Origin of the sequence: Bhargavaea beijingensis, assembly GCF_900101985.1 — a bacterium.
Lineage (GTDB): Bacteria > Bacillota > Bacilli > Bacillales_A > Planococcaceae > Bhargavaea > Bhargavaea beijingensis.
On record NZ_FNAR01000012.1, the window covers coordinates 1 to 55481 of the forward strand.

General features: G+C 54.6%; 64 protein-coding genes (1 of these 64 running past the window's edge). 36 read left to right on the top strand and 28 right to left on the bottom strand.

Going from position 1 to position 55481, the window contains the following annotated elements; genetic code table 11:
- Positions 1-174 precede the first annotated feature (174 nt).
- Positions 175-378, bottom strand: a complete 204-nt coding sequence (locus BLT01_RS09710; protein ID WP_092097491.1) for a YheE family protein — start codon at positions 376-378, stop codon at positions 175-177.
- A gap of 73 nt (positions 379-451) precedes the next feature.
- On the opposite strand from BLT01_RS09710, the gene BLT01_RS09715 reads away from it, so the two are divergent.
- The 6 genes from BLT01_RS09715 (at position 452) to BLT01_RS09740 (ending at position 6135) form a co-directional block, all read left to right on the top strand.
- Positions 452-841, top strand: coding sequence for a ferritin-like domain-containing protein (locus BLT01_RS09715; protein ID WP_092097580.1), 390 nt, complete (start codon positions 452-454; stop codon positions 839-841).
- A 76-nt stretch (positions 842-917) separates the two neighbouring features.
- Positions 918-2060 carry a DUF445 domain-containing protein gene (locus BLT01_RS09720; protein ID WP_092097492.1) on the top strand — a complete coding sequence of 381 codons (1143 nt, stop codon included), beginning with the start codon at positions 918-920 and terminating at the stop codon, positions 2058-2060.
- Positions 2061-2074: 14 nt separating this feature from the next.
- Positions 2075-2422, top strand: a complete 348-nt coding sequence (locus tag BLT01_RS09725; protein WP_092097493.1) for a YlbF family regulator — start codon at positions 2075-2077, stop codon at positions 2420-2422.
- A 158-nt stretch (positions 2423-2580) separates the two neighbouring features.
- Positions 2581-3651 (top strand): Gfo/Idh/MocA family protein, encoded by a 1071-nt coding sequence (locus BLT01_RS09730; RefSeq protein ID WP_092097494.1) that lies wholly within the window; start codon positions 2581-2583, stop codon positions 3649-3651.
- Positions 3596-4525, top strand: a complete 930-nt coding sequence (locus BLT01_RS09735) for a sugar phosphate isomerase/epimerase family protein (RefSeq protein WP_245696910.1) — start codon at positions 3596-3598, stop codon at positions 4523-4525. The genes BLT01_RS09730 and BLT01_RS09735 overlap by 56 nt, the downstream gene beginning before the upstream one ends.
- Positions 4526-4623: 98 nt before the next feature.
- The gene (locus BLT01_RS09740) at positions 4624-6135 is read left to right on the top strand and encodes a coproporphyrinogen III oxidase (RefSeq protein ID WP_092097495.1); all 1512 of its coding nucleotides are present in this window, start codon (positions 4624-4626) and stop codon (positions 6133-6135) included.
- Between the two features lie 145 nt (positions 6136-6280).
- Here BLT01_RS09740 and BLT01_RS09745 read toward each other — a convergent pair whose 3' ends face one another.
- Positions 6281-6679: a VOC family protein gene (locus BLT01_RS09745; protein ID WP_245696911.1), complete on the bottom strand. Its 399-nt coding sequence runs from the start codon at positions 6677-6679 to the stop codon at positions 6281-6283.
- 189 nt (positions 6680-6868) lie between these two features.
- Here BLT01_RS09745 and BLT01_RS09750 point away from each other — a divergent pair, with 189 nt between their 5' ends.
- Positions 6869-7651, top strand: coding sequence for an enoyl-CoA hydratase (locus tag BLT01_RS09750; RefSeq protein WP_092097496.1), 783 nt, complete (start codon positions 6869-6871; stop codon positions 7649-7651).
- Positions 7652-7701: 50 nt separating this feature from the next.
- On the opposite strand, the gene BLT01_RS09755 is transcribed toward BLT01_RS09750, so the two are convergent.
- Positions 7702-7887: a YhzD family protein gene (locus tag BLT01_RS09755; RefSeq protein WP_092097497.1), complete on the bottom strand. Its 186-nt coding sequence runs from the start codon at positions 7885-7887 to the stop codon at positions 7702-7704.
- Positions 7888-8263: 376 nt separating this feature from the next.
- On the opposite strand from BLT01_RS09755, the gene BLT01_RS09760 reads away from it, so the two are divergent.
- The 8 genes from BLT01_RS09760 to yhaM all read left to right on the top strand — a co-directional run bounded on the left by BLT01_RS09760 (position 8264) and on the right by yhaM (position 16662).
- Positions 8264-8653: a hypothetical protein gene (locus tag BLT01_RS09760; RefSeq protein WP_125904257.1), complete on the top strand. Its 390-nt coding sequence runs from the start codon at positions 8264-8266 to the stop codon at positions 8651-8653.
- A gap of 9 nt (positions 8654-8662) precedes the next feature.
- Positions 8663-8860 (top strand): helix-turn-helix transcriptional regulator, encoded by a 198-nt coding sequence (locus BLT01_RS09765; protein WP_092097499.1) that lies wholly within the window; start codon positions 8663-8665, stop codon positions 8858-8860.
- Between the two features lie 2 nt (positions 8861-8862).
- Positions 8863-9174, top strand: a complete 312-nt coding sequence (locus tag BLT01_RS09770; protein WP_092097500.1) for a hypothetical protein — start codon at positions 8863-8865, stop codon at positions 9172-9174.
- A gap of 52 nt (positions 9175-9226) precedes the next feature.
- The gene (locus tag BLT01_RS09775) at positions 9227-10126 is read left to right on the top strand and encodes an ABC transporter ATP-binding protein (protein ID WP_092097501.1); all 900 of its coding nucleotides are present in this window, start codon (positions 9227-9229) and stop codon (positions 10124-10126) included.
- The gene (locus BLT01_RS09780) at positions 10119-11378 is read left to right on the top strand and encodes an ABC transporter permease (RefSeq protein ID WP_092097502.1); all 1260 of its coding nucleotides are present in this window, start codon (positions 10119-10121) and stop codon (positions 11376-11378) included. Before BLT01_RS09775 ends, BLT01_RS09780 begins: the two co-directional genes overlap by 8 nt.
- Positions 11379-11618: 240 nt before the next feature.
- The gene (locus BLT01_RS09785; protein WP_092097503.1) at positions 11619-12839 is read left to right on the top strand and encodes a metallophosphoesterase family protein; all 1221 of its coding nucleotides are present in this window, start codon (positions 11619-11621) and stop codon (positions 12837-12839) included.
- Positions 12836-15706 carry an ATP-binding protein gene (locus BLT01_RS09790; RefSeq protein WP_092097504.1) on the top strand — a complete coding sequence of 957 codons (2871 nt, stop codon included), beginning with the start codon at positions 12836-12838 and terminating at the stop codon, positions 15704-15706. The genes BLT01_RS09785 and BLT01_RS09790 overlap by 4 nt, the downstream gene beginning before the upstream one ends.
- Positions 15703-16662, top strand: a complete 960-nt coding sequence (gene yhaM / locus BLT01_RS09795; protein ID WP_092097505.1) for a 3'-5' exoribonuclease YhaM — start codon at positions 15703-15705, stop codon at positions 16660-16662. Before BLT01_RS09790 ends, yhaM begins: the two co-directional genes overlap by 4 nt.
- Positions 16663-16718: 56 nt before the next feature.
- On the opposite strand, the gene BLT01_RS09800 is transcribed toward yhaM, so the two are convergent.
- The 5 genes from BLT01_RS09800 to BLT01_RS09820 form a co-directional block, all read right to left on the bottom strand.
- Positions 16719-17270: a cupin domain-containing protein gene (locus BLT01_RS09800; RefSeq protein WP_312024145.1), complete on the bottom strand. Its 552-nt coding sequence runs from the start codon at positions 17268-17270 to the stop codon at positions 16719-16721.
- 363 nt (positions 17271-17633) lie between these two features.
- On the bottom strand, positions 17634-17897 hold the full coding sequence (locus BLT01_RS09805; protein WP_092097507.1) for a spore coat protein: 264 nt from the start codon (positions 17895-17897) through the stop codon (positions 17634-17636).
- A gap of 11 nt (positions 17898-17908) precedes the next feature.
- Positions 17909-18097 carry a hypothetical protein gene (locus tag BLT01_RS09810; RefSeq protein ID WP_092097508.1) on the bottom strand — a complete coding sequence of 63 codons (189 nt, stop codon included), beginning with the start codon at positions 18095-18097 and terminating at the stop codon, positions 17909-17911.
- Positions 18098-18212: 115 nt separating this feature from the next.
- Positions 18213-18680 (bottom strand): GNAT family N-acetyltransferase, encoded by a 468-nt coding sequence (locus tag BLT01_RS09815; protein ID WP_176765117.1) that lies wholly within the window; start codon positions 18678-18680, stop codon positions 18213-18215.
- A gap of 92 nt (positions 18681-18772) precedes the next feature.
- On the bottom strand, positions 18773-19675 hold the full coding sequence (locus BLT01_RS09820; RefSeq protein WP_092097510.1) for a peptidylprolyl isomerase: 903 nt from the start codon (positions 19673-19675) through the stop codon (positions 18773-18775).
- 137 nt (positions 19676-19812) lie between these two features.
- Between BLT01_RS09820 and BLT01_RS09825 the strand changes: the two genes are divergently transcribed.
- Entirely contained in the window at positions 19813-19905 is a 93-nt protein-coding gene (locus BLT01_RS09825; protein ID WP_008300760.1) for a YjcZ family sporulation protein, read from the top strand.
- Positions 19906-20102: 197 nt separating this feature from the next.
- On the opposite strand, the gene BLT01_RS09830 is transcribed toward BLT01_RS09825, so the two are convergent.
- From BLT01_RS09830 to BLT01_RS09855, 6 genes are all read right to left on the bottom strand, one after another.
- Positions 20103-20291: a hypothetical protein gene (locus tag BLT01_RS09830; protein ID WP_008300758.1), complete on the bottom strand. Its 189-nt coding sequence runs from the start codon at positions 20289-20291 to the stop codon at positions 20103-20105.
- Between the two features lie 66 nt (positions 20292-20357).
- Complete coding sequence (locus BLT01_RS09835) at positions 20358-20900, bottom strand: DUF3267 domain-containing protein (protein WP_092097511.1); 543 nt, start codon at positions 20898-20900, stop codon at positions 20358-20360.
- A gap of 97 nt (positions 20901-20997) precedes the next feature.
- Complete coding sequence (locus tag BLT01_RS09840) at positions 20998-21591, bottom strand: HTH-type transcriptional regulator Hpr (RefSeq protein WP_245696915.1); 594 nt, start codon at positions 21589-21591, stop codon at positions 20998-21000.
- Between the two features lie 320 nt (positions 21592-21911).
- The gene (locus tag BLT01_RS09845) at positions 21912-22274 is read right to left on the bottom strand and encodes a YtxH domain-containing protein (protein ID WP_092097513.1); all 363 of its coding nucleotides are present in this window, start codon (positions 22272-22274) and stop codon (positions 21912-21914) included.
- Between the two features lie 124 nt (positions 22275-22398).
- Positions 22399-22923: a tryptophan transporter gene (locus BLT01_RS09850; RefSeq protein ID WP_092097514.1), complete on the bottom strand. Its 525-nt coding sequence runs from the start codon at positions 22921-22923 to the stop codon at positions 22399-22401.
- Between the two features lie 110 nt (positions 22924-23033).
- On the bottom strand, positions 23034-23462 hold the full coding sequence (locus tag BLT01_RS09855) for an HIT family protein (RefSeq protein ID WP_092097515.1): 429 nt from the start codon (positions 23460-23462) through the stop codon (positions 23034-23036).
- Between the two features lie 128 nt (positions 23463-23590).
- On the opposite strand from BLT01_RS09855, the gene BLT01_RS09860 reads away from it, so the two are divergent.
- Positions 23591-24340, top strand: coding sequence for an ABC transporter ATP-binding protein (locus BLT01_RS09860; RefSeq protein ID WP_092097583.1), 750 nt, complete (start codon positions 23591-23593; stop codon positions 24338-24340).
- Positions 24324-25523: an ABC transporter permease gene (locus tag BLT01_RS09865; RefSeq protein ID WP_092097516.1), complete on the top strand. Its 1200-nt coding sequence runs from the start codon at positions 24324-24326 to the stop codon at positions 25521-25523. The genes BLT01_RS09860 and BLT01_RS09865 overlap by 17 nt, the downstream gene beginning before the upstream one ends.
- Positions 25524-25690: 167 nt before the next feature.
- Here BLT01_RS09865 and BLT01_RS09870 read toward each other — a convergent pair whose 3' ends face one another.
- From BLT01_RS09870 to BLT01_RS09890, 5 genes are all read right to left on the bottom strand, one after another.
- Entirely contained in the window at positions 25691-26743 is a 1053-nt protein-coding gene (locus BLT01_RS09870; RefSeq protein WP_092097517.1) for a C45 family autoproteolytic acyltransferase/hydolase, read from the bottom strand.
- A 187-nt stretch (positions 26744-26930) separates the two neighbouring features.
- A complete protein-coding gene (locus BLT01_RS09875; RefSeq protein ID WP_092097518.1) occupies positions 26931-27338 on the bottom strand; it encodes a VOC family protein in 408 nt (135 codons plus the stop codon).
- Between the two features lie 42 nt (positions 27339-27380).
- Positions 27381-27980, bottom strand: coding sequence for a GNAT family N-acetyltransferase (locus BLT01_RS09880; RefSeq protein ID WP_176765111.1), 600 nt, complete (start codon positions 27978-27980; stop codon positions 27381-27383).
- Between the two features lie 155 nt (positions 27981-28135).
- Positions 28136-29329 carry an amidohydrolase gene (locus BLT01_RS09885; RefSeq protein ID WP_092097520.1) on the bottom strand — a complete coding sequence of 398 codons (1194 nt, stop codon included), beginning with the start codon at positions 29327-29329 and terminating at the stop codon, positions 28136-28138.
- A gap of 246 nt (positions 29330-29575) precedes the next feature.
- Positions 29576-30097, bottom strand: coding sequence for an antibiotic biosynthesis monooxygenase family protein (locus tag BLT01_RS09890; protein ID WP_092097521.1), 522 nt, complete (start codon positions 30095-30097; stop codon positions 29576-29578).
- Between the two features lie 213 nt (positions 30098-30310).
- Between BLT01_RS09890 and hemE the strand changes: the two genes are divergently transcribed.
- Together hemE and hemH are read left to right on the top strand one after the other, a co-directional pair.
- Positions 30311-31351 carry a uroporphyrinogen decarboxylase gene (gene hemE / locus BLT01_RS09895; RefSeq protein ID WP_092097522.1) on the top strand — a complete coding sequence of 347 codons (1041 nt, stop codon included), beginning with the start codon at positions 30311-30313 and terminating at the stop codon, positions 31349-31351.
- A gap of 30 nt (positions 31352-31381) precedes the next feature.
- Positions 31382-32311, top strand: a complete 930-nt coding sequence (gene hemH, locus BLT01_RS09900) for a ferrochelatase (protein WP_092097523.1) — start codon at positions 31382-31384, stop codon at positions 32309-32311.
- Between the two features lie 302 nt (positions 32312-32613).
- Here the strand turns inward: hemH and BLT01_RS09910 are convergent, their stop codons facing one another.
- Complete coding sequence (locus BLT01_RS09910; RefSeq protein WP_092097525.1) at positions 32614-33285, bottom strand: Crp/Fnr family transcriptional regulator; 672 nt, start codon at positions 33283-33285, stop codon at positions 32614-32616.
- Positions 33286-33361: 76 nt separating this feature from the next.
- Between BLT01_RS09910 and BLT01_RS09915 the strand changes: the two genes are divergently transcribed.
- From BLT01_RS09915 to BLT01_RS09935, 5 genes are all read left to right on the top strand, one after another.
- Positions 33362-34120, top strand: coding sequence for an HAD-IIB family hydrolase (locus tag BLT01_RS09915; RefSeq protein ID WP_092097526.1), 759 nt, complete (start codon positions 33362-33364; stop codon positions 34118-34120).
- Between the two features lie 101 nt (positions 34121-34221).
- Positions 34222-34707 carry a nucleoside deaminase gene (locus tag BLT01_RS09920; RefSeq protein WP_092097527.1) on the top strand — a complete coding sequence of 162 codons (486 nt, stop codon included), beginning with the start codon at positions 34222-34224 and terminating at the stop codon, positions 34705-34707.
- A 48-nt stretch (positions 34708-34755) separates the two neighbouring features.
- Complete coding sequence (locus tag BLT01_RS09925; RefSeq protein ID WP_092097528.1) at positions 34756-35019, top strand: hypothetical protein; 264 nt, start codon at positions 34756-34758, stop codon at positions 35017-35019.
- Positions 35020-35183: 164 nt separating this feature from the next.
- A complete protein-coding gene (locus tag BLT01_RS09930) occupies positions 35184-35450 on the top strand; it encodes a hypothetical protein (protein WP_092097529.1) in 267 nt (88 codons plus the stop codon).
- A gap of 434 nt (positions 35451-35884) precedes the next feature.
- Positions 35885-37111 (top strand): MFS transporter, encoded by a 1227-nt coding sequence (locus BLT01_RS09935; RefSeq protein WP_092097530.1) that lies wholly within the window; start codon positions 35885-35887, stop codon positions 37109-37111.
- 120 nt (positions 37112-37231) lie between these two features.
- Here the strand turns inward: BLT01_RS09935 and BLT01_RS15510 are convergent, their stop codons facing one another.
- From BLT01_RS15510 to BLT01_RS09965, 6 genes are all read right to left on the bottom strand, one after another.
- Positions 37232-38401 (bottom strand): sensor histidine kinase, encoded by a 1170-nt coding sequence (locus tag BLT01_RS15510; RefSeq protein ID WP_092097531.1) that lies wholly within the window; start codon positions 38399-38401, stop codon positions 37232-37234.
- On the bottom strand, positions 38298-38981 hold the full coding sequence (locus tag BLT01_RS09945) for a response regulator transcription factor (RefSeq protein ID WP_092097532.1): 684 nt from the start codon (positions 38979-38981) through the stop codon (positions 38298-38300). The genes BLT01_RS15510 and BLT01_RS09945 overlap by 104 nt, the downstream gene beginning before the upstream one ends.
- A gap of 39 nt (positions 38982-39020) precedes the next feature.
- Positions 39021-39623 (bottom strand): TlpA family protein disulfide reductase, encoded by a 603-nt coding sequence (locus BLT01_RS09950; RefSeq protein ID WP_092097533.1) that lies wholly within the window; start codon positions 39621-39623, stop codon positions 39021-39023.
- Between the two features lie 16 nt (positions 39624-39639).
- Positions 39640-40398 carry a cytochrome c biogenesis CcdA family protein gene (locus BLT01_RS09955; RefSeq protein ID WP_092097534.1) on the bottom strand — a complete coding sequence of 253 codons (759 nt, stop codon included), beginning with the start codon at positions 40396-40398 and terminating at the stop codon, positions 39640-39642.
- Complete coding sequence (locus BLT01_RS09960; protein ID WP_143020589.1) at positions 40389-41012, bottom strand: hypothetical protein; 624 nt, start codon at positions 41010-41012, stop codon at positions 40389-40391. The genes BLT01_RS09955 and BLT01_RS09960 overlap by 10 nt, the downstream gene beginning before the upstream one ends.
- 133 nt (positions 41013-41145) lie before the next feature.
- Positions 41146-41793: a LytR/AlgR family response regulator transcription factor gene (locus BLT01_RS09965; RefSeq protein ID WP_176765113.1), complete on the bottom strand. Its 648-nt coding sequence runs from the start codon at positions 41791-41793 to the stop codon at positions 41146-41148.
- Positions 41794-41981: 188 nt separating this feature from the next.
- Here BLT01_RS09965 and aceA point away from each other — a divergent pair, with 188 nt between their 5' ends.
- The 3 genes from aceA to BLT01_RS15320 are packed head-to-tail and all read left to right on the top strand — an operon-like array spanning position 41982 to position 45044.
- Complete coding sequence (aceA, locus tag BLT01_RS09970; RefSeq protein WP_092097537.1) at positions 41982-43259, top strand: isocitrate lyase; 1278 nt, start codon at positions 41982-41984, stop codon at positions 43257-43259.
- 18 nt (positions 43260-43277) lie between these two features.
- Entirely contained in the window at positions 43278-44888 is a 1611-nt protein-coding gene (aceB, locus tag BLT01_RS09975; protein ID WP_092097538.1) for a malate synthase A, read from the top strand.
- A 27-nt stretch (positions 44889-44915) separates the two neighbouring features.
- Positions 44916-45044, top strand: a complete 129-nt coding sequence (locus BLT01_RS15320) for a hypothetical protein (protein ID WP_008300729.1) — start codon at positions 44916-44918, stop codon at positions 45042-45044.
- A 45-nt stretch (positions 45045-45089) separates the two neighbouring features.
- Here the strand turns inward: BLT01_RS15320 and BLT01_RS09980 are convergent, their stop codons facing one another.
- Positions 45090-45479, bottom strand: coding sequence for an RDD family protein (locus BLT01_RS09980; RefSeq protein ID WP_092097539.1), 390 nt, complete (start codon positions 45477-45479; stop codon positions 45090-45092).
- Positions 45480-45760: 281 nt separating this feature from the next.
- Positions 45761-45886, bottom strand: coding sequence for a protein YhfH (gene yhfH, locus BLT01_RS09985; protein WP_092097540.1), 126 nt, complete (start codon positions 45884-45886; stop codon positions 45761-45763).
- Between the two features lie 211 nt (positions 45887-46097).
- On the opposite strand from yhfH, the gene BLT01_RS09990 reads away from it, so the two are divergent.
- From BLT01_RS09990 to BLT01_RS10030, 8 genes are all read left to right on the top strand, one after another.
- On the top strand, positions 46098-47090 hold the full coding sequence (locus BLT01_RS09990; RefSeq protein WP_092097541.1) for a lipoate--protein ligase: 993 nt from the start codon (positions 46098-46100) through the stop codon (positions 47088-47090).
- Between the two features lie 130 nt (positions 47091-47220).
- A complete protein-coding gene (locus BLT01_RS09995; protein ID WP_092097542.1) occupies positions 47221-47925 on the top strand; it encodes a response regulator transcription factor in 705 nt (234 codons plus the stop codon).
- A complete protein-coding gene (locus tag BLT01_RS10000; protein WP_092097543.1) occupies positions 47922-48950 on the top strand; it encodes a sensor histidine kinase in 1029 nt (342 codons plus the stop codon). Before BLT01_RS09995 ends, BLT01_RS10000 begins: the two co-directional genes overlap by 4 nt.
- Positions 48931-49704: an ABC transporter ATP-binding protein gene (locus BLT01_RS10005; protein ID WP_092097544.1), complete on the top strand. Its 774-nt coding sequence runs from the start codon at positions 48931-48933 to the stop codon at positions 49702-49704. The genes BLT01_RS10000 and BLT01_RS10005 overlap by 20 nt, the downstream gene beginning before the upstream one ends.
- Positions 49676-51598, top strand: coding sequence for an ABC transporter permease (locus BLT01_RS10010; protein ID WP_092097545.1), 1923 nt, complete (start codon positions 49676-49678; stop codon positions 51596-51598). Before BLT01_RS10005 ends, BLT01_RS10010 begins: the two co-directional genes overlap by 29 nt.
- Before the next feature lie 281 nt (positions 51599-51879).
- Positions 51880-53439 carry a fatty acid--CoA ligase family protein gene (locus BLT01_RS10015; RefSeq protein WP_092097546.1) on the top strand — a complete coding sequence of 520 codons (1560 nt, stop codon included), beginning with the start codon at positions 51880-51882 and terminating at the stop codon, positions 53437-53439.
- 251 nt (positions 53440-53690) lie between these two features.
- A complete protein-coding gene (locus BLT01_RS10025; protein ID WP_092097548.1) occupies positions 53691-53873 on the top strand; it encodes a hypothetical protein in 183 nt (60 codons plus the stop codon).
- A 119-nt stretch (positions 53874-53992) separates the two neighbouring features.
- Positions 53993-55481: the 5' portion of a S9 family peptidase gene (locus BLT01_RS10030; RefSeq protein ID WP_092097549.1), read on the top strand. The gene runs 488 nt beyond the window's last position; only the first 1489 of its 1977 coding nucleotides appear in the window; its start codon is at positions 53993-53995; its stop codon lies beyond the right edge, outside the window.

Here is a 55481-nt window from a genome sequence, read left to right on the forward strand (position 1 = left end):
CCGATTTGCACTAAGGCCGTCTGATTTGAAACAAGGTGCCCGGATTTGCACCAAGGCCGTCCGAATTAAAACAAGGGTGCCTGATTTGCATCAGACCACCCCATTCGCAGTAAGGCCCTACGATCTGAAATTAGGAATACCTACCAACATGACGCCGAAACTTGAAACCAGCCCTCACTCGTAAACGTGGAACGTCATGAGTTCGTGGATCATCTTCTTGACCTGGTCCTCATCCGGCGGCGTGTCGTCCGACCAGACGATCGAGCCGTCCTGGCGGTAGTCGCCGCCGTATCGCTTATTTTTGTAATGGAAGGAAAATGTCCAGCCCGGAAGCTGGCCTCCTTCGAACATCGGCTTGTACGTGAAATGCTGCAGCATGTCCCTCATCCCTTTCATGATGGCCGCCCCGAACGCATACCTTGGTGGAAAGGTGACGAAAGGATGCGACCGCGTGTTTACCGATCAGCTTCGCGAGGCGATCGAGGACGAGTACAAGGCGTACTACTTCTGCAAGTCGATGGCTTCGCTCACGAATGACCGGTATTGGCTCGACTTCATCCAGCATGCGATGGATGATGAGAAAAGCCATTACGAAATGTTCCAGCAACTCTATTATATGATGACGGGCGCCTACGTTCAAAGCCTCAGGAAGCCGGGTCCGGTGGACAACCTGAAGGGCGCATTGAAGCAGGCGATCCGGGATTCCTTGGAGGCGACCGACAAATATAAGGTGATGATGCTGGAATCGCCGCTACAGGAAGGGGTCAATCCTCTGTTTATCGCAATGCACGACGAAATGGAGCACGCCATCCGGTTCTCGATGATGTATAACGCCATCTGAGCGGTGGCGTTCCTTTTTCTGTATAACACTCTGTCTGTTATAATAAGACGGACACCAACAGAAAAAGGTGAAGTGATTGAACGCATTTCTTACCATCGCGTTGATGGCCGTGATCGGCGCCATCATCGGGGGCATGACGAACCATCTGGCGATTAAGATGCTGTTCCGCCCCCACGAGGCAAAATATATCGGAAACTGGCGGGTGCCGTTTACCCCGGGACTCATCCCGAAGCGGCGTGACGAGCTGGCCAGGCAGTTCGGCCGCATCGTCGTCGATTATCTCCTGACGCCGGAGACGTTCCGCAACAAGCTGTTCACGCCGGCCGTCCGCGAAAAGGCGGAGGGCGTCATCGGCCGCCTGATCGGCAAGCATGTATTCGGCGGGGATAAGACACTGTCGGACTGGCTGGACATGGCGGGCATGCGGGATGCGGACACCAAAATCGAGGCGGCCGCACTCCGGCTTGTCGACGGCCAGTTCGAAGAAGCGAAAAAGCGGCTCCTCACCGGCACGGTCGCGGAGCAGGTGCCCGCACGATGGATGGAAGAGGCTGAGGAGAAACTGCCGGAAATCCGGCGCTATATCCTGTCTCGCGCCATGGAATACGTGAACTCCTTCGAAGGACGGCAGACGATCCGAAAGATGCTCGACGACTTCCTTGAATCCCGCGGGACGTTCGGCGGCATGCTGCAGTCGCTGTTCGGAAACTCGGAAACCCTCGTCGACAAGATCCAGAGGGAAGGGCTTAAGTTCCTTTCCGCATCCGGAACCGCCCGTCTCTTGGATGGTCTGATTGAGGGAGAGTTCGAGAAACTGAAAAACCGCCCGGTCGAGGAACTCATTGGCGGATTTGACTGGGAAGGGCTGAAGACATCGGTCCTCGGGTATGTCAGGAAAGAGCTGGCCGCAGGCGAGCGGCTGGACCGCACGTTGAAGGATTACTGGCCGGAAGGCGAGGCATGGGTGGCACACAATGTGACACCCGCCCTCACCGACTTTGCCTTTAGCCAGGCGGAAGCGAAAATGGAAGAGGCGCTCGGCCGCCTGAAGATTGACCAGATGGTGAAAGAGCAGGTAGACTCGTTCCCGGTGTCCAGGCTGGAAGATCTGGTGCTCGGGATCTCCAGGCGGGAGTTTAAGATGATCACGGTCCTGGGAGCGGTCCTCGGCGGTCTGATCGGGATTATCCAGGGCCTGATCGTATTTCTAATTAACTGATTGGAGTGGTGGAGATGGCAGTGAATATTTACGATGACATCAACCGGCTGGAAGCGACCTTCCGCAAGACGGATGAATTCGCAGCGCTTGTCCGGGCGATCGAAAACGTCAAGGCGGACGAAGAGGCGCTGAACATTTTCCGGAACTTCCGGAAGATCCAGATGGACCTCCAGCAAAAGCAGATGGCCGGCGAGGAGATGGACGGGGACGTCCTGGAATACGCGCAGAAAACGGCGCAGCTTGCCCAGAACAATGCGAAGATCGCCGGCATGCTGCAGGCAGAAATGCAGCTGAGCCGCATCATTGAAGACGTCAACCGGATCCTCATGAAGCCGGTGCAGACACTGTACGAAGAAATCTGACTGAACGATCGGGCCGTCCGGGGCATTTTTTGCTCCCGGGCGGCTTTTTCGTATTTGTAAATCGGACGGCTTCTGTCGTGAACCGCTCCGCCTGTCCATACAATGTAGGAAAGTCTTCTGAATAGTGATGAGCGAGGCGAGCGAGAGGGGAGCGGCAAATGGATGTGCTGAAGGTTGCTGTGATCGGCACCGGGATGATTTCTGATTTTCATTTGCAGGCGTACAAGCAAAACAATCGGGTGAAGTTGTACGGGGTGTATGACTTGTCTGGGGGCCGGGCGGCGGAGAAGGCGGCGCGTTACGGAGTGGGGAAGGTGTACCGTTCGGTTGATGAGGTGTTTGCAGACCCGGAAGTGGATGCGGTCAGCATCTGCACGTGGAATCACACACATGCGGAGCTTGGCGTGAAGGCGCTGGAGAACGGGAAGCATGTGCTGATGGAAAAGCCGCTCGCGATGACTTATCCCGATGCGCTTCGGATCCGGGAGGCCGCAAAGGAACCGGCCATCGTGTTCCAGGTCGGCTTTGTGCGACGGTTCGCGGCAGGGACCCGTGTGCTGAAAACATTCATCGATGACGGACTGCTCGGAGAAATCTACTATGCGAAGGGCACACATCTACGAAGGGTCGGTAATCCCGGCGGGTGGTTCGCGGACCGCTCCCGGTCAGGCGGCGGACCGCTCATCGATCTCGGGGTGCATCTGCTGGATGTCTGCTGGTACTTGATGGGGAAGCCGGAAGTCGCCAGGATCAAGGGGGTGACGTTCAGCGAACTCGGAAACCGCGGCAATGTGGAAGCCCTCTCGTTTTACAAGGCGGCGGATTACAGTGCGGACCGGAACGACGTGGAAGACCTGGCGGCTGCGATGATCACGTTCAAAAACGGGGCGACGCTCATGCTCGACGTCTCGTTCAGCCTCCACGCGAAAAAGGACGAGACCGGAATCCGGCTGTACGGGAAAAAGGGAGGGGCTGAGTTGGAGCCGGAGCTTGTGCTCATGACCGAACAGAACCATACGATTTTGAACATCCATCCCCAGATCGACCATTTGACGATCGATTTTGATGAGGCGTTCGGAGCGGAAATCGACCATTTTGTCGCCTGCTGCCTGGACGGCAAAAAGTCTGAAGCGCCGCTTGAGGACGGGCTCGAAGTGATGAAGATGCTGGACGGTGTCTACGAATCATCAAAAACCGGACGGGAGGTCGTTTACGATCAGGCTGAATAATAAAGTCGGGATCATTACGGACAACTTGAGGCTGCCGGTGCGGGATGCGTTGGTGAAAGCGAAGGAAATGGGGGCTGATGGCGTCCAGATGTATGCCGTGTCGGGCGAACTGGACCCGGAGGAGATGTCTCCTGCCAAAAGGCGGGAACTGAAGGCGTTCATCGGCGGACTCGGTCTTGAAGTCTCGGCGCTGTGCGGGGACTTCGGCGGGCATGGATTCCAGGACCCGGCGGCGAACCCGGCGAAGATCGAGAAGTCCAAGCGGATCATCGACCTCGCCAAGGATCTCGGGACCGATATTGTGACAACCCATATCGGGATTGTGCCGGAAGATGAAACGGGCAGGACGTATGCCGTGATGCAGGAGGCCTGCGGGGAACTCGCGGCCTATGCGAAGGAGATGGACGGGTATTTCGCGATCGAGACGGGGCCGGAGACATGCAGGCGGCTTAAGGCGTTCCTGGACAGCCTTCCGGGTGACGGGGTATCGGTGAACTTCGATCCCGCGAACCTCGTCATGGTCACCGGTGACGATCCTGTGCAGGGGGTGCATGTGCTGAAGGAGTATATCGTCCACACGCATGTCAAAGACGGCATCCGGCTGCGGCCGGCCGATCCGCGCGATGTATACGGGATGTACAGATACGGCCCGGGCGGCTCCCACGGGGAAATTGCGGAAATGGTGGAACGGGGAGACTGTTTCCGCGAGGTCCCTCCCGGCGAGGGGGCGGTCGATTTTGACGCCTACTTCCGGGCGCTGCAGGAGATCGGATACGGCGGATACCTGACCGTGGAGCGGGAAGTGAGGACGAATCCGGTCCGGGATATAGCGGAAACTGTCCGCTTCATCAACAAGTACCGGCATCCGCCATGAGAAAGGAAGAATCATTCGGCGGAAGAAAATGAATTCGGGGGACCCGTCTGCTATAATTAAACGGAGATTTTTCATTCCACCGAAACAAGGAGAACAACATGAAACCAGTTTATATACAACAATCGTTCGAACAGGACTGGGTCCGGATGTTCCAGAACATCGCCAATCTGTTTTTCGAGGAAACCGAGATGGTCAAGGAGGAACCGGAGGACGGCGTCAGCGTCGCTTTCCATTGGTCCGAGGAAAACGGCATCATCCGCGGACAGGCGATGCTGCGGGAAGGCGGCCGCGAATTCACCGCTGCCTATGAAGAAAAGCCTGCGCACGGCGGCGACCCGAAAGCCGAGAAGCGCCAGCTGAAGCGGGTGCTTTCCCATGTCTTCCTTGACGTCCTCGAACAGTCAACGGGACTGATCCAGCCATGGGGCATCCTGACCGGCATGCGCCCGACGAAACTGTATCACAAAATGCGCCGGCAGGGTCTCACGCACGAGGAAATCTCGGAGCGGCTCATCAGCGAATACCGCATCACGCCGGAAAAGATCGAACTCATGGAAGACATCGTCGCCCGACAGCTGAAGATGATCCCGGACCTCGACCGGATCGGCGAGGAAGTCAGCGTCTATATTGGCATCCCGTTCTGCCCGACTAAGTGCGCCTATTGCACGTTCCCGGCATATGCGCTTCCGCGGCGGGGCACACGCGTCCAGTCATTCCTCGACGGTCTCCATGTGGAAATCGAAGAGATCGGCGCCTGGATGAAAGAAAAGGGCATCAAAGTGACGTCGGTTTACTTCGGCGGCGGCACACCGACCTCGATCGAGGCGCATGAAATGGATGCGCTCTATGAGACGCTGTACAAGTCGTTCCCCGACATCGAAAATGTCAGGGAAATCACCGTCGAGGCAGGACGACCCGATACGATCACGCCGGAGAAGATCGACGTCCTGAAAAAGTGGAACATTGACCGGATCAGCGTCAACCCGCAGTCTTACACCGACGAGACCCTGAAGGCGATCGGGCGGTTCCACACGGTGCAGGAGACGATCGACAAGTTCCGCTTGTCCCGCGACATGGGCATGAACAACATCAACATGGACCTGATCATCGGCTTGCCCAACGAAGGCACAGAAGAATTCGCGCATTCGCTTGCCGAAACGGAAAAGCTCCAGCCGGAATCGCTCACCGTCCATACGCTGTCATTCAAGCGGGCGTCCGAGATGACGCGCAACAAGTGGAAGTACAAGGTCGCCGACCGCGACACCGTCGTCGACATGATGTACATGGCTCAAAACTGGACAGCCCGGAACGGATACGTCCCGTATTACTTGTACCGCCAAAAAAACATCCTCGGCAACCTGGAGAACGTCGGCTATTCCAAGCCGGGCGAGGAAAGCATCTACAACATCGTCATCATGGAAGAAGTCCAGACGATCATCGGCCTCGGATGCGGCGCGTCAAGCAAGTTCGTCCATCCGGAAACCGGCCGCATCACCCAGTTCCACAACCCGAAAGACCCGTCCGCCTATATCCTGAGCTATTCGGAATCGATCGACAAAAAGATCGAGATGCTGGATGAGCTGTTCGGCGGAGCGGTACCGGCGAAATAAGGGGCCGGAAATCCGGTCCGAAAGCACTTGCGCCAAGTTTGGGCGCACTCGCGGCAGATTTTGAAGCACTTTTCCCGAATTTGGAGTCACCAGGCTATCATGCCCACTAACAAGACCCGACCGGATCTCCGGCCGGGTCTCTTTTTCAGTTTTCCAGATTGTCCGGATGGAAGGGCGAGTCCGGATGTTCCTCCACCACGCTGAACGTATTGCCGTCCAGGTCAAAGAAGTCGAAGGACTTCATGCCGTTTTCGTCCTTGATGGGCGTCGTGACGACCGCGCGGGTGCTGAGCTTCTGGTGAAGGGCGCGCGCATCCGGGACGAGCAGGTTGTAAAAGACGTGCCGCTCTTTTTCATCCGCAAGGAATTCCGTGCCTTGCCGGGTCTTCGTTCGAACGAGTGCAAGCTGGGCGGAGCCGTCCGGCAACGCATAGCCGATGCCGCCTTCCCATTCGCCGATCCGCTTGAGCCCGAGATGGGATTCAAACCATTCGGCAGAATGATCCAAATCCGATACCGGAACAAAAATGCTACCGATTTTCATGATCAAGTTCCTCCCTGAGAACATTTCTTCCCGTTCATTATAGCGGATTTGCCAAGAGTAGGGGCGATAGGGACACGGAAAGGCGTTGCTGATAAAAAAATCTGAACGGAATAAAGGGAAACGCCCGGACGGTCACGAAAGCCTAGAGTGGTGAACGACTATTCATATTTATAGGAAGAGGTGTCGTTTTTGGCTTACGAAACAATCCGCCTTGAGCGGGAAGGAAGGCTGGCGCGAGTCGTCCTGAACCGTCCCTATTCGATGAATGCGATGAACAGCGTGATGATGAAGGAACTGGCCGATGCTTTTGAAGAACTCAAAGAAGACCGTTCTGTCCAGGTCGTCATTCTGAAAGGGGAGGGCCGGGCGTTTTCCGCCGGCGGCGACATCAAGCAGATGATCGACCCGGAAAACCCGATGGATCTGAGCGCCGTCATGAAAGACATCAGCCGCCTGGCCATTGCGCTCTATACGCTGCCGCAGATCACGATCGCTTCGGTGCATGGGGCTGCCGCAGGCCTCGGCTTCAGCATGGTCCTCGCATGCGATGTGATCATCGCCGAGAAGTCGTCGAAGCTTGCGATGAACTTTATCGGCATCGGTCTCGTTCCGGACGGAGGCGGCCACTTCTTCCTGAAGGAGCGGATCGGCGTGCCGAAAGCCAAGCAGATGATCTGGGCGGGCGATGTCATGCCGGCCGAGCAGGCGGCGGGCTGGGGACTGATCGACGAAGTCGCCCAGGACGACACCGCGCATAAGGAATCGGAAGGAATGGCGCAAAAGCTTCTGTCCACACCGATCAGCGCGATGATCGCTTCGAAGGGCATCCTCCACACGTCCCGTCTTGAGGAGTTGCGGAGCGTCCTTGAACTCGAGGCCGACGCCCAGCAGGCGATGCGGAAAACGTCGGACCATAAAGAAGGCATCAGGGCGTTCGTTGAAAAACGCAAGCCGGCATTTACAGGACAATAAAAAGGAAACCCGCAGTATCCGTTGGAACGGATGCCGCGGGTTTTTCTGTATCAGGAATGGAACAGCAGCAATTTACCTTCCGGAGAGGCCAGGCGGTGGGTCTGTTCGGACAACTCCTTTTCTTCAAGGAGCGCGCGACCCTTTTCCTTCGCCGCGTCGTCATGCTCTGCTTCGAATGTTTCCTCCGTGATCAGTTCCCCGTCGTGCTTGTAAGCCGTCAGTTTGTACGTCTTCATTTCCACATCCCCCTTTCGATTCTATCCCCATTATAAAAGATATTCTGAAAAAATGAACGAATTCTGTAAAGGTTGCTTGACGTTTCGGGTAAAGTAAAGTAAGTTTTACGTAAAGGTAACTTTACTTCAACCGTGCAATGATCCGGTTTCGCCTTTGCAAGCTGCCGCCGGTGGTCAGGTTTCTCCATTCATTATCCAGGTTTCGTCATTCATCCCGATTGTTTCGTCATTCCATGACTCGGGCCGGATGAATGGCGAAAGTGAGACGCCGAATGACGAAACCGCAGCGCTGAATGACGAAACCACCTGTCGCACTGCATCCGCATGATGCCTATGCTTGCGAGCGATGATCCGGCGGTTTCCGGGAGGGACAATCATGAAGCCAAGTGAACAATTTCAGAAGGGGTTCTTATTTACATTAATGATCCTTACAGGACTATGGGGCGTCAGCAGAGCGGCAAACCAGTTGATGAGCGGAAGCTTCGATTGGCTTGCGGCGGTGGTCCCGTTCATGATGACGTTTGTTCTCTTTTTTCATCTGATGGTGTTTCAGCACCGGAGCAAGGAGGATGAGCGCTGGCGCCGGATCATGGAACGGTCTTTTTTCTTCAGTTCCGTGATCGTGATGACGGCGCTTGCTGCGTTCGCCCTGTTTCTGGCGCCGCACCTGACCGATTGGACAGCGCTTCAGGCTGTTCTTGCCATCTTCGTGCTTTTCGGATTGGCCAATGCAGTGACCACGATTGTCTTGACGAAGAGGATGTAGGAGGAAGCCATGAAAAACTATATCAGGGATAATCGGTCCGAGCGCGGGATGACGCAGGATGACCTCGCCGAGGTGCTCGGCGTTTCCAGGCAGACGATTATCTCGCTGGAAAAAGGGCGGTACAACCCGTCGCTGGAACTGGCATTCAAGCTGGCTGGCGTATTCGGCTGCCGCATCGAAGACTTATTCGACCCGGAGGAGGAGTGACGATGTACGAAGGATTTGAACTCGGTTCGTTTATGGCGGGCCTGCCGCTCGGATTCCTGATCGCAGCCATTGTCCTGTTCTTTAGCTGGAGGAAAGGAAAGAAGGAGCGGCGATACGACGAACGGTTCCATGCGATCCATAACTGGGCGCGGTCGTTTTCCTGGGTCGCCACAACAATTGTGATCCTCGTTGCCTGGGCGGTTGTGATGATCATCGAGCCGGTCGGTACGGCCTTTTTCGTTCTGATGGCGGTCTATATGCTGCATATGATTTCTTATATTGTCGGCGCGGCCATCGCCTCCCGGAGGTATTAAGTTGAAACCTGCAGCGTGAACGAACCGTAAAGGAAATGAAGGGGGAGAGACGATGGCGCTCGATTTAAATCATGTAACGAAGAAGTTCGGGGAGTTTACGGCGGTCGACGACCTGTCACTCGCAATCGGGGAAGGGACAATGTACGGCTTTCTCGGGGCGAACGGGGCGGGCAAGACGACGACATTCCGGATGATCCTCGGGCTCCTCAACCCGACTGAAGGACGCATCACCTGGAAGGGGAAGCCGATTGACTACGGAACCAGTCATAAGATCGGCTACTTGCCGGAAGAACGCGGCCTTTATCCGAAAATGAAGGTGGAAGAACAGCTGATCTTCCTTGGAAAACTCCGAGGCATGCACCGGCTCGACGCGAAAGCGGCGATCCGTGAATGGCTGGACCGCTTTGAAGTCCCCCAGTATCTCAACAAAAAAGTCGAAGAGCTCTCCAAAGGGAACCAGCAGAAAATACAGGTGATTGCGGCACTGATGCATAAACCGGAGCTGGTCATCCTCGATGAACCGTTTTCCGGACTCGACCCGGTCAATGTGGAAATGCTGAAAAGCGCGGTCAAGGATGTGCGTGACCAGGGTGCGACAATCGTGTTCTCCAGCCACAGGATGGACCATGTCGAGGAATTGTGCGAACAGCTGAGCATCGTCCACAGGGGCCAGCAGATCGTGGAAGGGTCCCTGCGCGATGTCAAGCGGTCGTTCGGCAGGCAGAATGTCCGGATCCGGTCTGACTATGACTTGACAGCCCTTCAGACCGTACCGGGCGTTCGCAGCGCCTCCTATGCGCTGAACGGGGCGGTCTTCCAGGTGACCGAGGACGACACGGCGCACCGGCTGCTGCAGGAGGCGCTAAAGGCCGGACCGGTCAGCCACTTCAGCATCGAAGAGCCGTCACTGCAGGATATCTTCATCGCGAAAGTGGGGAACGAGCATGCGTGAATTCTGGATCATCTTCAAGCAGGCCTTCATGAGCAAGGCGAAGTCGAAAACCTTTCTTATCACGACAGCCGTGGCCGTCGCAGGCATCTTCCTGCTGGCGAACATCACGACGATCATCGAGGCGTTCGATGATGGGGAGAAGGAAGGCACGGCCATTCCGGTCGTGGCGGACAATGAAGCGATCGTGGACCGGCTCGGCCGGCAGCTTGCGGCGATGGGCGAGGAAACCGAATTCGAAGTGACCGGGGATTCGCGGGCTGCACTTGAAGATCAGCTGAAGGAAGGTGAAATCGAGTCGTTCCTGATTCTCCAGGCACCGGATGGCAATGCAATCCAGGCGGAATATGTGTCGGAAAGCACGGAGTTGTTCGGCTTTCCGATGATGCTGCAGGAAGCCCTGCAGTCCATACAGACCGAGATGCGGGCCGACGAGATGGAACTGGCGCCGGAACAGGCGGCCGCGCTGTTCGAGCCGGTCGTCTTTGAGCAGACGGCGGTTTCTTCTTCCGGCAAGACGGAAGAGGAAATGAACCAGGCACGGATCCTCGTGTATGTCCTCATGTTCCTCATCTATTTTGCAGTCATCATGTACTCCAACATGATCGCGACGGAAGTGGCGACCGAGAAATCCTCGCGCGTCATGGAAATCCTGATCTCCAGCGTTTCTCCGGTCAAGCACATGTTCGCGAAAGTGCTCGGCATCGGTACGCTCGGCCTCGGGCAGATGCTGCTGTTCGGGATTTCCGGATACTTGGCGGTCAAGTCCTCCTCTGCCGTTTCCGATTTGTCCGAGGGCTTCTTCTCGGAGATGGGGCTCGGAAACATCCCGGCAAGCACCATCATCTACGCAATCCTGTTTTTTGTCCTCGGCTACTTCCTGTACGCGGTTCTTGCGGCGCTGCTCGGGTCGCTTGTCAGCCGGACAGAGGATGTCGCCTCGTTGATCACGCCGCTGACATTGATCATCGTCGTGGCGTTCATCATCGCGGCGACGGGCCTGTCGAATCCGGATGCGGCATTCGTGACCTATTCGTCTTATGTGCCGTTTTTCGCGCCGCTCGTCATGTTCCTTCGCGTCGGCCTGCTTGACCTCCCGTGGTGGGAGCCGGCGTTCGCCATCGGGCTCATGGTGCTGACGATCGGGGTGCTCGGCTGGTTCGGCGCGCGCGTCTACAAAGGCGGCGTCCTCATGTACGGCCCGTCCCGCTCGCTGAAAGACCTGAAAAAGGCGATGCAGCTCGGGAAGGAATAATGGATTTTCGCCTCCGCTACGGCGGGGGTTTTTTATTTTGGACACCTGAAAGTGATGACCCGGTGTTTGAGTATGATGAATGAGTGCTTGAAAGTGACGAAAGAGCCGGCGAGAGTGACGATAGACGGGCTAGTTTCTAATGCGTGCGTTCATAAGAGGGATTTGGCAAATCTCATTTCCAAGCCCTCCGCTGATATGATAGAATAAGAACAAACATTCGCTTTAAGAGGAGGTGTCCGGATGACGATCCGATTCATCCATGCGGCCGACCTGCACTTGGGGAGTCCGTTCAAAGGCTTTGCCGGTCTGCCCGGCAAGATGGCGGAAACGGTCCGCGAAAGCACATTCACGGCGTTCCGCAATCTGATCGGCCATGCGAGCAGGACGCGGCCGGATTTTCTGCTGATTGCCGGTGACGTATACGACGGCGAGGACCGGAGCCTGCGGGCGCAGGAGCAGTTCCGCCAAGGCATGGAAATGCTCCGCGGGGCAGGCATTCCCGTCTTTGTCAGCCACGGGAACCATGACCACCTGGCGGGTTCCTGGGTCCGTTTTTCCCTGCCGGACAATGTCCGCGTGTTCGGCCCGGAAGTGGAGAAGGCGGAGTTGACCATCCGCGGGACCACCGTGACCATCCACGGATTCAGCTATCCGGAGCGGCATGTGACCGAACCGGTCATCGGGCGCTACCCGCCGGCGGGAGGCGATGCCGTCGAAATCGGGATGCTTCACGGGAGCATCCGCGGGGACGAGGCGCACGATGTGTACGCGCCGTTCACGAAGGACGAGCTCCTTGAAAAAGGTTACGACTATTGGGCGCTCGGCCATATCCATAAGCGCCAGTTGCTCCACGAACAGCCGCCGATTGTCTATCCCGGAAGCCTTCAGGGCCTTCACCGGAAGGAAAGCGGTGCGAAGGGATTTTATGACGTGGCGATCGGACGGGGGAAAGCGTCGCTTGAGTTCATTCCTGCGGGCGCGCTCGTCTTCGGCCAGGCTGAAGTGGAGTGCGCCGGCATCCGTCACGCCGACGAGTGGCTGGAACGCTGCATGGACCGGATCCGGGCATTCCGGAAAGCGAACGGCCCCGGGCTGCTCGACCTCCGGCTCAGCGGAATCGATGAAGGGGCCGAAGGGATGTTCAATGATGCCCCGGAATCCGAATGGCTGGAGTTCATCCGGGAAGCGGCCATGCGCGACTGCCCGGATGTCGGCATCCACCGGATCACCTGGGAGCGTGCTGCCGCTCCGGCGGTCCCGGGCGGGCTGTTCCGCGACGTGCTGGATGAACTCGTCAGCTGGGACGCGGACGGCTGGAAAAGCAGGCTGACCGACTTGTACGGCCACCGCCAGGCGTACCGGTTCACCGGCCGGCTGGACGAGGAAAGCATCAGGGAAATCAGGGAAGAAGCGGACCGGCTGCTCACGGAAGGACTGATGAAGGGGGGACGGGCGGAATGATGACCATCACGAAGCTCGTCATCTACGGGTTCGGCAAGCATGAGAATGTGACGATCGACCTTCAACAGGGCATCAATGTGCTGTACGGGCCGAACGAAGCGGGAAAGACGACCATCCGCCAGTTTATCCTCCACACGCTGTTCGGCTTCCCGCAACGGGGAAGTTCGCTTCTCCGGTACGAACCGAAAACAGGCGGGGCATACGGCGGACAGGTCCACGTGACCGACAGCGAATTCGGCCCCTGTGTGATCGAACGGATTGCCGGCCGCTCCGCCGGCGAAGTGACCGTCCGCTTTCCGGACGGCAGGGAAGAAGGAGAGGATACGCTCGGGCGGCTGCTCCGCGGCTATGACCGGCAATCGTTCGAATCCATCTTCTCGTTCTCGCTCCTGCAGCTCCAGGAAATCGGCCGGATGAATGAAGAAGAACTCGGCGAGGCGCTGATCGCTTCCGGAACGACCGGTGCGGAAGATCTTGCAGGGTTCAAAGCGCAAATGGAAAAAGAGATGGACGGTCTGTTCAAGAAGTCCGGCCGGGTTCCCCGGATGAATGTCTTATTAACTGAGCTGAAGGAAGCCGAGGACAAGATCGGGGAGTACCGGAAAAAGTCGGATGCCTATGCCCCCATGAAAGAGCGGGCGGCGGAAATCGCCCTTCGATTAAATGAGATAGCAGAAGAGGAAGCGGCAATTACCGCCGATCAGGAACGGCTGTCGGTCCTCAGGCAGGCGGCTCCGCTTGAAATCGAGCGTCTGCGGGCAGAAGAAGAGCTGCAGGAAATCGGCGATGCGCCTTTCCCGGCAGACGGGATTCGCCGGTACGAGGCGCTGAAGGACCGCAAGATGGCCGCAGACGCAGCGATCCGGAATCTTCAGGAGCGGATCGCCGCCGCCGGCAGAGAGATGCCGGAAGAGCCGGATGCGGAGCGGCTATCAAGCCTCCGGTCGGTTCTCGCGGAAGAAGCCGCCTGGCATGAAGCGCATTCCATGGAGACAAGCGCGGAACTATCCCTTCGGGAGCTTGCCGGCATGAAGGACGGCCTCCTTGCGCGTCTCGGCCTGGATGACGGAGAGAGGTTCGCCGGGGCGGATGCCTCGATCCGGAAAGAGGAAGAACTTCACGGTCTGTCCCAAGAACATGACCGTGCATTCAGAAATCTTGAGCGGCTGGATGAGCGGATGGCCGAAAAGACAGCCGAGGCCGGCCGGATTGCTCAAGAACGGGCCGCACTTGAGGCATCCGGCCCGGAGGACGAAGAGATCGAATGGGCATCGAAATGGCCCACGCTCAGAAAGCGCCTTGTGGCTGCTGAAGCCAAGCAAAGGGGGCAGACCGACAGCCGGCTGCCGATCCTCATTCTCGCTGGCCTGGCTGTACTGATTATCGCTATGGCCATTTTCTCGGAAAACTGGCTGTTTGCTGCTGCGGGAGTGGTGGCGGGTGTCGCTTCCGTTTACCTCCTCTTAAAGGGGGGAGGCGGTGATGATGGGCTGACGGAGGACGAACGCCGGCTTCTCAGCCGTTACGGCGGAAGGGAAGAGGAACTGGACCGCAGGGCAGAACGGGTAGGCCGGCACTTTGCCGAATTGGACCGGCTCATCGAAGACGAAGAACGGCTCCGGAGCGAGGCGGCGGAAATCCGCAGTTTAAGGCAAGCCGCTGCCGCAACCCTTGATCATGCCGAAAACCGTTTGGGCGCATTTCTCGAAGCATACGGCATCACCGGCAGGCTGCCTGCCGCCATCGTGCCGGAACTGTTCCGGCTGGTCCGGGAACTTCAGGAAACGATGCGCCGTATCCGTTCGGAAGAAGAGAAGCGGAACCGGGCAATCCGGATATCCGGTTCCATCAGGAGCCGCGCGCATCATCTGATCGGGCATGCCGTCCCGGATCCGCTTCTGTTCTCCGCCCTTAAAAAAGCGGAGAGGGACCTTGTGCGGGATGCCGAGACGAGGGAGCGGCTGTTTGAAGAACAAAAAAGACTGGTAGAGGAGCGGGATGAAGCAAAAAGCCTCACTGCAGCTCTCGAAACCGAAATCGGTGTGCTGTTGGATGCAGCGGCAGCTGCCGATGAGCAGGCGTTTTACGAAGCTTCCGGGCAAGCCGGGAGAAAAGCGGAGCTTCTGGAGACGCTCAGACGAATCGGCGAGCAGCTCAAGCAAATCGGCGCCCCCATTGCGGAAGATATTCCGGACATCGGTGAAATCGGCCTCCGGATGGAAAGGAACCGAAGATCCCTGGAGTCGCTCCTGGATGACCGGAACCGTCTGCTCAAAGAACAGGCCGAATTGGAAGCCCGGATGAGTCATCTTGTGGCGGATACCGCATATGATGCCCTGTTGCAGGAATTCGAAGAAAAGAAGGCGGTGTTCCGGGGGTACGCCGTGGAATGGGCTGCCCGGAAAGCCGCCGTCTCGGCGATTGAAGCAGCCACAGGCAGGCTCAAGGAGGAGAAGCTTCCGGACGTCATCGGGCGGGCTTCCGGTTGGTTCAGAAATCTCACCGGCGGTGCCCATTCGGCACTTGTGCTGACTCGCGGCGGCCGGATCGAGGCGGAAGGGGCGAACGGTCTGCGGTTTGATCTGCATGAGCTGAGCCAGGCGACAAAGGAGCAGGCCTATATCTCCATGAGGCTGTCCCTTGCCACTTCCCTGCTGGAATCGGCCCCGTTCCCGATCATCATGGATGATCCGTTCGTCCACTTCGACCGGGTGCGGCTCGGCAATATGATAAACTTATTGGAAGAATTGAAGATTCATCACCAGTTCCTGTATTTCACCTGCCACAAGGAGATGGCCGGCGCCTTCAACGAGGCTGCCGTCATCAGCGTGGCCGAAGCCGGGAGCGAAAGGGGAGTGCTCAAATGAAAGGAATCGGAACCGAAACAAAAGGAATCGGAACCTATAAAACAGGCGAGCGTGTCGATCTGTTCATGCTCATCAAGCAGGCGACCAAGGGTATCACGACGACGGGAAGCCCGTTCATGACGCTGATTCTGCAAGATAAAACGGGGGATATCGAAGCGAAGCTGTGGGATGCGAAAGAGGAGCACGAGAAGATGTTCCAGCCGGCATCGATTGTGCGGGTCGGCGGCGATGTCCATGAGTACCGGGGCAGAAACCAGCTCCGCATCAAAAGCATCCGTCCGGCCAAGCCGGATGAGCCGATCCAGATTTCCGATCTTGTACCGAGCGCCGAAAAATCAAAAGAAGAACTTTATGAAGAACTATCTCCCTATATCTTCGAAATCACCAACCCGAACATCCAGCGCATCACGAGGCATTTGCTGAAGCAGCATCGGGAGTCGTTCCTCGTCTACCCGGCGGCAACGAAAAATCATCACGACTACGTATCGGGCCTGCTCGACCATGTCGTCTCGATGCTGCGCCTCGGCAAGGCGATCGCCGAACTGTATCCTACCCTGAACAAGGACCTTCTTTACGCGGGGATCATCCTCCATGATGTCGGCAAGGTCGTGGAACTGTCCGGCCCGGTCGGTACCGTTTATACGCCAACGGGCAATCTCCTCGGCCATATCACGATCATGGTCAACGAAATCGCCATGGCCGCAAAAGAGCTCGGCATCGAAGGGGAGGAAGTCGTACTCCTGCAGCATATGGTGTTGAGCCACCACGGCAAGGAAGAATGGGGCAGTCCGAAGCGCCCGATGCTGAAAGAAGCGGAAATCCTTCATTACATCGACAATATCGACGCCAAGATGAACATGCTTAACCGGGCACTGTCAAAGGCAGAACCCGGAGAATTCACGGAGCGGCTATTCCCGCTGGATAACCGCCAGTTCTATAAGCCGACGTTCGAATGAGCATGGCCTTATATCAAAAGAGCCCGACTCCATGAGTCGGGCTCTTTTAAATGACGCTACATGTTTTTGCTTTGCTGAAGCAACTTGGAAACACCTGTCCGTTCCCATTCCTCCACTGTCTCATACGCTTGTTCAGGGGAATAGCCCTTGCCGACAAGAACCCCCATAAGAATGAATTCCTGGAGGATATGTGTCGGATTGATGCCCCGTTTGACATCGTCCAATCCTTCATTCACTAAGTATTCCGTGTGGCGGACCCAATCATCAGGGGTCTTGCCGTCAATCATCACAGCTTCTCCTGTCTCCTGCCGGCGGCGCTGCATTCTTGACTTGGCATCCGCTTTTGTAGGGTCCACTGTATTAGCCGGGTGGTTGGGCGGGGCATAGATGGAATACAACTTCATGGGCGTGCTGCCGGTATTGGTCACATTGTGCCACGTGCCGGAAGGAACCATGATGGCGGAATCATCCTGGACGTTCCTGACAAAATCCAGACGGTCTTTTCTCTTGCCCATCTGGACAAATCCCTGGCCCTGTTCAATGCGCAAAAACTGATCGACTACGGGATGGATTTCCAGTCCGATGTCTTCACCGGGATTGATGGACATTAACGTAACCTGCAAATGAGGCCCGGTCCAAAGGGTCGTCCGGTAATTCTGGTTGAGCCTGGCTGCCCGGTTGATATTGATAGTGAATGGGTCGGGTCCGTAATCTCTCAACACTTGTGAGGACATTCCTTGATTCACCGGATCAGGTGCATGCGGATAGGCGTAAGAAGTCCCAGCGGGGTAGGCCCAATAGTACGGGATTCCGGCATAATGGCCAGGGTAAAGGGAAGGTGAATACCCGTAAGGCTGTTGATGCATCTAGTTCAATCCTTTCAAACAGACTTAGGTATCATCATATGCCCAGGAATCTAAATTGTGCTTGAATGCAAAAAAGCCGAACAGAAAGTCCGGCTCTAAGTGAAGTCAATTTTGCTGCTGTTCAGCCATCAATTGGGTCCGCAGCTGCTGGATCACTTCTTTTGAGGCGGGTGCGGCAGGTTTATAATGCCCTTTCTGAAGGGCGTAGCTGTAGAGTGTCCGCTGGCGCGACTCGTCCCGGTTTCTCAATTGGATCAGTGTCTGCCTGAGCGCTGAGTTATTTGTCTGGGCAATGACGTTGGCATAGCCGGTCAGGCTTGCATTTAAACCGGCCAAATAGTCATTCACCATTTCTTTATCCTGGAACATGAACATCCTCCTTAATTCAAATAGGACAAAAGCTCCTGTTGTGCTTGCTTGGCGGCTTGTGCGTCCCGACCGAAAAGGGTTTTCAGCTCAGGGTCTGCACAGCGCTGGGCATACTCTTCCAACTTCTTGGAGACATTGCCATGACCGCCGATCAGACTTCTCAAATGTTCGACTTCGAGTTCAGTTAAATCGTGGTTCATATCGCACCTCCTTTTTCATCCAATATCCCCATCCATATGGAAGTTCATACTGCCCGCTGCCCAATTCGTCCAAACCAAAAGTGCCCCGGACATCATTGTCCGGGGCGGAGGGGATTCATCCGAGAAGACGCATCATCCGTACACTATTCAGGTTGTGTCCATCAAAATCTTCTTCGAATTCAGCGACGGTGCTGAAGCCACGTGCTTCATAGAACCGTCTTGCATTCCCGTTGTCCCGTTCCACAGTGATGTACAGGCGCTCGGTGTCTGTCAGGCCGGAAATTCCGCTCTCAAGCAGAGCGGTCCCGAGCTTCTGTCCCTGGCAGGCGGGGAGAAGGTAGATTGCAGAGAGCTCGGCGTCTCCGGGTTCCGGCAGTCGGAAAAAGTTGGCGAAGCCGACAACGGAACCGTTTTGTTCAGCTACATAAAGAATGGACTGCTCCAGCCGCATCTTTAAGGATGTCGGGCTATAGGCTGCTTCCAGGAAGCGCTCCCGGATTTCCCGCGGTATGATTCCTTCATACGTATCATGCCAGCTTTCAGCGGCAACCTGCCGGACTGCGGCGATGTCGTTCACGTCCATTTTTCGGATCATGGCTGTCCCTCCCCGGATCAATTTCAATGAGTATAACAAAAATGGACCGGTACCCGTATTGGATATCGGTCCATTGTCCATTATTTTTTCTGTTCGGAATCCGCTGCCGGACCGTAGAACTGGTCAAGCGCGTCTTTCAGGTCTTCATCCTTGATTTTGATGTCAGCGTCCTTGAGCATCTTGGACAGCTTGTCCATCAGGGCGTTCGGATCGGCCTTCTTCTGAAGAAGCTCGTCTTTGATCTCGGCGCGGCGCTCGTCGGTGACGTCTTCTTTCTTCTCGGCATCTTCCGCTTTGCGTGTATCGGTCACCTGGATGATGTGGTAGCCGAAGTCGGACTTGACCGGGTCGCTGATTTCGTCGACTTTGAGGTTATAAGCCGCATCTGTAAAGTCGGCAACCATTTTGTCGGGGCCGAACCAGCCAAGCTCGCCGCCGGATTCCTGAGCGGCCGGCTCAGTGGAGTATTCTTTCGCCAGCTTGGCAAAGTCGCCGCCTTTATCGAGCTTGGCTTTGACTTCTTTTGCCGTTTCTTCGTCCTCCACCAAGATGTGGCGGGCGTTCAGCTCTGTGCCCATGCGGTCGATGTACTTGTCGACTTCTTCATCGGTCACTTCCACGCCGTCTGTCAGTGCCTTTTCCTGAAGCAAGTTAAGCTTGATCATGTCTTTGTAGCTTTCTTCCGTGTACCCTTGCTGGGCCAGGAAGGAGTCAAAGCCGTCACCGGCCTGCTCTTTCATGTCGTTATATTTCTTGTCGATTTCTTTCTGGTCGACATCGTATTTATCGTCGAGTACCTTTTCGATGACCATCAGCTGGAGCGCTTGCTCGCCGACAGTTGTCTTCATTTCCTCATACAGATCCTGTTGTGTGATGTCGCCCACTTTGGACGTGACAAGCACGTCTTCTCCTGCGTTGTTGCTGCAGGCGGAGAGGGCAAGCACCGATGCGGCGAAAGTGGCCGCGATTACAGATTTCTTCATTTTAAACTCCCCTTCTGGTTGTGTAAACAAAAGTAAATATATCATAAAAACGCGCCGGCTACAAAAAGGTTCCCGGCAAATGCCCACAGACCCCTTTCTCCCGCGCATACGATACGGGAGAGAAGGGAGGTGATCACATGAGCGGAGGTTTCAACTACGGCGGCGGCTTCGCCTTGATCGTCGTCCTTTTCATCCTGCTGATCATCGTCGGGGCAGCGTACGTCTACTGATGAATGAGGGCCGGCCGGCATGATCCCCCTTCGGCCGTGCCGCCTGAATAACAGCAGCGAAGGGAAAGGACCGGTATGGCCGGCGGATTGTCCGGTGTACTAAAGGAGATGCCGGCACAAAATACCGTCCTACCGTCGAATGAAAAACGTCCATCCCCCGGAGACCCGGGTGGATGGACGTTTATTATTTTTATGGTTCAGGAGATGGCAGTCATGATCTCGACAAAGAACGAGATGATTAATATGGTAATGAGGATGTTGACCGTCTGATAAATTTTCGGCTGCTTTTCCTCGGGGATTTCCCTGACTTCACAGAGGGCATAGGTCATCTTGTTGATCTGGAACAGATAGAAGATCGAGAACAGCACAGTGACAAGAATGATCATTCCATTTCCCCCTTTCTGCACGACTATTGACTTAGCATAACAGAAGAACGGTTAAAAGAAAACCGCTCATTCTGGCAGCGGGACCAGAATTTCGTAGCCGTCGTCATTTTCCTCGATGTAGGACGATTTGGGCGAACGGGAGAGATTCTTGACATACACAAAGTCGATCAGGCAGATGCCGCAGTGAAAAGCGAGCAGCGCCGTGAAATAATGCGAGAACACCGGGAACAGGATCCCGCCCGCAACAAACAGCGGGTTCAGGATAAAGAACGGTGCCACGAGCGAGAGGGCAAAGCGCTTTTTCGGAATCGGCTCGCGGATGCGCAGCAGGAAGAGCGGGAAAAACGACCAGTCCCGGTTGATGACAAGCGTGATCCGCTTGCGGTATTTCCACAGTGCCGCAAAGTGCAGCATTTTGTGCGCAGGATAAAGCAGGATCACCCCTGTGAGAAACAATGCGAAAAACGCGTCTGTCTTCCCGCTTTCCCGTGTCAGTTCAAATCCGATATATGAAACAATGAAGACGGCAATCATCAGAATGGAAGAAAGCAGGAACAAACGGCTGAGCCCGTAGTGTTTCTTCACATTGATGGTCTTCCAGCATCGCATCAGCTGCATCTCCTTTTATGGATTCCCAAGATGGATGATACATACCGTACTGCGATTTGCGATAAAAATCAACCGTTTTAGACGAAAAAAAGCGAGATTAGGAAACTCCGTCTTTCTCCTCCCGGGAAAGTTCTTCCGCTTCGCCGGCAAGGGCACCGACCGCCCCTTGTGAAGGTCCGTTATCTTCCTGCCCGTACAGCCGATCCATGTTCCTGAATCCCTGTTCGAAAATATCCATGAAATCATCTCCGTAGATGTTGCGGATCACGGCCATCAGTTCGATGAACTCGGGGAAACGTCCGTAAAGCTGGCGCACGGGAAGGGAGCCTGTTAAAACAGAATGTTCTGTGTCAAAATAATGGTTGTTGATCTCGAGCAGGAGCTTACTGCCCTGTCCGGTCACTTCAACATATGTACTGCGCTTGTCATCTTCCCGTTTTGAGAAAGACAAATAACCGCGTTCCTCCAATTTTTTTGAAAAGTTGAATGCTGTTGACACATGCATGACGCCGAACTTCGCAACTTCAGAGATGGTCGCGCCTTTGAGATGCGCTGCAATCCAGAGAATGTGATGTTCATTGATGTTCAGGCCGAATGGCTTGATCCAATGCTGCCAGTCTTTTTCCACGGCTTTCCACAGTGCTTTTGAAAGCTGGGCCATCCGCTGGCTGTACAACATGGCTTCTGGCATTGTATAGGATTGTTCTGCCAAGTCCCCACCTTCTTTCTCAATCTTCGGATAGTTTATAAATAGTATATCAGTAAAATACATAGGAAAGAAGGGTTTCCGTAACAATCGTTACATTTTGAGAGTGAAGGAGGAAATCCGGGGCCGTTCATGGTGGGGGAAGGTAAGGAGAGAAATGCAATAGAGAAGGACTCCAGCCGGTTTCACCGGGCTTTTGGAGTCCTTTTGACCCGGGAAAACCGCCGGGTGGATGCAGGTTATGAGGGAGACGGCCAGAGTCGCGGATTGGTCTCTGCTGCCTGAATATTATTATCGGCAGAGCCTCATTTCTTGATAGTGCTGACCGCCTGTTCCAGCTCGGCGATGGAAGTCTGGATCTGCTGGACACGCTTCTGGATCCTTTCGCGGTTCAGTTCCGAGTCGCGGTTCCAGATATCAACCGATGTTTTCAGCTCATCCGCAACTTCCGGTAAGCGGTCTTTTGCTTCGTTGACCAGATGCTTGACCGAAGCCTTCAGGTCATTCGTTTTCGCTTTTACATCTTCGATTTTCGGTTTCAGATTGTCGGACGAGCTCTTGACCGAATAGCGCAGCTCTTTGCCGGACTGAGGCGCGCTCAGCAGGACCGCTGCGGCGCTTCCGGCGGCACCGGCGAGGAATCCGAGGAAAAATGATGATGCTTTCATGAGAGCACTCTCCCTTCTCTATATCGTTCAATATTCCTTTCCGCTTCTTTATTAAAACATGCAAAGAGTGGAGGACACAACAAACGGACACCCCGGCAGCTCCCTGCCGGGGTGTCCGTTCCGATCAGTGGGACGGGGCAGGCGCGTAGTTCGAGCGCTGCGCAAGCCGGAGAACGATCGGATAGATGATAAAGAAGGCGATGGCATTCATAACGATGGCCGGCAGGACGACCGTCAGGAACAGCGCCAGGAACGGGAAGTCCCCGCCGAGCAAGAAAATCGCGACGGACAGGAAAATCGAACCCGACAGGACCGTTCCAAGCGCGGCCAGAACTGTTGCCGCGGCCAGTTTGTCGGCGAGTTTCCCGAGAAGGAGCACCACGCCGAAGAAGACGATCCCGGTCACCGTCTTGTCGATGACGTTCGGGATGAATCCGCCGGGGAATGTCGTGAACAGGCCGGACAGGATGCCGGTCGACACGGACATGACGAGTACGCTCCTGATGTCGCGGAACAGCAGGATGCCGATGAACATCATCGTCAGCATAAAGTCCGGCTTCATGCCCCCGTTAATCCCCGGGATCACCAGGTACAGCGCCGTCCCGATCCCGATCAGTAAAGCCATCAAAACCAGATTTTTCGTTTTCATTGCTCATCTCTCCTCAGCTAAGCTAAATTTGCTACCCCCGGCGTGCCCTCATGGCCGACAGCGGGTTGCGTAGTCCGATTGTACCGTTTTTGGTTGGAAATTTCAATCCATCAGTTTTTAATCTGTGCTCCGATCGCTTCGGCGATTTCCTTCAATTTTTCTTTCGGGAATTCGTCTTCCTTTGTTTCCCAATGCAGCCCGAACCCGTCCGTCTGGCGGTCGTAGCGCGGGATGAAGTGGAGGTGGAAGTGATAGACGCTCTGGCTGGCCGCCGCTCCGGTGTTGTTCAGCAGGTTCATGCCGGCCGGCTCGAACTCGGCTTTCAGTGCGCGGGCGATCTTTGGTGCTGCCGAGAACAGCTGTGCCGCTTCGTCTTCGCTGAACTCATAAATGTTCTCGCGGTGCACTTTCGGAATCAGCAGGACATGGCCTTTCGTCGTCGGCATAATGTCCATGAACGCAAGGACGTGCTCGTCTTCATAAACTTTGGCTGCCGGAATTTCCCCTTCCACCATCTTGCAGAAAATGCATTCTGTCATTGGTCAACATCTCCCTTTTTCATATCATGACAACAGTTTAACATATATTATTCTGAAAACGGAGGACAGGCATGGAAGGAAAACCCGTCCGGGATTTGATAAAATGGAGGCAAGAATGGGGTGGAAACATGAACGTATTGGAAGTGGAAAGGATTACCGGCGGGTATACGCGCAAGCCGGTACTTCACGATCTGTCATTTGAAGTGGGCCCGGGCGAACTGGTCGGGCTGATCGGACTGAACGGAGCCGGGAAAAGCACGACGATCAAGCATATCATCGGGCTCATGGAGCCGTCGGAAGGCGAGATCCGGATCGGCGGGACGGCTTTCCGTGATGATCCGGAGAAATACAGGAGCTCGTTTTCTTATATCCCCGAGACGCCGGTGCTCTATGACGAGCTGACGCTCCGTGAGCACCTGGAGCTGACGGCGATGGCTTACGGCATACCGAAAGATGTGTTCGAGGCGAGGTCAGCTGCGCTTCTGCGCGAATTCAGGATGGAAAAGCGGCTCCGGTGGTTCCCGTCGCATTTCTCGAAGGGCATGAGACAGAAGGTAATGATCATGTGCGCGTTCCTCGTGAACCCGTCGCTCTATATCATCGATGAGCCGTTTGTCGGGCTCGACCCGCTCGGCATCCGCTCCTTGCTTGAGCAGATGAGCGAGAAAAAGGCGGACGGGGCGTCCGTTCTCATGTCGACGCATATTCTCGCAACTGCCGAGAAGTACTGCGACCGGATCCTGCTGCTGCATGAAGGCCGGCTGCGCGCGGCAGGAACGATGGACCAGCTGCGTGAGCAGTTCGGCATGCCGGGTGCGACGCTCGACGACTTGTATATCGAGATGGCAGGGGAGCCGGACGATGGGCAGCCTGCGTGATGTGTGGCGCAGCCGCTTCATCCATTACACGGAGGAGCTGCAGCGCTACACGAAGTTCATCTTTACCGGTCATCTCGCCATCGTCCTTGTGTTTTTGATCGGAGCGGGGGGATATGCGTATAGCGACTGGCTGAAAACGATACCGGCAGACTTTCCGGCCGCTCCGCTGGCAGGGGTCATTCTGGCCGCGATCCTCGCCTACGCGCCGCCCGCCACACTGCTCAAAGAAGCGGACGCCGTCTTTTTCCTGCCGATGGAGGAAAAGCTCGGCGGCTATATGCAGAGTGCGCTTAAATGGACGTCCGTTTCGGGGATCCTGCTGCCGGTGCTTGCGTTCGTCGTCTCGGTTCCTTTGCTGAACGCGGTTTACGGACTCAAAGGGTTCGGCATGCTCGCTCTCGTGATCGGCATTGTGGCACTCCATGTCTGGAATGTGCGCACAGAATTCGCCCACCGCTGGGGGGAGCAGGGAGAGGGGGCGTGGGGCGACCGCGCCATCCGCTTTGTCCTGACGGCAATCCCGCTTGTTGCCGCCATGTACGGCAAATGGTGGCTCGGCGCGGCACTGCTGATTCCGATCGTCGTGTACGGCGTGCTGAAGCAGCGGACGAGCGAAGGCAAGCCGTTCCCGTTCCTCCACTTTATCGAGCTGGAGCGAGGACGGATGAGCCGCTTCTACCGGTTTGCCAACCAGTTCACCGATGTCCCGCATCTTCGCGGGGCGGTCCACCGGAGAGCGTGGCTCGACTGGGCGTACGGAAACGCCGCATTTGAATCCGAAGCCGCCCCGCGCTACCTCGCGATGCGGACCTTTATCCGGTCGGACGATCTGTTCCTGCTGTGGGTGCGCCTGACCGCCATCTCGATGATCGGCGCGCTCTTTATCCCGATGCCGGCGGTCGCCGCCGTCTTCAGCGGCGCGCTCGCCTTTGCGACGGCCTACCAGCTGCGTGACGCCCTTGCCAGCCAGCATGAGTTCAGGATGGACCGGCTTTATCCGGTGACGGATGCGGTGCGTGCCTCGGCAGTCCGCCGCACGGTCCGAAGCGTGCAGGTGGTACAGGCTGTGTTTGTTCTGGCGGCGGCGTGGTTCCAGTACGGCATGGGAGCCGGGATGCTGGTGCTTGCGGTTGCTGTCCTGGTCGTGTCTGAAGTCACGCTCCGGTTATCGGGGAAGAAATGACAGATGTAAAAGGCTTCGCGTCCATGGGGGACGCGGAGCCTTTTTGGGGGTGGACTTAGGTGAGTGCTCCGAAAGCGGGGTTGAGTGCTTTGAAATTGCGGATGAGTACATCGAAACAGTAGGCGGGTGCATCGAATGGAGATGCACCCGCCTATCGGTATTGCCGTTCAGTTCCGCAGTTTTTCCATATTCGCAAATCCGATGTCCGTGTCGACATGACCCGTGATGGTCGACTTATCCATGTCTTCACCGCTAAGCCAGTTGCCGAAATCGAATTCAACCGGCCCCGTGTCTCCGCAGAGCGCAAACCAGGCTGTGAGTTTCTCCGGGAAGTAGGCGGAAGTGTGGATGGTGCCGGCCCAGCTTTTGTAATTGTCGGCGAAGACGCCTTTGTCGGTATCGTTCAGGAGCCGCCAAGCCTGTTCGGCATCCGTTAGGGCCTCCGGCCGCTCTTTCATGGCGTCCATCCGCTCGATGGAATCTTTCAGGTAGCGGCGGTTTTCCTCGGTCTGCTGTTCAAAGTGGTTTGTGCAGTAGGCGGAATCGCGGGCGATGACGCCTCGCGGTCCCGCTTCAACCAGGGCGCGGTTGCCGGTTTTGTCGAGCAGGTTGTAGCTGAATGATCCGCGGTGGGGGAGGTCACGGAGAAAACGCACGGCTTCCTCCACATCCGCGCAGGTTTCCAGGATCAGGCGGCCGACCATCCAGCAGACAAATCCGTCGCCGGGCCGTTTCCGGTTCGTGAAGTTGTAGCCCATCGAAAGGCCCTTCCCGTTCATACCGTCCATCCGGCCGGTGATCCGCTGGGCAGGGCCGATGATGGCATAACCCCCGTCATCGGGCTGGAAGACGGTATAAAGCCCCTCGTAGGTGTTCGGATGGAAGTCGTAGTTCCGCACCATGAAATCGGCTCCTGTAAGTACGGAGCATCCCGCGCGGACAGGTTCCGTCCGGTAACCGCCGAAATCCCGGAGTATCTCTTCCATCGGCAGATTAAGCGCGTCCCGCATGCCGTTCAGTTCATCCCATAATTGCGGTGCATACCTGGTGAAGATGGATTTCGCTTCCCGGACATCAATCCGGAAACGGGGCTTCATCGTCCGCCATTTGGTCCTGCGGTTATGGAGCGTCAGGGAATCGCGCAGCCGCTCACCCTGAAGAAAGCCGAAGTCATAATGCGAGCCGCGGAACTGGATCACGTCGGCGTAGATTTCTCTCATCTGATTCATCCTTTACAACAGTCGTCTTTTTCATCTTGAGGCACCTTGGTGCCGTCGGTCAAGAAGGGCAGGGGGAGACGAAGCATACGGTTCAGTGCATTTCCTTCCCCCCTGACAAGTAGTTCACCGAATAAAAAAGATACGAGAAAAAATCTCGTATCTTGATAATACTGGTAGATCATACAACCTATTGTACATACGACCTGTTCATTAATACGATCCGCCAACCATCAGGATCTTCTATTGTAACGCCAAGCTCCTTCCAATATTCATTTTCGGGTTCAACTTCCGGAAACCCCATTTTCTTTAGTCGCTCTGATACTTTATCGATTTCATTTTTGTTCGTTATATAAAACACTAAAAGATTGTCTTTCGTCGGAGCGGGACAAGGGCTCCCATTAATATGACGAGTAAATTCCAAATGGTAGTCAACATCGGGCAAACCAAAAAGCACTCCCTCATACCCGCGGTGACCTTTGAATTGTTGAATTTGTTTAAGTCCTAACCCATTCCCATAGAAATCTATGACCTCTTCAAATTTATCTGTCGGTCTGGCTATTCTAATTTGGGCTGCCGTAAAATGCTTGAATTCCAACTCTGAAACAACTCCATCTTTGATAAACTTTAACGATTTGACTTAAAGTTCTGCCTCGTATACCCGCACTTCATGGAGCCGGTAACAAATATCCGCCAGTTCTTCTTTTCGCTCGATCGGTGCTTCGAAGTTCAAGCTGCGAATGCCAAAAATATCACCGCAGTCCTGGAGATTGAGGAATTTCTTGAGTGTCGGATCGCCAAGACTGCCTTTCAGGTAAGCATTCAGGTAGGCTTCCTTGAAGACGAAACCTTGCTTGAGGTACCACCGGGTAGCCTCAAGATCATCTTGTGTCCAGACTTCCACCCGGTGTACATGATTTTCCTTCAACCGTTTTTTCGCCGCATGCCACATGGCTGTTGCCAGACCCTGTCCTCTATAATCTGGCAGCACCCCCATGTGCCAGATGACACCGCCCCGATCACCTTTGAAGTAGCACACGTCTCCCTGTTTTTCTTCATACTCACAGTCCAGAAAACCGACCACCCCGTTATGATCGACTGCTACAATTTGAATGACGGGGTTGTCGTACTTTTCACGATCCCTTTGTACATCATCGAAGTAACTGCTGTCCATGAAGGAAAGTACCCGACAACGTAGCCAGGATGCTTGATCCTCTTCACGATAATCCCTGATTTTCATGTAAGACCTCCTCAATTTGTTGGAGGTTACGTTACTGTACGACCTCCACGTACCATGAATGAAGAAACAATATCCACACTTTTCATGGTTATCACCCCTTTCGATTTTGTGAAAACACCCGAATACCTTGAGAAGGATTCGGGTGTGCATCTTGGTTATTCTCCCTGATACCCCGTCGCGGCAGAACCGAGGATTTTTGCGGCCAGTAGCATCGCGCGCTCATCAAAGTCGAAGCGCGGGTGGTGGTGGGGGTACGGTTCTTCCGGAGCGGCCCCGGTGAAGAAGAATGTCCCGGGAACGTTTTCGAGGTAGTAGGCGAAGTCCTCGCCGCCCATCTGAGGCGCGCCCTCGACGGCCTCCGCGTCTTCCAGGCCTTCGATCGTTTTCACGAGGAAGTCCGTCTCTGCCGCGTGGTTGACCACTGCCGGATAGCCGCGGACGTAGAGGCAGTTGATCTGGCTGTCTGTGGAGAGAGCAGTCCCTTCGACAACGCGGGCGATCTCTTTCTCCATCAGATCACGGATCTCCGGCTTGAATGTCCGGACGGTCCCTTTGAGTACGGCGGAATCGGCGATGACATTGAACGCATTTTCCGCAACGAATGAACCGACAGACAGCACTGCAGATTCGATCGGATCCACACGGCGGGAGACGAGCTGCTGGAGGTTCTGGACCAGCTGGGAGCCGATCACGATGGCATCCTTTGTCTGGTGCGGGTTCGCGCCGTGCCCGCCGCGGCCCTGTATCTTGATCTCGAACCGGTCGGCCGCCGCCATGATCGGGCCGGTACGGTACTCCACCGTACCGTAAGGTGTCTGCGCCCAGAGGTGTGTGCCGAAGATGGCATCGACGCCGTCCAGGCAGCCGTCCTCGATCATCGAGATGGCGCCGCCCGGAGCGTATTCCTCCGCGTGCTGGTGGATCATCACATACTCGCCGGCCAGCTCATCACGGAGTTCGTGCAGCGCTTTTGCAAGCAATAGGAGAGTCGCCGTATGGCCGTCGTGTCCGCATGCATGCATAACCCCGTCAACAGTCGACTTGTACGCGACGTCTTTCTGGTCCTGGATCGGGAGGGCATCAAAATCGGCGCGCAGGGCGACCGTCTTGCCGGGCTTTGTTCCCCTGATGCGCGCAACGACACCGTTGCCGCCGACATTCGCGCGGAACTCCACGCCAAGCTCCGTATAGAAGTCCTGGATATATTGGGCGGTTTTATATTCTTTGAACGAAAGCTCCGGGTGCATATGCAGGTAGCGGCGGATCTGGATCATATCCGCTTGGGAAGCTTCCAGTTTGGAGTAAAGGCGATCCTGCAAGCTTTCGGTGCTCACTGTCTGTTCGGTCATTGCAATCCCTCCGGTAGGCGAAATAGTTTGAATGTTTATTATAGACCGCCTTTAGTGGAAGGGCAATAGCATGGGAAGTAGAAGTGCCGTGTCCGGGAATCGCGTGCGAAACAGAGGAGTTTGCGTGCGAAAATTTCATGCTCAATTAGTTCGCGTACGAATCAAGGGAATTTGCGTGCGAAAACACCCGCCCCCAATTCCCCCTAAACAAAAAAACAGCGCCAGGGCGCTGTTTTAGCAACCGGATCAGATCGTTTCGTCTTCCGGCTTTTCGGTTTCGTATTCGGTGATGTAAGAAGCGGCACTGAAAATGTGCTGCACTTTCTCGGCCGGCGGCGTCTGTTCTTTTCGGTCATGCGCACTTTTGAACGACTGTGAGCCTTTCCATAGCTCATAATGGTCCTTGGATTCCCATGCGGTCAAGACGCGGTAGGTGTCGTCCTTGATCGGACGGAGAAGACGGAATGTGAGGAAGCCCGGCTGGCCGTCAACCATATTCGCGCGGTTCTGGAAGCGGTGTTCGAAGATCGGACGCCCCTCGTCGGTCACCGGAATGTTATTCACAACATAGTAACCGTGCTTGGCGAGCGGTCCGCTTGAGCCGATCACTTCATACCGCTTCGGGGTCTGGAAGACAGTCTTGCCTTCCGTTTCGTGCAGAAGAATCGAATTCCCCGCACCATGGAGGAGCACCATGTTTTCCCTGCTGTGTTTTTCCTTGATTTTCTCCATGAATTCCGGCGTGCCGGATGTCGTGTAAAAGTTCATTTGACCAACCTCCCGTATGTGCCTGTTCTTGCCTTAATTTTCCCATAGGCGGGCCGCTTCAAACAAGTGTGACCAATCGATGACAAGATCTATGTCCAAACCATGTCGGATAAGGTGAAAATCTATGACAATTGTCCGTCTAAACTATACAATAAATAATGGACAGCCTATAGTTAAAACGGAATGATTACGAATGAAAGTAGGAATCATCACATGACCAAGTTTAACGACACGCTGCTTCGCGCAGCTCGCGGGGAGAAAACGGAACATACGCCGGTTTGGTATATGCGCCAGGCCGGTCGTTCCCAGCCGGAGTACCGGAAGCTGAAGGAAAAGTATTCGCTGGAGGAAATCACCCACCAGCCGGAGCTTTGCGCCTATGTGACGAAGCTTCCGGTCGACCATTACAACGTCGATGGGGCGATTCTCTACAAAGACATCGTTACGCCGCTTGTTGGCATCGGGGTGGATGTGAAGATCAAGGCCGGTGTCGGCCCGGTGATCTCCAACCCGATCCGTTCGCGCGCGGACATCGACCGTCTTGGCGAGTTCCACGCGGAAGAACAGGTGCCGTATGTGCTTGAGACCATCAAAATTCTGACACAGGAACAGCTTAATGTGCCGCTGATCGGTTTTGCGGGCGCGCCGTTCACGCTTGCCAGTTACATGATCGAAGGCGGCCCGTCGCGCAGCTACAACCTGACGAAATCATTCATGGTGTCGGAGCCGGAAGCTTGGCAGGCGCTCATGGACAAGCTCGGGGACATGACCATCGCTTATCTGAAGGCGCAAATCGCCGCGGGCGCGAAAATCGTCCAGGTCTTCGATTCGTGGGTCGGCGCCCTTCACGTCGCCGACTACCGGACGTTCATCAAGCCGACGATGACGCGCATCGTCTCCGAAGTGAAAAAGACCGGCGTGCCGGTGATCACGTTCGGTGTCGGGGCAAGCCACCTCGTCAACGAATGGCATGACCTTCCGGTTGACGTCGTCGGTCTTGACTGGCGCATGCAGATCCGCGAAGCGGAAGAGCGCGGCGTGACAAAGCCGGTCCAGGGCAACCTGGATCCGACGCTTCTCATTGCGGATTGGAATGTCCTCGAAAAACGGGCAAAGGACATTATCGAGCAGGGAGTCGAACACGGCGCGCACATCTTCAACCTCGGCCACGGCGTTTTCCCGGACGTCCAGCCGGCAACACTGAAAAAGCTGACAGAGCTTGTACACACGTACTCGGCACAGCTGAGAAAGTAATCCCAACTCCTTAATCGGAAGGTGAAATGAATGGCGAAAAAGACGATGGGCCTGCTTGTCATGGCCTACGGAACCCCATATAAAGAAGAAGACATTGAGCCGTACTACACGCATATCCGCCGCGGCCGTCCACCTGAGCCGGAGCAGCTCCAGGACCTGAAGGACCGATATGAGGCGATCGGCGGAATCTCCCCGCTCGCCAAGACGACCGACGAACAGGCGGAAGCGCTCGGCAAGCGCCTCAATGAAGTGCAGGATGACATCGAATTCAAGGTGTACGTCGGCCTGAAGCATATCCACCCGTTCATCGAGGATGCGGTGGAGAAGATGCATCGGGACGGCATCACCGAAGCGGTCACGATCGTCCTCGCACCGCATTACTCGACGTTCTCCGTCGAGTCGTACAACAAGCGCGCAAAGGAAAAGGCGTCCGAACTCGGCAACATGGAAATCCGCTCCGTCAAGGACTTCTACCGCCAGCCGAAGTTCATCCAGTACTGGGAAGAGAAAATCCGAGGAGCCTACGACTCGATGACGGACGACGAACGCGAAAATGCGTGCCTCGTTGTTTCCGCGCACTCGCTCCCTGAGAAGATCAAGGAGTACGGCGACCCGTATCCGGACCAGCTGGACGAAACGGCCAAGCTCGTCGCGGAAGCGGCAGATGTGAAAACCTACGCAGTCGGCTGGCAGTCCGAAGGCAATACGCCTGATCCATGGCTTGGCCCGGACGTTCAGGACCTGACACGCGACCTTCATAAGGAACACGGCTACAAGGCATTCGTCTATACGCCGCTCGGATTTGTCGCGGAGCACCTGGAAGTGCTTTACGACAACGATTACGAGTGCAAAGTGGTCTGCGATGAAGTCGGCGCTTCCTACTACCGCCCGGAAATGCCGAAAACGCACCCGCTGTTCATTGATGCGATGGCGGATGCCGTGATGGACGTACTGAAATAAGAAATAATTGGATCGGGAACGGCTACGTGCCGTTCCCGATTTTGTTTTGGAAGGGGTGCTGGGCGGTCCGGTGCAGAAATTCGCGGAGCAGGTCCGGGGGCTTCATCTCCGGTTTCACAGTGCGTCGGGCAAGAATGGAGTCGGTGATGGGCCTGCTGTGGGATACTTTACAGCTGTTTGATCGGAAGTTGGATAGATACGAAAGGAGAGAAGAGGCGATTCCAGCACCTCTTCTCTCCTTTTTTCGATTTAAGAAATGTACTTGTGTGAACGGCTCATTCCCTAAGAAGTTGAAGAATACCTTATTCATATCGAATTCCCTCTGATAGCTTTTCGACGGACGACCAATCAGTGATAATCAGTTGATGCCGGGTTTTCTGCAGGATTCCTTTTTCCTGAAACTTTTGGATGACCCGATTTAAGTGTCTGGGTGTGGTTCCTATAAGCGAAGCGATTTGTTCCATGTTATGGGTTACGAGCTGTTTCGCAAACAGATGATCTGTTTTTACTGTGCACAAATAACTCGCGAATCGTGTTTCTGCAGAAGCCAGCAAATTGACGCGTGAGGCGGTGGTGCATGTTTGCAGTTTGTATGCCAGCTCTTTTAAGAGTAGCTGTAAAAACTCAGGCTTAAGGGACAGGGACTGTTTATAACAATTGATTGGGATAAAGAGAAAAGTACATGGCTCCTCCGCATGTACTTCCGATTGAATAGGCACATTCTGAAAACACTCGATATCTCCAAGAATCGAAAAAGGAGAACAGAAGCGGAGCAAAAGTGATTTTCCTGTGATTTCAGTGGTGGCCACCCGGCATCTCCCATTTACAAGTAAGTACAATCCATCAATTTGATGGCCCTCGCTTAAAATGACCTCTCCGGCATCATATGTTTTTAATTGAATGGATTCAATATGAGGGAGAAGCATCTGCAGTTCATGATTTTCAATGTAAGTTTGGATTTTTGTAAGGTTCATCAATCTTTCACCTTTCGGACAGACGTCCTTTTTAGTAAAGCAAAGGTTAGATAAGATATAAGTGAGGTGACTAATCATGCAATTTGTATTCGATCTTGATGGAACCATTTGTTTTAAAGGCCAACCTTTGACCAAAGAAATTTGTGCTGCATTGGATGAGTGCCTGGCCATAGGGCATGAAATCATCTTTGCATCTGCCAGACCCATACGTGACTTATTGCCGGTATTACCTGAAAAATATCATCAGTTAAGAATGGTCGGAGGAAACGGGGCTTTTCGAAATGCATATGGCTCAATCGAAGTAAATAGTTTTGACAAGGATATTTGCAAACAACTATTCAATATGATTGATGCTCACCGGCTACCGTATTTGATTGACAGCAACTGGGACTATAGCTATACCGGAGAGCCAACCCATCCAATCTATCAAAACATCGATCCGTTGAAAAGCGCAAAAAATGTGCCGATTGATTCACTTGAAAGTGTGGTTAAAGTGGTTCTTTTTACAAATGATTCCGAGATACAGAAAAGCTTAGAAGCCCTTCCTCTCACTCTGCATCTGCACCAGAATGAAGGAATCCTTGATTTGAGCCCTGAAGGCATTGATAAATGGGCAGGGCTACAGGAGCTAGGAGTCACAAAAAATGAGTTCATTGCCTTTGGTAATGACTCAAATGACATTTGCATGTTTGAAGTTGCCAAAGAAAGTATCTGCATTGGTAATCATCCCGTTGCCAAAGAACATGCGACCTATCAAATCACAGAAGATGAAGTGGCAAAAATGATTTTGCGCATGAGTGAAAAGTACAATACTCAAGAGATTGGAGTTAAATAGTCTGTATTCCCGGCTTGATAGCGTTGGGATAATGTCTGTTTCTCCAGTATGATAGTCTTAACAACCCGATCCGGACCCGGATCGAATGGAGGAGATTGTTGATGATTACGGATGTGGATCTGAAGCATTTGCGGCGCTGCGTGGAATTGGCGGAAACAGCGCTGAATAAAGGGGACGAGCCATTCGGCTCGGTCCTTGTCTCCGCGGACGGGGAAGTGCTTGCCGAAGACCATAACCACGTGGCGGGGGGCGATCATACCCAGCACCCGGAGTTCGCACTGGCGCGCTGGGCGGCCCAAAATCTGACACCCGAAGAAAGAAGCAGGGCGACCGTCTACACATCCGGCGAACACTGCCCGATGTGCGCCGCGGCACATGGCTGGGTCGGATTGGGCCGGATCGTCTATGCCTCGTCATCGGAACAGCTGGCCGAATGGCTTGAAGAACTGGGTGTCGTCCCTTCACGCGTCCGGAATCTTTCCATTCAGGAAGTAATCCGGGATACCCTGGTGGACGGACCGGTTCATGAACTCGCGGAACAGGTCAGGGAGCTTCATCGCCGGTTACACAGTGCGTCGGGCAAGTAAGCAGAGAACTGGGGATATCATATATTCAGTAATAGGAGGCGGGAAAGAATGGAGTCGGTGATGGGATTGCTGTTGGGTACCCTGCAGTTGTTTTATCCGCTGATTGTGATGTCTGCAATTGCCTTTGTCCTTGGGCTGATCTTGCGCTCGTGGTTATGGGTGCTGGCAAGCGCGGTCCTGATTTATCCGGATTCCTGGTACATTGGCGGCACCCCGGCCTTCCCATGGGCAATTTATGTCCCGCTCATTCCCGTGTTCGTGGCAATATGGCTATTCCTTTCGAAAAAACGGAACAGGCGGGCTGCTGCTTGAGCACAATAGGAATTGAACCCGGCCAGCAGCTTAGGCCCAAAATCTGATACAGTGATAAGGGCCATGCAGCAATAGTAATGCATGTTATTTTTCCGACAACACGCCATTAACTTTCCTTTTTGATATAATAGAACCATATTATTCTATATCGGAGGAGGGAACTGTTGGAAACGAACAAAGTGTTTTCAATAAATACTGCGGAAGTTCTATTGCTGGTTTCTACTTTTTTCTTGTTTCTCTATATCTACGATCACCACACGTACTTTGGTTTGTTTGAAGATATATATAGACTGGTGCTTCCAACTGTCCTGCTTTATTTCATGCCCTTGACTACTTTTTACTTATTTTTGCACTCTTATATTCGTCGCTACAATGCATTCAAACATGCAGAGGGTTCTAATGAAAGTCATTTTACCAGTGAAAGCGATTAATGGATAGCGTTCGCCGTCCATTTTTTATTTGCTTGCAAGGGCGTGAAAAGGTCTATTTCTAATCGGAATAGATCCAGGCACCCCAAAGTAAACGCTGTTCCGGACATGACCGGGACGGCGTTTTTCCATTTTAAAACTTGAGACCCTTTTCAGAGCGAAGGCATGGTCCTGGTTCCGCCGGCTGTTGTAATCATCCTGAAACTGTTAATGGATTTTGTCCAATTATCAGACCAAGCGATTCTGTTGACTAAAAATACCCCCACCAGTATATTGAACTTACTTTATCTGGTCAGACTTCCGGCGTCATCAGTTCCACGCGCCACAAAAGAAGGTTTGGACATCACGGCTGAAATCCCGGCAGAAAGGGATGTTTCCCTTCTATAGGGACAGCCCCTGTTGCTTTTTGGTTTCTTCATGCGGGAAGGTGAATAAAATTGAACAATCGGCAAATCGGGATCAAAGAAAATTTAGTTAACTTTATCCTTTTGGTGGTTACCAACTTTTTTGTCGGTTCCATGGTTGGTTTGGAACGTGCTTTGCTTCCTCTCATCGGCAAAGACTTCGGATTGGCATCAGCTAGTGCAGCATTATCTTTTATCATCAGTTTTGGTTTTTCAAAAGCGATCGTGAACTATTTCGCCGGCACTCTTGCTGATTGGCTGGGAAGAAAAAAAGTTCTCCTATTAGGTTGGGGGATCGGGCTGCTGGTCCCTCTACTGATCATCTTTGCAAATTCATGGTGGGTGATCATTATCGCGAATATTTTCCTCGGGATCAACCAGGGCCTGACCTGGTCCATGACAGTCAACATGAAAATTGATATTGCCAAATCGACACAAAGAGGAATTGCCGTCGGCTTGAACGAGTTTGCGGGATATTCAGGGGTAGCTGTCATGGCGGCTGTGTCCGGGTTCATGGCCTCCACTTATTCCAATCGTCCGGAGCCATTCTATCTCGGACTCGGGATTGTGGTGATCGGTATGATCTTGTCATTGCTTGTTAAAGATTCAGCGACGGAGACTGAACAGCCTGAACAAGGTAGAGTTCACAAGATGACCGCAAGAGAAATTTTCTTGAAAACAACGTTTACCAACAAAAATATGTCAAGCGTTACTTTTGCGGGGTTCAGCACGAACTTTAAAGATGGCATGGCGTGGGGATTGCTTCCCATTTATTTTACCGGGGTCGGCTTGACGTTGTCAGAAGTCGGAGTTCTTGTTGCCATCTATCCTTCTGCGTGGGGATTGTTCCAGCTTTTCACCGGCGCACTAAGTGATAGAATCGGTCGCAAGCGATTAATCGTTGCAGGAATGGGGCTTCAGGCTTTTTCATTATGGATGATCATAGCTGCAGATCAATTTAGTCTGTGGCTGCTATCGGCGATTCTTCTCGGTTTAGGAACGGCAATGGTTTATCCTACATTACAGGCAGCAATCAGTGACGTGGCCCAACCGGAATGGAGAGCTTCCTCAATGGGAGTTTATCGCTTCTGGAGAGACAGCGGATACGCATTCGGAGCATTATTTGCCGGGCTTTTGACGGATATTCTGAATGTCGAATGGGCCATTGGATTAGTGGCTTTACTGCCTTTGGGTGCAGCCGTTGCAGCAGCCTTCAGGTTACGCGAGACATTGCCCGCTCTTGGTAAAGGAAACAATTGAACGCACGAAAAACGAAAAACCATTGCCGTTCATAAAAGGGAAGGCAATGGTTTTTCGTGAACAGCAGAAGGTGGGGAAGGGGGGCTCCGGCTGACCGGCGCCCCGTTTTTTTTGACGGAGTTACTCGCGGCAGGGAATCGTGAATTGAAAGGCATGGGAATGGCCGTCTGTTTCAAGAAACAGTTTCCCTCCATGCCGGCAGACAATTTCATCGGATATGGCAAGCCCAAGGCCAAGACCACCCGTTTCCCGTTTGCGTGAGCGTTCGACTCTGTGGAACCGGGTGAACAGTTCTGTTCGGTCTTCTTCGGGAATCGGTAGTCCCGGACCGGCTACGGTGATACGATAAGCCGATTCCATGCGTTCACCGGTAATCCGGACGGGCCCTTCCCCACTGTAATAGCGGATTGCATTCTCTATGAGATTCGCCAAAACCTGGGTAATCCCGGCACCATCAACAACGAGATTCATCGGCTCTGCATGGACCTCACATTGGATGCCCCGGTCCTGAAGAGTCCATTTAAACATGTTTGCGGCTTGCGAAACGAGATCATGGGCGTTCACTTGATCTTTGGCTAAAAAGTGCTGATGCCTGGCGTCGTCCCATTCTTTTAGACGCTCCAATTGTTCAACCAGATCAATCAGCCGTTCGGATTCATTGTGAAGGGAAGTATATAAATCCGGGGAACCTTCAATGACTCCGTTTTTCAAGGCATTCAGATAACCGTTAATATTACTGATGGGGGTCCGGATTTCATGAGAAAGATCCGAAACCAGCTTTTTCTGTTGGCGTCTGTTGTAGCTAAGTTGATCCACCAAATCATTAAAATGCAGGATGAGTTCCTGCATGTCCCCGTTTGTCCTGACAGCAACCGGGCGGGGATCCGCTCCGCTTTTCAGTTCTTTGGTTGCACGGATCAATTCACGGATAGGCTTTGTAAGTGCGCGGTTCGACTTTAAATGAAGCAGGCCACCGGTAAGGATGGCAATCACACTGAAAATCCACAAATCCTGTCTGAGTGCCACCCGGAAGGCCGCGGCATATTCTGCGCTCTGGTTGTTCTCAACAAGTATGCAGGCGGTACTGTAGACCGCCCAGCTGCTTATCGCAATCACAATCGTAGTGATCGCGATATTTAATAGAGTTATTTTCCAGAGGAAAGATTTTGGGAACTGCTTCTGCAGCTTATTGCGCAACAAATTTATACCCCATTCCCCGGACCGTGATGATTCGTACGGGTTTAGGCGGATTGATCTCAATTTTCTCACGCAGTTTCTTAATATGCGCATCAACCGTCCGGTCCAGCACAATCTGCTCAGAGGATGGATAGAGCTGTTCGATCAGTGCGTCGCGGCTGAAGACGATATTCGGATGTTTCATCAGGTGATGAAGGAGGATGAACTCGTGCTTGGTTAAGTGGACGGGCTGTTCATTCAGTGTGACTTCTCCTTTGAGGGGTTTAAGACAAAGTCGGTCGTAGCACAGTTTACGGCAGAAACGGCCGGTCCTTCTCAGTACCGCTTCTACATGGGCGACCAATTCTTCGGGGTCGAAAGGCTTCGTCAAATAATCATCGGCGCCCATATGAAGACCGCTGATTTTGTCTTCCGTCTTCGATTTGGCAGACAACATGATGATCGCGACTTCATCCCCAAAACGGGCTTTTACCCAGCGACAGAATTCCTCACCGCTGACCTTGGGCATCATCAGATCAAGAATGATCAGACAAGGCTGAACCTCAGCGAATAACGACTTTGCTTCTTCACCATCTGCCGCTTCAATCACATCATAGCCGTCTTTCTTTAAATAGAGACTGATCAGTTCGCGCATCATCTGATCGTCTTCCACAACCATCAATCGTTGCTTCATGTATTTCACCCCCGTCCTTATTTTACAGGGAGATATGGCTTATTTCATTCGGAGAAGTTCACGGCGCATCATATCGTAGTTCATGGCTCCCATTGCAACAAACTGAATCCGCCCGTCCGAATCAATCATGTAGCTGGTTGGATAGGCTACCACATTGAATTGCTCAGAAAGAGCGCCCTTTGAATCCATCAGAATCGGAAAGCTTAAGCCGAGTTCTTCTGCAAATTCTCCTGCGTCATCAGGTGATTTCTCGGTATGGGTCAGGTTGACAGCAAGAACCTTTCCTTCTCCGTCTTCATGGATTTTCTGCATGTCCGGCATTTCCGCCCGGCAAGGCGGGCACCAGGTTGCCCAGAAATTGATGAAGACCCGTTCTCCCCGGTAGTCAGACAATCTGACCGTTTCGCCGTCCAATGTCTGGAGTTCGAAGTCAGGTGCGATCTGCCCCCGAGTAATTCCGATCGTGTCTTCCGGAACGGTTTCTGCTGCGGGTTCGGTTTCTGCACCGCTTTCCTTTTCGGTATTTGAATAAACGACAGGAGTGCGTTTCTCAGTTTGCTCTGTTTCCGAGGTGCTCAAAAAATGATAGGTCGCCCATCCGATCATGCCAATAATGACCAGGCTAATGACTGTCTGTTTCATTGGAGAATCCATCCTTTCATCCCAATTTGGAGAACCAAGTATCATCGATCAGCTCAAGCAGGTAGGCTGCAATCTTCGGCATTTGACCAAAGAACAAAAGCAGGCCCATGATGATCATGATCGCGCCCCCGGCTTTAATGATCCATCCGGATTTCCGGACCAGCCACTTCGTCGATCCGATAAAGAAGGTCAGTAAGAGAAAAGGGATGGAAAATCCGAGAACATACAGCGCGGTATAAACCATGCCTTGTGCGGGCTGTGCGGCCGATAACAGCAGGATAGAGGCGAAGATCGGCCCGATGCACGGTGTCCATCCTGCGGCAAAACCGATGCCGACAACAAACGTGCCGGCGTAGCTGGTTCCCGATTTTGAAATCTGTAATCTTCTTTCTCTCATGAATCCGGGAATCTGGAGCCATCCGCCAACGAGAAAACCCATGAAAACGATGAGGATACCGGCAATCTGCTGGATGAACATCCCGGTATTCCCGGTAAGCAGACCCAGCCCCCATTGTCCGATGAAAGTTGAACCGGCACCGAGACTCATGAAGATGACGGCAATACCTAAAAGAAAAACAATGGAATGGCTTAGCAGCTTTCGCCGGATCGGAGCCGTAGGCTGGTCTTGAAGTTCCATCGTGCTGATCCCGGTAATGTACGATAAATACGCGGGGAAGAGCGGGAGTACACAAGGCGAAAGAAAAGAAATGGCGCCGGCTCCAAGTGCGAGGATCATCGCAAGAAGAATGGAGGTGTCGGCAGTAATCATGTCCATAATGTTCCCTCTTTCCAAAGTAATTTGATCGCGCTGGCGGCCATGACAGTAAACATCAGGAAAATCCAGGGTGAGATGAGAAATCCGAACATCGTCAGAACAGGCTGAATCAACAGGGTAGAGAGCCCTCCGGCTGCCCAGAGCAGCAACGACATCACCATCAGCCGGTCAGGTGGGAGGGCCTTCCGAACACTGAACAGGGAAAGCCCTCCATAAAGAAAGAGGTTGATCAGGTTTGCGGGATGGCTGCCAATGACGAACTCCGTAAACTCGAAAAGAAAAGAAGACAGGAACCATAAGCGAAGCAGAAAAAGAAGAATTCCCGGGTCGGACCGGTCCCGCCAGATCCTGAAAACCAAGATGATTCCCGTCAGCAACGAGGCCGTATAGAAAGCGGCGGAATCCGCCGGCCTGGAAAGAACAGCGACAGGTTCGCGAATCAGATGATGCACGTTCAACGCAAGTTTGCTGGCCCATAGAAAGATAAGGAAGTCCGCAATAATCGAAATGGCATGGGACAACTGCCCCTTCTTATCTGATAGCAGAGCAACCAACCATGCCCCAGCTCCCAGACTGCTGACCAGTATTCCGATGGTGGTCATTTGAGCGGTCATGGGGGTGTCATCCCTCCTTCCTTATTCGTGTGACTTCACATTACCTTTGAAATATGAAAGTTTGATGAAAGCCATTCGCCGACTGCACAAGAAAATGCCGTTCCGGACACGTCCGGAACGGCATTTTTCCATTTCAGAATCCGAGAACCTTTCTAAGTGTGGGGGCATGTGCCTGGCTGACCGGGATTTCCGATCCGTCCGAGGTCGTGATGAGGAGTCCTGAGGTAAAGTCGTCTTTGCGGATGCGGCTGATGAAGTCCGTGTTGATCAGATAAGAGCGGTGCACCCGGAGGAAGGAGCCAGGCAGTTCCGCTTCCAGTTGCTTGAGTGTCCGGGTGGAAGCGAATTCTTCCCCGTCCGCGTAGAACCAGGTTTTTTTGTCGGCACTTTCAATGTGGGTGATGCGGCTGACGGAGACCGGGACCCAGTCATCGTCATTGCGGCCGGTCAGGTAGCGGATCGGGGCCGCCTTTTTCCGTTCTTCGGGAAGAAGGACGATGACGGCACCGGGAAGCGATCCGATCTCGACCGGATAGCCAATCCCATAATAGGAAGTGTTCTGATCCGGGAAGGACAGCCGGTCTTCCGCTCGCCGGCCTGTCTCGATCACCTGATGGGCGATATCCCCTGGGGTGACGGGTTGGCCGGGGGCGAGCGGAATGTTCAACCCCCGCTGGTCGAGGTGAATGTACTGCCCGTCTGCCGCCACGGCAAATACCGCTTTTTCCGGAATCCACTCAAAAGCAAACTGCGCCAACTGTTCTAACACACCGTTTTTCATCTGATCTCCTCCATTCATCGGCGAACCGCCCATGTTCATCAAAGAATTTCCCCTTTTAGTCCGAAAACCCAGACAAGAAAGACAATTCTGTTATATAGTAAGTTACAACAACAGCAGCTGTTATGAAACAGTCAAAAAGAACTATTTTATAACAGTGTTAATAAAACCCTCTGAAAGGTGTGTTTCGGATGACGACAAAACAAGCGGAAATCGAACAGATTGAAATGGGATGGCAGGATGAGCGCTGGAACGGAATCACACGGCCGTACACGGCGGAAGATGTGTATCGCCTCCGCGGCTCCGTCCAGATTGAACATACACTCGCAAAGCGCGGAGCGGACCGTCTATGGAAGTCCCTGCAGGATGAACCGTTCATCAACGCACTGGGCGCCCTCACCGGGAACCAGGCGATGCAGCAGGTCAAGGCGGGGCTGCAGGCCATCTACCTGAGCGGCTGGCAGGTCGCGGCGGATGCGAACATCGCAGGCCAGATGTACCCGGACCAGAGCCTGTACCCGGCAAACAGCGTCCCGCATGTGGTGAAGCGCATCAACCAGGCGCTCCAGCGCGCCGACCAGATCGACCGCGCGGAAGGCCGGGAAGGGTTCGACTGGTTTGCCCCGATCGTGGCGGATGCGGAAGCCGGATTCGGCGGCCCGCTGAATGTCTTCGAGCTGATGAAGGGCATGATCGAGGCCGGTGCTGCAGGCGTCCACTTCGAGGACCAGCTTGCATCCGAGAAGAAATGCGGCCACCTCGGCGGCAAGGTTCTTCTGCCGACTCAGAATGCGATCAAGAACCTGATCTCCGCACGGCTCGCGGCTGACGTCATGGGCGTTCCGACAATCATCATCGCCCGCACCGACGCGGATGCGGCGGATCTGATCACAAGTGACATCGACCCGGCGGACCACGAGTTCATCACGGGAGAACGCACGCCTGAAGGCTTCTACCGCACCCGTGCCGGCATCGACCAGGCGATCGCACGAGGCCTTGCTTACGCGCCTTATGCCGACCTGATCTGGTGCGAAACTTCCAAACCGTCGCTTGAGGAAGCCAAAAAGTTCGCTGATGCAATCCACGAGAAGTTCCCGGGCAAGATGCTCGCGTACAACTGCTCGCCTTCCTTCAACTGGGAAGCGAACCTCGACAAGGAAACAATCGCCGAGTACCAGCGTGAAATCGCGAAGATGGGGTACAAGTTCCAGTTCGTCACGCTTGCCGGTTTCCACTCGCTGAACCACAGCATGTTCGAACTGGCGCATGCCTACAGGGACGAAGGCATGGCGGCCTACTCCCGTCTCCAGCAGGCCGAGTTCGCCAGCGAGGAAAAAGGCTACACGGCAACACGCCACCAGCGCGAAGTCGGCACCGGCTACTTCGACGAAGTCGCGCAAGTGATCTCCGGCGGTCAGTCATCCACGACCGCGATGGCGGGATCCACGGAAACTGCGCAGTTCGTATAAGGAAAGGAGCGGTTGCACATGACGACGAACGAAACGGCAAGGGAACGGCAGGTAAAGGTGACGGGCGGCCGGACGCCATCCTCGGATACCATCCTGACGGAAGATGCCCTGCAATTCATCGGCGAATTGCATGAGCAGTTCAACAGCCGGCGGCTTGAGCTGCTGGAAAAGCGGATGGAGCGGCAGGCAAAGTTTGATGCGGGGGAGCAGCCGGACTTCCTTCCGGAAACGGAACAGATCAGGGAGGGCGATTGGGAAGTCGCCCCGATTCCTGAAGACCTGAAGGACCGCAGGGTGGAAATCACCGGGCCGGTCGACCGGAAGATGGTCATCAACGCGCTCAACTCCGGAGCGAAAACGTTCATGGCGTGCTTTGAGGACGCGACCTCCCCGACATGGGAGAACATGATCGAAGGGCAAAAGAATATGCATGATGCTGTGCGGCGGACGATTTCTTACATCCGTCCGTCCGACGGCAAGGAATATCGATTAAACGACGAGACGGCGGTCCTGATTGTCCGTCCGCGCGGCTGGCATCTGGAAGAGCGCCACGTGACGGTCGGAGGGGAGCCGGTGTCCGGCAGCCTGTTCGACTTCGGGCTGTTCTTCTACCACAATGCGAAAGAGCAGATCGCCCGCGGGACGGGGCCGTATTTCTACCTGCCGAAGGTGGAAAGCCATCTGGAAGCGCGCCTCTGGAATGACGTCTTCACTTATGCGCAGGAGCGGCTCGGCATCCCTCATGGCACCATCCGGGCAACTGTCCTGATCGAGACGATTCTTGCCGCGTTCGAGATGGATGAGATCCTCTACGAACTTCGCGACCATGCGGCAGGGCTCAACTGCGGACGGTGGGACTATATCTTCAGCTTCCTGAAACGGTTCCGGAACCAGGATGATGTCCTGTTACCCGACCGCGGGCAGGTGACGATGACCGCGCCGTTCATGAGATCCTACACGCAGCTCTGTATCAAGACGTGCCACAAGCGAGGTGCGATGGCTATTGGCGGAATGGCGGCCCAGATTCCGGTCAAGGGGGATGAAGAAGCCAATGCTGACGCGTTCCGCAAGGTGGCAGAAGACAAGCGGCGCGAGGCGACCGACGGCCATGACGGCACCTGGGTCGCGCATCCGGGTCTCGTCCCGGTCGCAATGAAGGAGTTCGACGCCCTCATCGGAGACGGGCAGAACCAGATCAACCGTAAGCGTGAAGACGTCCAAGTGACCGGCCGGGATCTGCTCCAGGTGCCGGAAGGGACCATCACGGAAGGCGGCATCCGGACGAACATCCATGTCGGCATCCGCTACATTGCGGCCTGGTTGTGCGGCAGCGGGGCGGTCCCGATCAACAATCTGATGGAGGATGCCGCAACGGCGGAAATTTCCCGCTCGCAAATCTGGCAATGGATCCGTCACCCGGAAGCACGCCTCGATGACGGCAGGGAAATCACGGAAAGCCTGTTCGAGCAGTTGCTGCAAGAGGAACTGTGGAAAATCCGCAAATCCGAAGGGGCGGAGAAGTTTACCGAAGGCCGATTTCAGGAAGCTGCCGACCTGTTCAAAGAGCTCACGGAAAACGACGACTTTGAAGAATTCCTGACCGTGCCGGGCTACGGCCGGCTGGCATAACCCCAAACCCATAAGGAGGAGATCAATATGATGAAAAACCAGCAGAAGATCGAAAAGTCCCGGAAGATCTGTGTCGAGTGCGGTTGTGAAATCGTCGAGAAAGTCGAGTCCCTCCACCATGAATGCGAGCGTTGCGTCGGGAAATCGGAGCAGTAAACCATAAAAAAAGGAGCCACCGTCAAATGCGGTGGCTCCTTTGAATTATCGTTCAGTTACCACTGTCCCTGAAATCCGGTCATGGGGGAACAGCGCCCCGTCTTGTGCCTCAAACGCATCACGGTCTTTCAGGTAGTCGAATGTGCTGATGGTGTCCCGGTAGGCCATGCGCTTCACAATCTGTCCCGGTGTCGGTTCGGTGCTGTCTTTGTTTTCAAGGGCCAGCCCCATTGTCTTGTAGCCGATGGTCCGGCCACTGTTCCTCAGTTGGGCATATTCCAGCGCCCACATGACGGCGGTCGGGGTGACGAGGGCGTGGAAGGCCTCGCTTTTGATCTTCTTTCTCAACAGGTATTCGACGCCTGCAGTTGCGGCGGTTGATATGGCGACATCCATCAGGTAGGCCTTGAATCGTTTTTTGGTGATCGGCTTCACGATGATTCCCCCAGTTTGTACTTTATGTTTGGAATACGAGATGACAGAACGATTGGTTTCAATTATACAGAAAGACGTTTTAAGGTTTCCGATCTCTTAATCGGATAGTTTCGCTGTCTTGTCATCAGTTTAGGGTGTTTCACCCGAAGTTAGCAGGACAAGCTGTATTGGTACAAAAACAAAATCACTGTACTATAAAAGAAAACGTTGAGCTGGTTTAGAACAATAAAAAACGCCCCGGACAAAAGGTCCGGGGCGCCGTTAAGGTCGGTTGGCGTCAGTTATTCGCAGTTGCACTTGTCGCATTTGTTGCTGTAGCATTCGTGTTGTTCCTCGATCTTTTCGCCGCATTCAGTGCACATTTTCGGAGGCAGGTTTTTGAAGAACTCAACAACATTTTCAATCATTCCGCATTCTCCTCTCGAGGTGATTAGGCTAATCAGCTTCTGTTGTTGTACACATTGTATTATAACAGGTGATGACCTGTCAATGGTTTTCACCTAATTTTATAAATATTTTTTCAGGTTACTTTTTGGTGCTTACCGGCAACCTAAACGCGGGAGCGTTCCGGGGGTCTGTGATAAACTGTTTGAAGGAAACTGACAGGAGGTCGATTTCGTGAAATTCATCGACAACAAGGGCATCAACGACCCGTACATCAACCTCGCGATCGAGGAATACATCCTGAACACATTTGATACGGACAAGGATTCCTATCTGCTGTTCTACATTAACGGTCCATCCATCATCGTCGGCCGCAACCAGAACACCATCGAGGAGATCGATGCCGGCTACGTTGATAAAAACGGCATCAAGGTCGTCCGCCGGCTGTCTGGCGGCGGAGCGGTTTACCACGACCTCGGCAACCTGAACTACAGCTTCATCACGAAAGATGACGGCGAGAGCTTCCGCAACTTCAGGAAGTTCACGCAGCCTGTCGTCGACGCGCTCAACAACCTCGGCGTCAAAGCCGAACTCCAGGGCCGGAACGACCTGCTTGTCGAGGGACGCAAGATTTCAGGGAACGCCCAGTTTTCCACGCAGGGCCGCATGTACAGCCACGGCACGCTCATGTTCGATACGGACATCGGCGAAGTCGTGAACGCCCTGAAGGTCAAGAAAGACAAAATCGAATCCAAAGGCATCAAGTCCATCCGCTCACGCGTCGCGAACATTTCCGAGTTCCTCGGGGAGCCGATGACGATCGAAGAGTTTCGCCAGTACATCCTCGAGCAGATCTTCGGCGGCAAGGACAAGATTGAGTACATCGACCTTACGGAAGACGACTGGGAAAACATCAAAAAGCTGTCCGGGAAGCGTTACGGCAACTGGGACTGGAACTACGGCAAGTCGCCGAAGTTCAACATGTCCCACTCCAAACGATTCCCGGTCGGGGGCATCGATGTGAAACTGGATGTGAACAAAGGCAAGATCGAAGAAGCGGCAATCTTCGGCGACTTCTTCGGCGTCGGTGAAGTGGCCGAGATTGAAAAAGCTCTGAAAGGCGCCCAGTACAGCGCAGAAGGCATCCGAAAGGCGATCGAAGGAATCGATATCGAGAAGCTGCTCGGCGGCATCACAAAAGAAGAGTTCATCGATCTGATTTACTGATCACGCGCAGCCTGCCCAAAAGGGACCCGACAGACGCCGGGTCCCTTTTCTGGTATCATAAAAGCAGCGACAACACGGATTCCGGACGGGTGAACAGGCCGGAACCGGAATCGGAAAAGAGGGAAAAACCGTGGAACAACATCGGATCCTCATCATTGAAGACGACCGGAAAATCGCCTCGCTGCTTGCCGAGACGCTCCGGAAATACCATTACAATGTTCGGACGGCGGATGACTTCGACCGGATCTTGGAGGCGGAGGCCGAGTTCTCCCCGCACCTGATGCTGCTTGATATCAATCTGCCGTCCTATGACGGCTATTACTGGTGCCGACAGTTGCGCCAGCGGACGACCGTGCCGATTTTGTTCATTTCAGCCCGCTCCGGCGAGATGGACCAAGTGTTTGCGCTCGAAAACGGCGGGGACGACTTTATCACGAAGCCGTTCAATTACGAGATCGTCCTGGCGAAAATCAGGAGCCACCTGAGAAGGTCGTTCGGTGAATACGCACCGAAGATGGAGGAGCGCACCGTCCGGCTCGGCCGGCTGGAGCTGTATCCGGAGCGGATGGAACTGCATGCACATGGGCAGGAGATCCCTCTGCAGAAAAAGGAGTGCGTCATCCTGGAGCTTCTCCTGTCCGAATCGCCGAAGGTCGTCACGCGCGAGCGGTTCCTCGAGGAACTGTGGGATGACCAGGCGTTCGTCGACGAAAACACCCTCAATGTGAACATGACACGGGTACGCAAAAAATTGGCTGACTACGGCATCCGGTCCCAGATCGAGACGGTGCGCGGGGCGGGCTACCGGTTTATCGCCGCGCCGGAGGAAGCATGAGGGCGCTTCGCCTGTTTGTCCGGGAGCACTCGGCCTATCTTGTATTCCATGCGCTGCTGACGGTTTTCGTCCTGTCTCTTTATTGGCTGGACGGATTCCGGAACGTGGACACGGCTGTTTATTCGGTCGTGATGGTGATTATCCTGACGACGCTTTTCCTGGCGGCCCGATTTATCGGCCGGCGGGCATTCTATAATCGCATTCTGGGAAACCCGGCCAAAATGGAGGACCTCCTCATGCGGACGTCCAAATCCCCGGAAACGTCGGAAGTCGAGCGTTTCGGCCATGAGGTGTACGGCATCTACCAAAGGGAAGTGCAGGCACTGCGCTCGGAGAACGAGCGGCACGAGACATTCATGAACCAATGGGTGCACCAGATGAAGACTCCGCTGTCGGTCATCTCGCTGCTGCTGCAGGAGGAGGAAGTGGACAGGGAAGCGATCGGTGAAGAAGCGGATCGGATCCGCCGCGGCCTCGAGACCGTCCTGCTGAATGCGCGGCTTGGCACGTTTGAGCGGGACATGCAGATCGCCCGTGCGGATCTTGCCTCGCTTGTCCGGGAAGTGATCTCGGAGCACAAGAAACTGTTCATCACGAACCGGGTCTACCCGTCTGCCTCGATCGAAGAGGGATTGACGGTGACGACCGATCCGAAGTGGATGAAAACGATTATCGCCCAGTTCATCACGAATGCCGTGAAATACACACGCGACGAGGGGAAATATGTCTACTTCAGCGCTGCCAGAACGGAGGACGGCATCCGGCTGACCGTCCGGGACGAGGGGATCGGCATTCCGGCATCGGATCTGAAGCGTGTGACCCATGCATTCTTTACGGGTGAAAACGGCAGGCTGACAGGGGAGTCCACCGGAATGGGGCTGTTTATCGCGAAGGAAGTGTGCGATCAGCTCGGCCACGGCCTGGAGATCGAGTCGGAACCCGGAGAGGGGACGGCGGTGTCCGTCATCTTCAGGGAAAAGAAGGAAGAAGGAAAGGAAGAGGCGCATGCCGATCGTCAGCATTGAAGATGTCATCAAGATCTATGAGGGGAAAGTGACCCACCGGGCGCTCGACCGGCTCAGCTTCGATGTGGAGGAAGGAGAGTTCCTCGCCGTCATGGGGCCTTCCGGAAGCGGCAAGACGACGCTTCTGAACTTGATCTCCGGCATTGATATGCCGACATCGGGCAGGGTGCTGATCAAAGGAACCGATCCGGCAACTCTCCGGCCGGATGACCTGGCCCGTTTCCGGAGACGTGAGCTCGGTTTCGTCTTCCAGGACTTTAACTTGCTCCGGATGCTGACGGTTGAGGAAAACATCGTGCTGCCGCTGACGCTCGACCGGCTGCCCGTCGAGGAAATGGATGCCCGGGTCAAGGCGATCACGGCACGGCTTGGGCTGGGAGGCATCCTGCACAAGCGGCCCGATGAGATATCGGGCGGCCAGGAACAGCGCGTCGCAATCGCGCGTGCCCTCGTCCACCGGCCGTCAATCGTGCTGGCCGATGAACCGACGGGCAACCTCGACTCGAACGCGGCCCGGGAAGTGCTGGACCTGCTCGGGACGATCAACCGGGAAAACCGGACGACATTCATCATGGTGACCCATGACCCGATCGCGGCCAGCTACTGCGACCGTGTCCTCTTTATCAAAGACGGTGCCTATTATAATGAAATCCACAAGGATGATCGCCGCAGAACGTTTTTCCAGCGCATCCTGAACATGCTGTCGCTTCTGGGGGGCAACGTCGATGACCTTTCGTCAGTTCGCCTACCGTAACGTCGTCCGGAACCGCCGTATCTATGCGGCGTTCTTCCTGGCGAGCGTGTTTTCGGTCATGGTGTTTTTCCTTTACTCGATGCTCATGTTCCACCCGGGAATCGGGGAGCAATTCATCACCGGCATCACGCTGATCGGGATGACTACGGCGGACATCATCCTGTATGTGTTCATGCTGTTTTTCCTGTTTTACTCGATGCGGGCCTTTATGCAGGCGCGTTCAGGGGAATTTGCGCTCCTGCTCCAGCTCGGCATGGAGCGGCGGCAGCTCGGAAAGCTGTTGCTCCTCGAGATGCTGCTGCTCGGTGCCACGTCGACCGCCAGCGGCATTGTGCTCGGATTCACGTTCTCCAAGTACTTTTTCATGATTGTCCGGGAGCTGCTGCAACTTTCCGCGCTTCCGCTTTATGTGTCCTGGGAGCCGTTCCTCATGACGGCGGGGGCATTTTTCAGCCTGTTCCTGCTGATCGGGCTGTTGTCCGCTTATATCGTCGCCAACCGGGACATCTCTGAATTCAAGAAAGGGATCGGCGGGGAAGCGAATCCGTTCGGTTACTCGCCGGGCAGGGCGGCGGCCGGCATCCTGCTGCTGCTGTCTTCTTACGGTGCGGCACTGCTCGCGGGTCGGGTGAACGTCCTGTACCTGTCGGTGCTGCTGCCTCCCGCAGCCACGCTCGGGACGTATTATTTCTTCTCGCACTCGGTCCTGTATCTTCTCGACTTGTTCAGGGACCGGAAAAGCCTGTACTGGAAAAGGTCTCGGCTCGTATCGCTCGCAGAGACCGCTGCCAAACTCCGGGACAATGCGAACATGTTCTTTATCGTCGCGATTGTCTCGACAGTCGCCTTCCTCTCGGTCGGGACGCTTGCGAGCCTGGCGACGTACACCGCCCAGTATCGTGCGTTGAATCCGCTTGGCCTCGTCTATGAAAGCTTCCCGGGGAATCCGCATGAATATGAGCATGTGACGGGGCTGATGAAGGAATTGCAAACCGCGGGACTGGAGTACACCCATGTGCCGCTCACCGTCGCCAGGGAGGAGTCGTCCTTCTCGGGGCAACCCATCAATATCCTCCGTGAGGGCGAAGTGAACCGGCTCGCCGAGACGCTCGGCGCAGGCCCGGTGAATCTTCGGCCTGGCGAAGCGGTCTTTCTGCCGTACTCGAAGGAAGCAGCCCCGAGACTGAAGGATGCGGACATTCGGACGGAGCTTGAGGAAAGCGGCGTGGATGTCCATGTAAAGGGCGTTGTCGGCGGACTGCTGCTCCCGGCCTACAGCCTCGGGACGAATTCGATTGTCGTCAGTGAAACCGATTTTGTCAAAGTCGCCTCCGTCCAGCCAGGCAACCTGCTTCGTATCCACGCTTTCGACGTTCCGGATTGGGAAGAAACCGTCGGCATCGGTCTGGCAATCGAACAGGCGATGGTCATGTCTGAAATCCAGCAGGGAGAGGCGCTGCCGTTCTACTATAAGAACCCGGGCCTCGATTACTCGATCATCCGGTCGACATTCCACCTGCTGCTGTTGACCGGACTGCTGGTCGCCATGGTCTTCCTGCTCGCCGCGGGAAGCTTCATCTACTTTAAGCTTTACACGATGCTTGACCGCGACCGTCGCCAGGCGGCCGTCCTGAAACGGCTCGGCATGACGGAGCGAGAATTCATCAAGATTGTCAACCGCCAGCTGATCCCGCAATTCTTCCTGCCGTGGGGAATCGCCATGCTCCACAGCACATTCGCCTTCATCTCCCTGCAGGCGATCTGGAAGGAATTCGCCGACATCTCGATCCTGAACGAGATGGCCCTCGTCCTCGTCGGCTTCACGGTGATCCAGCTGCTGTATTTCTACCTGATCCGCTGGCGCTATCTGGCGCATGTGAAAGGCCCGGCTTGAGCGGTCTCAGACTGTAGACAAAGTGAGTGTATTACTCCTTTGTCTGCAGTTTTTTCCTTTCCATCAAACTCAGGAATTCCGTTGCGGGCCCATCGGCTAAAAAGTAAGTGACCGTATCATGAATTTTCATGGTTTCACTCCTTTTGGTAATCACAATATAGAGTACTTCTCTTTAATACTGAATTTTTCCTTTGGCGGTTGTCCGCCCCATATTATTGCTCTATAATAGTTAACGGGATAGTGAATGACTATTCATTCAATTCAAAATGAGGGGGATGGCTATGAATCTTGTGAAGCGGGTTCATCAGACGGCGCTAGAAGAACCGCAGAAGATTGCCTATCATTTCATGGGGAAAGACACGACTTACGCAGAGTTTGACCACACGGTCGGGCTTCTGGCGGCCGGCCTGCAGAAAAGCGGCATCGGCAAGGGTGATCACGTCGTCTTGCTGCTCGGCAACACGCCGCACTTCCTGCTGTCGCTGTACGCGACGATGCGCATCGGCGCCACGGCGGTTCCGGTGAATCCGATCTATTCGCCGGAGGAGATTGCGTTTATCGTCCGTAACAGCGACGCCAAGGTGGTCATCGCACTGGACAAGCTGCTGCCGCTGATCCGGCAGGCATCGGCTGCGTTTCCGGAGGTTGAAAGCTACCTGGTCTGCGAGACCGGGCCGGGGACGGAGGATAAAATCGAGTCTCTTCCGGAAGATGTCCGCGGAAAAGTGAAACCGTTTACACATGTGGTCGCTTTAGGGGGAGTGCCATCTGAAGCGGTGGATGTGGATGATGACGATACAGCGGTCATCCTTTACACTTCGGGAACGACGGGGCATCCGAAAGGCGCCATGCTCACACACAAGAACCTGTACTCCAATGCCCGTGACGTCGCGGACTATCTCGATTTCAGCCCGGATGACCGGGTCGTGGCGACACTGCCGGTGTTCCACGTCTTTGCGCTGACGGTCGTCGTGAATGCGCCGCTTGTGCGCGGTGCACAAGTGCTTCTTGTGCCGAAATTCAGCCCGGCCGATGTGTTCAGGATCATCCGGGAAAAAGAGGCCACGATTTTCGCCGGCGTGCCGACCATGTACAACTTCCTCTATCAATATCCGGAGGGCAAACCGGAAGACTTCAAGTCGATCAGGCGCGCGATTTCCGGTGGCTCATCACTTCCGGTCGCGCTTCTCCACAACTTTGAGGAGAAGTTCAATGTCCGCGTCTCGGAAGGCTACGGCCTGAGCGAAGCATCCCCGGTCACCTGCTTTAACCCGCTTGACCGTGAGCGCGTGCCGGGCTCGATCGGCACGAATATCATCAATGTCGAGAACAAGGTCGTCAATGAATACGGAGAAGAAGTGCAGGACGGGGAAGTGGGCGAACTGATTGTCCGCGGACCGAACGTCATGAAAGGCTACTACAAGATGCCGGAAGAAACGGCAGTCGCGCTCCGGGACGGCTGGCTCTACACAGGCGACCTCGCCCGCCGCGACGAAAATGGCTACTTCTACATCGTCGACCGCAAAAAAGACCTTGTCATTGTCGGCGGCTACAACGTCTACCCGCGCGAAGTGGAAGAAGTTCTCTACGCGCATCCGGACGTGGTCGAAGCAGCCGTCGTCGGCGTGCCGGATGCCAACTACGGCGAAGCCATCCAGGCCTACGTGGTGAAAAAGGACGGATCCGCCCTGTCGGAACAAGAACTGAAAGCCTTCAGCGCGGAAAAACTCGCGAAATACAAAATCCCGGCATCCATCGAATTTCTCGATGAACTCCCGAAAAACACAACCGGCAAAATCCTCCGGCGCTCGCTGAAGGACATGGCGGTGAATAGCAGATAATCTGATTTGGCCCGCGGATGCGGGCTGTTTTTATGAGAATGATGAATCGGGCCGTGAATGTGATGAATGCGGTCTTGAGAATGACGAACCGGCCCTCGAAAGTGATGATTGCAGCATGGAGAGTGATGAATGGTTCCTGGGGGGGCAACTCTGATGGCGGAGCGGCAACGTCTTTTCGAGTATTCGAGAGGGAGTGGAGGGATGGACTGGACGGGGTTGAATCTGAACTTATGGCAGAGGGAGTGTAACGCATGAAATATTTACAGGAAGTGATCTTGGTCGTGTCCGGTCTGTGGATGATCATCTATTTCTTTTACCCGGCCGGTTCCCAGCTGTTGCAGCTGGCATTCTGGGCCATTCCGTTCGCAATGATTTACACGGCAATCCTGATGATTGCCGTGAAGAGGAAACGAGGCTCATCAACGTCTTCATGAATTTCAGCGGTGTTTTCCGCTTCACCACCTGCTGATGTCTTAAGTAAAGAACGATATTGTTCCGCAAGTCGAAATAGTTTAGACTTATCAGTAGGTTTTGATAAAAGGGGGAGTTACTGATGAGCAAGAAGAAAATTACGGCTGAATCGCTGTTTGACCTATATTCCGTGGCGAATCCGAATCTGTCGCCGGTGGGCGGCCGGGCGGTGTTCGTTCGGACACATCTGGACAAGGAAGAAAACAAGTACGTTTCGAATCTGTTCCATGTGGATTTGGCATCCGGGGAGTTGACGCAGTGGACGTACGGCAAGGACCGGGTGAGCAGCCCGGAGTGGTCCGCGGATGGTACGAAGATTGCCTTCCTGTCCGACCGTGACGGCAAAAATCAGCTTTACGTGCTGAGCGCGAAAGGCGGAGAGGCGGAGCGGGTGACCGATTTTGCAAACGGAGTCTCGGCATTTGCGTGGTCGCCGTGCGGCAAGAAAGTGTGGGTGAACGGAGCGGTCAAGAAAGACAAATCGTTCACGGACAAGGATGAGGAGAAAAAGGATAAAAAGCCGGAGCCGGTCGTGATCGAAAAGATGAAGTACAAGGCGGACGGGCTCGGCCTCCTGCCCCAGGACCAGTTCCGCCAGATCGGTGTCGTAGATCTTCAATCGGGTGCAGTGACGACATTCACGGAGGGAGACCATCAATACGGCCTGAACGCAGTATCGCCTGACGGAAAACAGATCGTGTTCAGCGTCAACCGCGCGGAAAATCAGGACTTCGAGTTCCGCGGTGCGCTTTATCTCGCCGATGTGGAGACGAAAGAAGAGAAGACCCTCATCGACCGGGACGGGTATTACGGTGGGGCGACATTCTCGCCGGACGGCAAGAAGATCGCCTTTATCGGTGCGGATCGCAGGCTCGAGAATGCGACGCATGCGGATGTGTACGTGTATGATGTGGCATCCGGATCCCTGACCGTTTTGACGGAATCACTCGATGCGCCGGTCGGCGACCTGGTCGCGGCCGACTTCCAGCAAGGTGTCGAAGCCCCGGCCGCCGTCTGGGCGGGGAACGATGTGCTCTACTTCCAGGTGTCCGTGATGGGCGATGTCCGCCTTTATTACGCAACGCTTGAAGGGGAACTCTATCCGGCAACACCCGAAAACGAGCATGTTTACGGCTATGACGTCGCAAAAGACGGCAAGACGGCGCTTCTCACGGCGAGCAATCCGGTCCATCCGGGCGAGCTGTATCTCCAGGAAATCACGACGGGCGAGCGGAAGGCATTGACCTCATTTAATCAGGCGTTCATCGGAGAACACGAACTTGCCAAGCCGGAACCGATCGTTTTCAAGGGGCCGAAGGATTGGGACGTCCACGGCTGGATCATGAAGCCGGCCGGGTATGAAGAAGGAAAGAAGTACCCGCTCATCACGGAAATCCACGGCGGGCCGCACACGATGTATGCGAACACGTTCTTCCACGAATTCCAGGTGCTTGCCTCCGAAGGCTATGGCGTGCTCTACGTCAACCCGCGCGGCAGCCATGGCTATAGCCAGGAGTTCGTCGACGCGGTGCGCCGCGACTATGGGAACGGCGATTACCAGGATATCATGG

Excerpts from the sequence above, each read along its gene's own strand:
- aceA (WP_092097537.1), top strand. The coding sequence starts at position 41,982 with ATGACGACAAAACAAGCGGAAATCGAACAGATTGAAATGGGATGGCAG.
- BLT01_RS09860 (WP_092097583.1), top strand. The coding sequence starts at position 23,591 with ATGAACGTATTGGAAGTGGAAAGGATTACCGGCGGGTATACGCGCAAG.
- BLT01_RS09805 (WP_092097507.1), bottom strand. The coding sequence starts at position 17,897 with ATGTTCCAGGATAAAGAAATGGTGAATGACTATTTGGCCGGTTTAAAT.
- BLT01_RS09745 (WP_245696911.1), bottom strand. The coding sequence starts at position 6,679 with ATGAAAATCGGTAGCATTTTTGTTCCGGTATCGGATTTGGATCATTCT.
- BLT01_RS09765 (WP_092097499.1), top strand. The coding sequence starts at position 8,663 with ATGAAAAACTATATCAGGGATAATCGGTCCGAGCGCGGGATGACGCAG.
- yhfH (WP_092097540.1), bottom strand. The coding sequence starts at position 45,886 with ATGATTGAAAATGTTGTTGAGTTCTTCAAAAACCTGCCTCCGAAAATG.
- BLT01_RS09920 (WP_092097527.1), top strand. The coding sequence starts at position 34,222 with ATGATTACGGATGTGGATCTGAAGCATTTGCGGCGCTGCGTGGAATTG.
- BLT01_RS10010 (WP_092097545.1), top strand. The coding sequence starts at position 49,676 with ATGACCTTTCGTCAGTTCGCCTACCGTAACGTCGTCCGGAACCGCCGT.
- BLT01_RS10000 (WP_092097543.1), top strand. The coding sequence starts at position 47,922 with ATGAGGGCGCTTCGCCTGTTTGTCCGGGAGCACTCGGCCTATCTTGTA.
- BLT01_RS09725 (WP_092097493.1), top strand. The coding sequence starts at position 2,075 with ATGGCAGTGAATATTTACGATGACATCAACCGGCTGGAAGCGACCTTC.
- BLT01_RS09950 (WP_092097533.1), bottom strand. The coding sequence starts at position 39,623 with ATGAAACAGACAGTCATTAGCCTGGTCATTATTGGCATGATCGGATGG.
- BLT01_RS09955 (WP_092097534.1), bottom strand. The coding sequence starts at position 40,398 with ATGGACATGATTACTGCCGACACCTCCATTCTTCTTGCGATGATCCTC.
- BLT01_RS09830 (WP_008300758.1), bottom strand. The coding sequence starts at position 20,291 with ATGATCATTCTTGTCACTGTGCTGTTCTCGATCTTCTATCTGTTCCAG.
- BLT01_RS09850 (WP_092097514.1), bottom strand. The coding sequence starts at position 22,923 with ATGAAAACGAAAAATCTGGTTTTGATGGCTTTACTGATCGGGATCGGG.
- BLT01_RS09835 (WP_092097511.1), bottom strand. The coding sequence starts at position 20,900 with ATGCGATGCTGGAAGACCATCAATGTGAAGAAACACTACGGGCTCAGC.
- BLT01_RS15320 (WP_008300729.1), top strand. The coding sequence starts at position 44,916 with ATGATGAAAAACCAGCAGAAGATCGAAAAGTCCCGGAAGATCTGTGTC.
- BLT01_RS09825 (WP_008300760.1), top strand. The coding sequence starts at position 19,813 with ATGAGCGGAGGTTTCAACTACGGCGGCGGCTTCGCCTTGATCGTCGTC.
- BLT01_RS09780 (WP_092097502.1), top strand. The coding sequence starts at position 10,119 with ATGCGTGAATTCTGGATCATCTTCAAGCAGGCCTTCATGAGCAAGGCG.
- BLT01_RS09810 (WP_092097508.1), bottom strand. The coding sequence starts at position 18,097 with ATGAACCACGATTTAACTGAACTCGAAGTCGAACATTTGAGAAGTCTG.
- BLT01_RS09855 (WP_092097515.1), bottom strand. The coding sequence starts at position 23,462 with ATGACAGAATGCATTTTCTGCAAGATGGTGGAAGGGGAAATTCCGGCA.
- BLT01_RS09880 (WP_176765111.1), bottom strand. The coding sequence starts at position 27,980 with ATGAAAATCAGGGATTATCGTGAAGAGGATCAAGCATCCTGGCTACGT.
- BLT01_RS09890 (WP_092097521.1), bottom strand. The coding sequence starts at position 30,097 with ATGAACTTTTACACGACATCCGGCACGCCGGAATTCATGGAGAAAATC.
- BLT01_RS09770 (WP_092097500.1), top strand. The coding sequence starts at position 8,863 with ATGTACGAAGGATTTGAACTCGGTTCGTTTATGGCGGGCCTGCCGCTC.
- hemE (WP_092097522.1), top strand. The coding sequence starts at position 30,311 with ATGACCAAGTTTAACGACACGCTGCTTCGCGCAGCTCGCGGGGAGAAA.
- BLT01_RS10025 (WP_092097548.1), top strand. The coding sequence starts at position 53,691 with ATGAAATATTTACAGGAAGTGATCTTGGTCGTGTCCGGTCTGTGGATG.
- BLT01_RS09820 (WP_092097510.1), bottom strand. The coding sequence starts at position 19,675 with ATGAAGAAATCTGTAATCGCGGCCACTTTCGCCGCATCGGTGCTTGCC.
- BLT01_RS09840 (WP_245696915.1), bottom strand. The coding sequence starts at position 21,591 with ATGCCAGAAGCCATGTTGTACAGCCAGCGGATGGCCCAGCTTTCAAAA.
- BLT01_RS09965 (WP_176765113.1), bottom strand. The coding sequence starts at position 41,793 with ATGAAAAACGGTGTGTTAGAACAGTTGGCGCAGTTTGCTTTTGAGTGG.
- BLT01_RS09870 (WP_092097517.1), bottom strand. The coding sequence starts at position 26,743 with ATGAGAGAAATCTACGCCGACGTGATCCAGTTCCGCGGCTCGCATTAT.
- BLT01_RS09910 (WP_092097525.1), bottom strand. The coding sequence starts at position 33,285 with ATGAACCTTACAAAAATCCAAACTTACATTGAAAATCATGAACTGCAG.
- BLT01_RS09845 (WP_092097513.1), bottom strand. The coding sequence starts at position 22,274 with ATGAAAGCATCATCATTTTTCCTCGGATTCCTCGCCGGTGCCGCCGGA.
- BLT01_RS09755 (WP_092097497.1), bottom strand. The coding sequence starts at position 7,887 with ATGAAGACGTACAAACTGACGGCTTACAAGCACGACGGGGAACTGATC.
- BLT01_RS15510 (WP_092097531.1), bottom strand. The coding sequence starts at position 38,401 with ATGCGCATATTAAGAAACTGCGTGAGAAAATTGAGATCAATCCGCCTA.
- BLT01_RS09865 (WP_092097516.1), top strand. The coding sequence starts at position 24,324 with ATGGGCAGCCTGCGTGATGTGTGGCGCAGCCGCTTCATCCATTACACG.
- BLT01_RS09710 (WP_092097491.1), bottom strand. The coding sequence starts at position 378 with ATGCTGCAGCATTTCACGTACAAGCCGATGTTCGAAGGAGGCCAGCTT.
- BLT01_RS09925 (WP_092097528.1), top strand. The coding sequence starts at position 34,756 with ATGGAGTCGGTGATGGGATTGCTGTTGGGTACCCTGCAGTTGTTTTAT.
- BLT01_RS09960 (WP_143020589.1), bottom strand. The coding sequence starts at position 41,012 with ATGACCGCTCAAATGACCACCATCGGAATACTGGTCAGCAGTCTGGGA.
- BLT01_RS09775 (WP_092097501.1), top strand. The coding sequence starts at position 9,227 with ATGGCGCTCGATTTAAATCATGTAACGAAGAAGTTCGGGGAGTTTACG.
- BLT01_RS10015 (WP_092097546.1), top strand. The coding sequence starts at position 51,880 with ATGAATCTTGTGAAGCGGGTTCATCAGACGGCGCTAGAAGAACCGCAG.
- hemH (WP_092097523.1), top strand. The coding sequence starts at position 31,382 with ATGGCGAAAAAGACGATGGGCCTGCTTGTCATGGCCTACGGAACCCCA.
- BLT01_RS09785 (WP_092097503.1), top strand. The coding sequence starts at position 11,619 with ATGACGATCCGATTCATCCATGCGGCCGACCTGCACTTGGGGAGTCCG.
- BLT01_RS09815 (WP_176765117.1), bottom strand. The coding sequence starts at position 18,680 with ATGGACGTGAACGACATCGCCGCAGTCCGGCAGGTTGCCGCTGAAAGC.
- BLT01_RS09800 (WP_312024145.1), bottom strand. The coding sequence starts at position 17,270 with ATGTCCATCAATCCCGGTGAAGACATCGGACTGGAAATCCATCCCGTA.
- BLT01_RS09760 (WP_125904257.1), top strand. The coding sequence starts at position 8,264 with ATGAAGCCAAGTGAACAATTTCAGAAGGGGTTCTTATTTACATTAATG.
- yhaM (WP_092097505.1), top strand. The coding sequence starts at position 15,703 with ATGAAAGGAATCGGAACCGAAACAAAAGGAATCGGAACCTATAAAACA.
- aceB (WP_092097538.1), top strand. The coding sequence starts at position 43,278 with ATGACGACGAACGAAACGGCAAGGGAACGGCAGGTAAAGGTGACGGGC.
- BLT01_RS09915 (WP_092097526.1), top strand. The coding sequence starts at position 33,362 with ATGCAATTTGTATTCGATCTTGATGGAACCATTTGTTTTAAAGGCCAA.
- BLT01_RS09945 (WP_092097532.1), bottom strand. The coding sequence starts at position 38,981 with ATGAAGCAACGATTGATGGTTGTGGAAGACGATCAGATGATGCGCGAA.
- BLT01_RS09740 (WP_092097495.1), top strand. The coding sequence starts at position 4,624 with ATGAAACCAGTTTATATACAACAATCGTTCGAACAGGACTGGGTCCGG.
- BLT01_RS09790 (WP_092097504.1), top strand. The coding sequence starts at position 12,836 with ATGATGACCATCACGAAGCTCGTCATCTACGGGTTCGGCAAGCATGAG.
- BLT01_RS10005 (WP_092097544.1), top strand. The coding sequence starts at position 48,931 with ATGCCGATCGTCAGCATTGAAGATGTCATCAAGATCTATGAGGGGAAA.
- BLT01_RS09885 (WP_092097520.1), bottom strand. The coding sequence starts at position 29,329 with ATGACCGAACAGACAGTGAGCACCGAAAGCTTGCAGGATCGCCTTTAC.
- BLT01_RS09730 (WP_092097494.1), top strand. The coding sequence starts at position 2,581 with ATGGATGTGCTGAAGGTTGCTGTGATCGGCACCGGGATGATTTCTGAT.